At 73.0% G+C, this 54,372-nt stretch carries 60 protein-coding genes, 2 tRNA genes and 2 pseudogenes (1 of these 64 only partly in view); 27 read left to right on the top strand and 37 right to left on the bottom strand.

The genetic code is table 11. The annotated features are described in order from the left end of the window. Positions 1–118, top strand: partial view of a hypothetical protein gene (locus C5508_RS00315; protein WP_157943882.1) — the 3' portion only. The gene continues 71 nt to the left of window position 1, outside the view; only the last 118 of its 189 coding nucleotides appear in the window; its start codon lies beyond the left edge, outside the window; it ends in the stop codon at positions 116–118. 138 nt (positions 119–256) lie between these two features. Next, complete coding sequence (gene chrA / locus C5508_RS00310) at positions 257–1,627, top strand: chromate efflux transporter (RefSeq protein WP_104522453.1); 1,371 nt, start codon at positions 257–259, stop codon at positions 1,625–1,627. Between the two features lie 18 nt (positions 1,628–1,645). Here chrA and C5508_RS00305 read toward each other — a convergent pair whose 3' ends face one another. The 6 genes from C5508_RS00305 to C5508_RS00280 all read right to left on the bottom strand — a co-directional run bounded on the left by C5508_RS00305 (position 1,646) and on the right by C5508_RS00280 (position 9,808). Next, positions 1,646–2,965 (bottom strand): methyl-accepting chemotaxis protein, encoded by a 1,320-nt coding sequence (locus tag C5508_RS00305; RefSeq protein ID WP_104522451.1) that lies wholly within the window; start codon positions 2,963–2,965, stop codon positions 1,646–1,648. A 123-nt stretch (positions 2,966–3,088) separates the two neighbouring features. Continuing rightward, positions 3,089–4,576: a flavin-containing monooxygenase gene (locus tag C5508_RS00300; protein WP_104522449.1), complete on the bottom strand. Its 1,488-nt coding sequence runs from the start codon at positions 4,574–4,576 to the stop codon at positions 3,089–3,091. Beyond that, positions 4,573–5,217 (bottom strand): TetR/AcrR family transcriptional regulator, encoded by a 645-nt coding sequence (locus C5508_RS19730; RefSeq protein WP_198597747.1) that lies wholly within the window; start codon positions 5,215–5,217, stop codon positions 4,573–4,575. The genes C5508_RS00300 and C5508_RS19730 overlap by 4 nt, the downstream gene beginning before the upstream one ends. A gap of 11 nt (positions 5,218–5,228) precedes the next feature. Continuing rightward, positions 5,229–7,394 carry a 3-hydroxyacyl-CoA dehydrogenase NAD-binding domain-containing protein gene (locus tag C5508_RS00290; protein WP_104522445.1) on the bottom strand — a complete coding sequence of 722 codons (2,166 nt, stop codon included), beginning with the start codon at positions 7,392–7,394 and terminating at the stop codon, positions 5,229–5,231. A 23-nt stretch (positions 7,395–7,417) separates the two neighbouring features. Further along, entirely contained in the window at positions 7,418–8,632 is a 1,215-nt protein-coding gene (locus C5508_RS00285) for an acetyl-CoA C-acetyltransferase (RefSeq protein ID WP_104522443.1), read from the bottom strand. Between the two features lie 33 nt (positions 8,633–8,665). After that, a complete protein-coding gene (locus C5508_RS00280; RefSeq protein ID WP_104522441.1) occupies positions 8,666–9,808 on the bottom strand; it encodes an acyl-CoA dehydrogenase family protein in 1,143 nt (380 codons plus the stop codon). A gap of 133 nt (positions 9,809–9,941) precedes the next feature. Between C5508_RS00280 and C5508_RS00275 the strand changes: the two genes are divergently transcribed. The 4 genes from C5508_RS00275 (at position 9,942) to C5508_RS00260 (ending at position 12,891) form a co-directional block, all read left to right on the top strand. Then, positions 9,942–11,732, top strand: a complete 1,791-nt coding sequence (locus C5508_RS00275) for an AMP-dependent synthetase/ligase (RefSeq protein ID WP_104522439.1) — start codon at positions 9,942–9,944, stop codon at positions 11,730–11,732. Between the two features lie 48 nt (positions 11,733–11,780). Then, positions 11,781–12,239 carry a hypothetical protein gene (locus tag C5508_RS00270; protein ID WP_104522437.1) on the top strand — a complete coding sequence of 153 codons (459 nt, stop codon included), beginning with the start codon at positions 11,781–11,783 and terminating at the stop codon, positions 12,237–12,239. Further along, positions 12,229–12,531 carry a transcriptional regulator gene (locus C5508_RS00265; protein WP_104522435.1) on the top strand — a complete coding sequence of 101 codons (303 nt, stop codon included), beginning with the start codon at positions 12,229–12,231 and terminating at the stop codon, positions 12,529–12,531. Before C5508_RS00270 ends, C5508_RS00265 begins: the two co-directional genes overlap by 11 nt. Before the next feature lie 117 nt (positions 12,532–12,648). After that, positions 12,649–12,891, top strand: a complete 243-nt coding sequence (locus C5508_RS00260; protein WP_104522587.1) for a hypothetical protein — start codon at positions 12,649–12,651, stop codon at positions 12,889–12,891. Between the two features lie 13 nt (positions 12,892–12,904). On the opposite strand, the gene C5508_RS00255 is transcribed toward C5508_RS00260, so the two are convergent. The 4 genes from C5508_RS00255 to C5508_RS00240 all read right to left on the bottom strand — a co-directional run bounded on the left by C5508_RS00255 (position 12,905) and on the right by C5508_RS00240 (position 16,018). Then, a complete protein-coding gene (locus tag C5508_RS00255) occupies positions 12,905–13,186 on the bottom strand; it encodes a ubiquitin-like small modifier protein 1 (RefSeq protein WP_104522433.1) in 282 nt (93 codons plus the stop codon). Then, positions 13,183–14,265 carry a WD40/YVTN/BNR-like repeat-containing protein gene (locus tag C5508_RS00250; RefSeq protein WP_104522431.1) on the bottom strand — a complete coding sequence of 361 codons (1,083 nt, stop codon included), beginning with the start codon at positions 14,263–14,265 and terminating at the stop codon, positions 13,183–13,185. The genes C5508_RS00255 and C5508_RS00250 overlap by 4 nt, the downstream gene beginning before the upstream one ends. A 55-nt stretch (positions 14,266–14,320) precedes the next feature. Then, positions 14,321–14,731: a hypothetical protein gene (locus tag C5508_RS00245; RefSeq protein ID WP_104522429.1), complete on the bottom strand. Its 411-nt coding sequence runs from the start codon at positions 14,729–14,731 to the stop codon at positions 14,321–14,323. Positions 14,732–14,803: 72 nt separating this feature from the next. Beyond that, positions 14,804–16,018: a L,D-transpeptidase gene (locus tag C5508_RS00240; protein WP_232796808.1), complete on the bottom strand. Its 1,215-nt coding sequence runs from the start codon at positions 16,016–16,018 to the stop codon at positions 14,804–14,806. Between the two features lie 183 nt (positions 16,019–16,201). Between C5508_RS00240 and C5508_RS00235 the strand changes: the two genes are divergently transcribed. Then, positions 16,202–16,274 (top strand) — tRNA-Lys (locus C5508_RS00235). Positions 16,275–16,542: 268 nt separating this feature from the next. Here the strand turns inward: C5508_RS00235 and C5508_RS00230 are convergent. Both C5508_RS00230 and C5508_RS00225 read right to left on the bottom strand, forming a co-directional pair. Further along, a complete protein-coding gene (locus C5508_RS00230; protein ID WP_198597746.1) occupies positions 16,543–17,259 on the bottom strand; it encodes an SDR family oxidoreductase in 717 nt (238 codons plus the stop codon). 367 nt (positions 17,260–17,626) lie between these two features. Further along, positions 17,627–18,853 carry an ATP-grasp domain-containing protein gene (locus C5508_RS00225; protein WP_198597745.1) on the bottom strand — a complete coding sequence of 409 codons (1,227 nt, stop codon included), beginning with the start codon at positions 18,851–18,853 and terminating at the stop codon, positions 17,627–17,629. Between the two features lie 234 nt (positions 18,854–19,087). Here C5508_RS00225 and C5508_RS00220 point away from each other — a divergent pair, with 234 nt between their 5' ends. From C5508_RS00220 to C5508_RS20780, 6 genes are all read left to right on the top strand, one after another. Continuing rightward, positions 19,088–20,182: an NAD(P)-binding domain-containing protein gene (locus C5508_RS00220; RefSeq protein WP_104522423.1), complete on the top strand. Its 1,095-nt coding sequence runs from the start codon at positions 19,088–19,090 to the stop codon at positions 20,180–20,182. Between the two features lie 113 nt (positions 20,183–20,295). After that, entirely contained in the window at positions 20,296–21,240 is a 945-nt protein-coding gene (locus C5508_RS00215) for an ABC transporter ATP-binding protein (protein WP_104522421.1), read from the top strand. Further along, positions 21,237–21,494 (top strand): hypothetical protein, encoded by a 258-nt coding sequence (locus C5508_RS20095; protein ID WP_232796807.1) that lies wholly within the window; start codon positions 21,237–21,239, stop codon positions 21,492–21,494. Before C5508_RS00215 ends, C5508_RS20095 begins: the two co-directional genes overlap by 4 nt. Continuing rightward, positions 21,491–22,069 (top strand): ABC transporter permease subunit, encoded by a 579-nt coding sequence (locus C5508_RS00210; RefSeq protein WP_232796806.1) that lies wholly within the window; start codon positions 21,491–21,493, stop codon positions 22,067–22,069. Before C5508_RS20095 ends, C5508_RS00210 begins: the two co-directional genes overlap by 4 nt. 94 nt (positions 22,070–22,163) lie before the next feature. Continuing rightward, positions 22,164–22,508 carry a hypothetical protein gene (locus tag C5508_RS00205; protein WP_104522419.1) on the top strand — a complete coding sequence of 115 codons (345 nt, stop codon included), beginning with the start codon at positions 22,164–22,166 and terminating at the stop codon, positions 22,506–22,508. A gap of 148 nt (positions 22,509–22,656) precedes the next feature. After that, positions 22,657–23,097, top strand: a complete 441-nt coding sequence (locus tag C5508_RS20780; RefSeq protein WP_232796805.1) for a DUF3592 domain-containing protein — start codon at positions 22,657–22,659, stop codon at positions 23,095–23,097. Positions 23,098–23,109: 12 nt separating this feature from the next. Here C5508_RS20780 and C5508_RS00195 read toward each other — a convergent pair whose 3' ends face one another. After that, positions 23,110–24,249 carry an MFS transporter gene (locus C5508_RS00195; RefSeq protein WP_104522583.1) on the bottom strand — a complete coding sequence of 380 codons (1,140 nt, stop codon included), beginning with the start codon at positions 24,247–24,249 and terminating at the stop codon, positions 23,110–23,112. A 119-nt stretch (positions 24,250–24,368) separates the two neighbouring features. Here C5508_RS00195 and C5508_RS00190 point away from each other — a divergent pair, with 119 nt between their 5' ends. Then, on the top strand, positions 24,369–24,899 hold the full coding sequence (locus C5508_RS00190; protein ID WP_104522415.1) for a DUF488 domain-containing protein: 531 nt from the start codon (positions 24,369–24,371) through the stop codon (positions 24,897–24,899). An 81-nt stretch (positions 24,900–24,980) separates the two neighbouring features. Here the strand turns inward: C5508_RS00190 and pruA are convergent, their stop codons facing one another. Together pruA and C5508_RS00180 are read right to left on the bottom strand one after the other, a co-directional pair. After that, positions 24,981–26,606 (bottom strand): L-glutamate gamma-semialdehyde dehydrogenase, encoded by a 1,626-nt coding sequence (gene pruA, locus C5508_RS00185; RefSeq protein WP_104522414.1) that lies wholly within the window; start codon positions 26,604–26,606, stop codon positions 24,981–24,983. A 13-nt stretch (positions 26,607–26,619) separates the two neighbouring features. Continuing rightward, positions 26,620–27,549: a proline dehydrogenase family protein gene (locus C5508_RS00180; RefSeq protein WP_104522412.1), complete on the bottom strand. Its 930-nt coding sequence runs from the start codon at positions 27,547–27,549 to the stop codon at positions 26,620–26,622. 158 nt (positions 27,550–27,707) lie between these two features. Between C5508_RS00180 and C5508_RS00175 the strand changes: the two genes are divergently transcribed. The 4 genes from C5508_RS00175 (at position 27,708) to C5508_RS00160 (ending at position 33,029) form a co-directional block, all read left to right on the top strand. Beyond that, positions 27,708–28,829, top strand: coding sequence for a PucR family transcriptional regulator (locus C5508_RS00175; RefSeq protein ID WP_198597743.1), 1,122 nt, complete (start codon positions 27,708–27,710; stop codon positions 28,827–28,829). Positions 28,830–28,857: 28 nt separating this feature from the next. Beyond that, positions 28,858–29,496, top strand: a complete 639-nt coding sequence (locus C5508_RS00170; protein WP_104522408.1) for a biliverdin-producing heme oxygenase — start codon at positions 28,858–28,860, stop codon at positions 29,494–29,496. Further along, on the top strand, positions 29,493–31,856 hold the full coding sequence (locus tag C5508_RS00165; protein WP_104522581.1) for a SpoIIE family protein phosphatase: 2,364 nt from the start codon (positions 29,493–29,495) through the stop codon (positions 31,854–31,856). The genes C5508_RS00170 and C5508_RS00165 overlap by 4 nt, the downstream gene beginning before the upstream one ends. A 78-nt stretch (positions 31,857–31,934) precedes the next feature. After that, the gene (locus C5508_RS00160; RefSeq protein WP_198597742.1) at positions 31,935–33,029 is read left to right on the top strand and encodes a M20 family metallopeptidase; all 1,095 of its coding nucleotides are present in this window, start codon (positions 31,935–31,937) and stop codon (positions 33,027–33,029) included. 12 nt (positions 33,030–33,041) lie between these two features. Here C5508_RS00160 and C5508_RS00155 read toward each other — a convergent pair whose 3' ends face one another. The 4 genes from C5508_RS00155 to idi form a co-directional block, all read right to left on the bottom strand. Beyond that, positions 33,042–33,293, bottom strand: coding sequence for a hypothetical protein (locus C5508_RS00155; protein ID WP_104522406.1), 252 nt, complete (start codon positions 33,291–33,293; stop codon positions 33,042–33,044). 21 nt (positions 33,294–33,314) lie between these two features. Beyond that, positions 33,315–34,088: an SDR family NAD(P)-dependent oxidoreductase gene (locus C5508_RS00150; RefSeq protein ID WP_104522404.1), complete on the bottom strand. Its 774-nt coding sequence runs from the start codon at positions 34,086–34,088 to the stop codon at positions 33,315–33,317. A gap of 84 nt (positions 34,089–34,172) precedes the next feature. Continuing rightward, on the bottom strand, positions 34,173–35,021 hold the full coding sequence (locus tag C5508_RS00145) for a polysaccharide deacetylase family protein (RefSeq protein ID WP_104522402.1): 849 nt from the start codon (positions 35,019–35,021) through the stop codon (positions 34,173–34,175). 100 nt (positions 35,022–35,121) lie between these two features. Continuing rightward, positions 35,122–35,661 carry an isopentenyl-diphosphate Delta-isomerase gene (gene idi, locus C5508_RS00140; protein WP_232796804.1) on the bottom strand — a complete coding sequence of 180 codons (540 nt, stop codon included), beginning with the start codon at positions 35,659–35,661 and terminating at the stop codon, positions 35,122–35,124. Between the two features lie 82 nt (positions 35,662–35,743). On the opposite strand from idi, the gene C5508_RS00135 reads away from it, so the two are divergent. Genes C5508_RS00135 through C5508_RS00125 form a run of 3 tightly spaced genes read left to right on the top strand, consistent with a single transcriptional unit; the run spans position 35,744 to position 39,087 of the window. Beyond that, complete coding sequence (locus tag C5508_RS00135; RefSeq protein WP_104522400.1) at positions 35,744–36,571, top strand: alpha/beta fold hydrolase; 828 nt, start codon at positions 35,744–35,746, stop codon at positions 36,569–36,571. A gap of 26 nt (positions 36,572–36,597) precedes the next feature. Next, entirely contained in the window at positions 36,598–37,959 is a 1,362-nt protein-coding gene (locus C5508_RS00130; protein WP_104522398.1) for an MFS transporter, read from the top strand. 9 nt (positions 37,960–37,968) lie between these two features. After that, positions 37,969–39,087 carry an NAD-dependent epimerase/dehydratase family protein gene (locus tag C5508_RS00125; RefSeq protein WP_104522396.1) on the top strand — a complete coding sequence of 373 codons (1,119 nt, stop codon included), beginning with the start codon at positions 37,969–37,971 and terminating at the stop codon, positions 39,085–39,087. Positions 39,088–39,432: 345 nt separating this feature from the next. Here the strand turns inward: C5508_RS00125 and C5508_RS20630 are convergent. From C5508_RS20630 to C5508_RS00100, 5 genes and pseudogenes are all read right to left on the bottom strand, one after another. Further along, positions 39,433–39,489 (bottom strand): annotated as a pseudogene (locus C5508_RS20630) (hypothetical protein); the annotation flags it as partial. 393 nt (positions 39,490–39,882) lie between these two features. Next, positions 39,883–40,350, bottom strand: a complete 468-nt coding sequence (locus tag C5508_RS00115) for a hypothetical protein (RefSeq protein ID WP_104522392.1) — start codon at positions 40,348–40,350, stop codon at positions 39,883–39,885. A 234-nt stretch (positions 40,351–40,584) separates the two neighbouring features. After that, positions 40,585–41,250: a PaaI family thioesterase gene (locus C5508_RS00110; protein ID WP_104522390.1), complete on the bottom strand. Its 666-nt coding sequence runs from the start codon at positions 41,248–41,250 to the stop codon at positions 40,585–40,587. Continuing rightward, the gene (locus tag C5508_RS00105) at positions 41,243–42,397 is read right to left on the bottom strand and encodes an acyl-CoA dehydrogenase family protein (RefSeq protein ID WP_104522388.1); all 1,155 of its coding nucleotides are present in this window, start codon (positions 42,395–42,397) and stop codon (positions 41,243–41,245) included. The genes C5508_RS00110 and C5508_RS00105 overlap by 8 nt, the downstream gene beginning before the upstream one ends. 132 nt (positions 42,398–42,529) lie before the next feature. Beyond that, positions 42,530–43,384 carry an aldo/keto reductase gene (locus C5508_RS00100; protein ID WP_104522386.1) on the bottom strand — a complete coding sequence of 285 codons (855 nt, stop codon included), beginning with the start codon at positions 43,382–43,384 and terminating at the stop codon, positions 42,530–42,532. 57 nt (positions 43,385–43,441) lie between these two features. Between C5508_RS00100 and C5508_RS00095 the strand changes: the two genes are divergently transcribed. Then, the gene (locus tag C5508_RS00095; protein ID WP_104522575.1) at positions 43,442–44,023 is read left to right on the top strand and encodes a histidine phosphatase family protein; all 582 of its coding nucleotides are present in this window, start codon (positions 43,442–43,444) and stop codon (positions 44,021–44,023) included. 28 nt (positions 44,024–44,051) lie between these two features. Here C5508_RS00095 and C5508_RS00090 read toward each other — a convergent pair whose 3' ends face one another. After that, complete coding sequence (locus tag C5508_RS00090) at positions 44,052–45,155, bottom strand: EAL domain-containing protein (RefSeq protein ID WP_104522384.1); 1,104 nt, start codon at positions 45,153–45,155, stop codon at positions 44,052–44,054. 124 nt (positions 45,156–45,279) lie between these two features. Here C5508_RS00090 and C5508_RS00085 point away from each other — a divergent pair, with 124 nt between their 5' ends. After that, positions 45,280–45,894: a TetR/AcrR family transcriptional regulator gene (locus C5508_RS00085; protein ID WP_104522382.1), complete on the top strand. Its 615-nt coding sequence runs from the start codon at positions 45,280–45,282 to the stop codon at positions 45,892–45,894. Positions 45,895–45,967: 73 nt separating this feature from the next. On the opposite strand, the gene C5508_RS00080 is transcribed toward C5508_RS00085, so the two are convergent. Next, positions 45,968–46,198 carry a DUF3618 domain-containing protein gene (locus tag C5508_RS00080; RefSeq protein WP_104522573.1) on the bottom strand — a complete coding sequence of 77 codons (231 nt, stop codon included), beginning with the start codon at positions 46,196–46,198 and terminating at the stop codon, positions 45,968–45,970. Between the two features lie 88 nt (positions 46,199–46,286). On the opposite strand from C5508_RS00080, the gene C5508_RS00075 reads away from it, so the two are divergent. Beyond that, positions 46,287–46,367 (top strand) — tRNA-Leu (locus C5508_RS00075). A 129-nt stretch (positions 46,368–46,496) separates the two neighbouring features. Here the strand turns inward: C5508_RS00075 and C5508_RS00070 are convergent. From C5508_RS00070 to C5508_RS19340, 7 genes and pseudogenes are all read right to left on the bottom strand, one after another. Beyond that, positions 46,497–46,733 (bottom strand): annotated as a pseudogene (locus C5508_RS00070) (integrase core domain-containing protein); the annotation flags it as partial. A 224-nt stretch (positions 46,734–46,957) separates the two neighbouring features. Beyond that, on the bottom strand, positions 46,958–47,254 hold the full coding sequence (locus tag C5508_RS20625) for a DUF2188 domain-containing protein (RefSeq protein ID WP_104522378.1): 297 nt from the start codon (positions 47,252–47,254) through the stop codon (positions 46,958–46,960). A 50-nt stretch (positions 47,255–47,304) separates the two neighbouring features. Next, complete coding sequence (locus C5508_RS00060) at positions 47,305–47,700, bottom strand: DUF6766 family protein (protein ID WP_104522376.1); 396 nt, start codon at positions 47,698–47,700, stop codon at positions 47,305–47,307. Between the two features lie 10 nt (positions 47,701–47,710). Further along, a complete protein-coding gene (locus C5508_RS20080) occupies positions 47,711–48,220 on the bottom strand; it encodes a dihydrofolate reductase family protein (protein ID WP_232796803.1) in 510 nt (169 codons plus the stop codon). Positions 48,221–48,349: 129 nt separating this feature from the next. After that, positions 48,350–49,303 carry a DUF6910 family protein gene (locus C5508_RS00050; protein ID WP_232796802.1) on the bottom strand — a complete coding sequence of 318 codons (954 nt, stop codon included), beginning with the start codon at positions 49,301–49,303 and terminating at the stop codon, positions 48,350–48,352. Positions 49,304–49,532: 229 nt separating this feature from the next. Then, complete coding sequence (locus C5508_RS00045) at positions 49,533–50,048, bottom strand: DinB family protein (RefSeq protein ID WP_104522374.1); 516 nt, start codon at positions 50,046–50,048, stop codon at positions 49,533–49,535. A gap of 52 nt (positions 50,049–50,100) precedes the next feature. Beyond that, positions 50,101–50,475, bottom strand: coding sequence for a hypothetical protein (locus C5508_RS19340; protein ID WP_104522372.1), 375 nt, complete (start codon positions 50,473–50,475; stop codon positions 50,101–50,103). Between the two features lie 113 nt (positions 50,476–50,588). Here C5508_RS19340 and C5508_RS19220 point away from each other — a divergent pair, with 113 nt between their 5' ends. Further along, positions 50,589–50,810, top strand: a complete 222-nt coding sequence (locus tag C5508_RS19220; RefSeq protein WP_113684628.1) for a hypothetical protein — start codon at positions 50,589–50,591, stop codon at positions 50,808–50,810. A gap of 13 nt (positions 50,811–50,823) precedes the next feature. Here C5508_RS19220 and rdgB read toward each other — a convergent pair whose 3' ends face one another. Together rdgB and rph are read right to left on the bottom strand one after the other, a co-directional pair. Then, positions 50,824–51,435, bottom strand: a complete 612-nt coding sequence (gene rdgB, locus C5508_RS00030; protein WP_104522370.1) for an RdgB/HAM1 family non-canonical purine NTP pyrophosphatase — start codon at positions 51,433–51,435, stop codon at positions 50,824–50,826. Continuing rightward, complete coding sequence (gene rph / locus C5508_RS00025) at positions 51,432–52,187, bottom strand: ribonuclease PH (RefSeq protein ID WP_104522368.1); 756 nt, start codon at positions 52,185–52,187, stop codon at positions 51,432–51,434. The genes rdgB and rph overlap by 4 nt, the downstream gene beginning before the upstream one ends. Before the next feature lie 78 nt (positions 52,188–52,265). Here rph and C5508_RS00020 point away from each other — a divergent pair, with 78 nt between their 5' ends. Together C5508_RS00020 and bcp are read left to right on the top strand one after the other, a co-directional pair. Continuing rightward, entirely contained in the window at positions 52,266–52,670 is a 405-nt protein-coding gene (locus C5508_RS00020; RefSeq protein ID WP_198597741.1) for a YjbQ family protein, read from the top strand. A 51-nt stretch (positions 52,671–52,721) separates the two neighbouring features. After that, a complete protein-coding gene (bcp, locus tag C5508_RS00015; protein ID WP_104522366.1) occupies positions 52,722–53,210 on the top strand; it encodes a thioredoxin-dependent thiol peroxidase in 489 nt (162 codons plus the stop codon). A 79-nt stretch (positions 53,211–53,289) separates the two neighbouring features. Here the strand turns inward: bcp and C5508_RS00010 are convergent, their stop codons facing one another. Next, positions 53,290–53,775, bottom strand: a complete 486-nt coding sequence (locus tag C5508_RS00010) for a DUF4262 domain-containing protein (protein ID WP_104522364.1) — start codon at positions 53,773–53,775, stop codon at positions 53,290–53,292. A gap of 195 nt (positions 53,776–53,970) precedes the next feature. After that, the coding region (gene ligD, locus C5508_RS00005) for a non-homologous end-joining DNA ligase LigD (protein WP_456297895.1) at positions 53,971–54,372 on the bottom strand (402 nt) is incomplete at its 5' end.

Below are 54,372 nucleotides of genomic sequence, written 5' to 3'. Positions count from 1 at the left end.
CTCCTCGACGCTGGTCTACGACGGCCCCAAGTGGTTCGGCGTGTACGAGCAGTTCCAGCCGGTCCGGAAGCAGCCCACCGCTCAGGGCCAGGCCGAGGTGTGGGTCGTCCGCGAGTAGCGGTCATCCGGGGCCGCCCGTGCCGGTACCGCGCCGGGGTGGAACCGGACACGGCTGGACGGAGTCGTGCGCGCTTTGGTTGCATCGTCGCGTGGCGGCGGCTCGGACGGCTCGGGCTCGACCGACCGCGCACCCGGCATGACCGGCGATGCCGGTCCCCGGCACGAGCCGACACTGGTGCCGTTCCGCAGCGCCGTCCGGACCTGGTTCCTCATCTCGCTGCAGACCTTCGGCGGGCCCGCCGGCCAGATCGCGGTCATGCAGCGCACTCTCGTCGACGAGAAGCGGTGGATCGGTCAGCGCCGGTTCCTGCACGCGATGAACTACTGCATGCTGCTGCCCGGTCCCGAGGCCCAGCAGCTCGCCACCTACGTCGGCTGGCTGCTGCACGGCACCCGTGGCGGGCTCGTCGCCGGCGGGCTGTTCGTGCTGCCCGGCGTCCTCGCGCTGCTGGCCCTCTCGGCGATCTACGTGGCGTTCGGGACGACGACCGCCGTGCTGGCGCTGTTCGCCGGGCTGGCTCCCGCCGTCCTGGCGATCGTGGCGCAGGCCGTCGTCCGGATCGCCGGGAAGGTCCTCGACCGGCCCGAGCTGGTCGCCCTGGCCGTTGCGGCGTTCGGAGCGCTGGCGCTGTTCGGCGTCCCCTTCCCGGGCGTCGTCGCCGCGGCGGGTCTGGCCGGCTGGGCGCTCGGCCGCCGGCGCCCGGCCGCACCGGAGGAGCCCGACGCCGACGCCGGTCCGCAGCCGGTCATCTCCGACGACGTCCTGCACGCCGAGGCGCCGACGGCTCGCCGCACGCTGCGGGTGCTCCTCGTCGGACTGCTCGTGTGGGGGGTACCGCTGGCGATCGTGGCGGCCCTGGCCGGAGCGCACGGCACGCTCACCGAGCAGGGTCTGTTCTTCTCCGGCACCGCGGTGGTGACCTTCGGCGGCGCCTACGCCGTGCTCGCGTACGTCGCCCAGCAGGCGGTCGCCACGTACGGCTGGCTGTCGCCCGGCGAGATGGTGCGCGGCCTGGCCCTCGCCGAGACGACGCCTGGTCCGCTGATCATGGTGGTCCAGTTCGTCGCGTTCCTGGGCGCCTACCGCGCGCCGGGTGATCTCGATCCGTGGGTGGCCGCGGTGCTCGCCTCGCTCCTGGTGACCTGGGTGACGTTCGTGCCGAGCTTCCTGTTCGTGCTGCTCGGCGCCCCGTACATGGAGCGGCTGCGCGGCAACCGGTCGCTGTCCTCGGCGCTGACCGGGATCACCGCCGCCGTCGTCGGCGTCATCGCGAACCTCGGCATCTACTTCGCGGTGCACACGCTCTTCTCCGACTCCTCCCGGGTGAACGCCGGTCCGCTGCACGTGGAGCTGCCCGAGGTCGACTCCCTGCGGCCGCTCGCCGTGGTCATCGCGCTGGTCGCCGCGGTGCTGCTCTTCCGGCTGAAGTGGTCGGTGCTCCGCACCCTGGGGACCTGCGCGGCGTTGGGCCTCACGGCCGGCCTGGTGGGACTGCCGGTCGGCTGAGCACGCGACGAGGGCGGCTCACATGCCGTCGACGATGCTCCGCAGGTCCTCGGCCACGCGGGAGGCCTCGCGGGACGCGCCGACGATGGCGTCCTGGGCCTGCGCCGTCGACGCGCTCTGCTCCTCGACGGCGGCGGCGATGGTGGTCTGCGCCTCGACCACGCCCTGGATGACCTCCTGGACGTTGGCCAGCGCGACACCGGCGGCCTCGACGTCGCCGCGCACGGTCACCACGACACCCCGGATCCGCTCGGTCGCCCTGGCCGTCTCCGAGGCGAGGTCCTTCACCTCCCCTGCGACGACGGCGAAACCCTTGCCCGCCTCACCGGCGCGCGCGGACTCGATCGTCGCGTTGAGGGCCAGCAAATTGGTCTGGTCGGCGATCGAGGAGATGCTCCCGGCGATCTGGTCGATCTCGACCATGGTGGCCGCCAGCCGCTCGATCGTCTCGGCGCTCTCGCGCGACCCCTGGCTGGCCTGGTTCGCCGTCGTCGTCGCGGAGCTCGCGGCCGCCGCGATCTCGGAGATGGCGGCCCGCAGTCCGGTCATGACATCGGTCGCCGTGCCCACGTTGTCGTCCAGCCGTCGGCCAGCCTCGACCAGGCCGGCGAGTCGCTCCTCGAGGGAGGCGGCCCGCTTCTCCTGGTCGGCCAGCCTGCAGGCGGCCTCCTCGGCGGTCCGGGCCCGCTCGGCAGCGAGCTCGGCCTGGGCCTGCGCCTGGGCCCTGGCCTGCTGCTCGGCCCGCAGCCCCTCCGCGCGACGGCCGTGGTCCGCCTCCTCGGTGAACTTCCACGAGTAGGCCAGGAAGAACGCCTCGGCCAGCAGGAAGACCGCGTGCAGCAGGGCGAAGAGGATCGGGTTCTCCTGCGCCTGCTGGGTCGAGTACACCGCCTCGGGAGCGATCAGGCTGGTCAGGACGTGGTGGACGGCGACGAAGACGACGGCCAGCAGGAACGGCGTCCAGAGCTGGTAGAGCGCCACCAGGACCAGCAGGGCGTAGAACCAGATGTGCAGGTCGGTGAGGCCGCCGCCGACATGCACGAGGAGGTCGGCGCCGAACATCAGCCCGAGGCTGGCCGCACCGGCCCGCGCGAGCATGCCGCGCAGGACCAGGGCCGCTCCCAGCAGCGCGACCAACGCCGCGAGCTGGCCCCAGAGGGCCCACCCCGCCACGTCCCGGGCCAGGGCGATCCCCACCAGCACGGGCGGATGGAGCGCCAGCACCGCGCAGATGATCCGATGCCGGCGGCGGAAACCGGACTCGTCCAGGCGCGCACCGCGGGGGATGCTCGTCCAGGAACCGCGCCGCTGCGGAACACCGGGGATCACGTCGGCCATGGCAGCTCTATCGGCAACGCCGACGATGTATTGAGCACAACCATTCAGGCCGATCGCGTCTCGCCGCTCCTCGGGGCGCGCGCGGTGCTGCCGCCGAAGCCGCTCCCGACGACGACGACGTGCTCAACCGGGCTCGGCACGGTCACCTCCCACCGGGACGGCGGCCGGGGCCGGCGCGAAGTCCTCCGGGCGCAGCCGGTGCAACCGGCGCCGGAAGGCGATCGTGGACGCCGGCCAGTTCTGGGTGTTCCGGCCGCTCTCGGTCAGGTACCAGCTGCGGCACCCGCCGGCGAACACCGTGCCGCGCAGCCGGCGCTGCACCCAGGAGTCGAAGGCCTCCGCGACGTCGCGCCGCACGTCGAGCCACCGCACGCGGCCCTGCTGGAGGTGGCGCACCGCCTGGACGACCCACCGCACCTGCGCCTCGAGCATGAAGATGATCGAGTTGTGGCCGAGGTTGGTGTTCGGTCCGTACAGCACGAAGAGGTTCGGGAAGCCGGGGACGACGGTGCCCAGATAGGCGCTGGCGCCGTCGGCCCACTGCTCGTGCAGGTCGCGCCCGCCTCGGCCGGTGATCCGGATCGGCGCGAGGAACTCCGTGGCGGCGAACCCCGTGCCCAGCACGATCGTGTCGACCTCGCGCTCGGTGCCGTCGGCGGTGACGATCGAGTGCGGCCGGATCTCGCTGATCGCCTCGGTGACCACCTCGACGTGCGGCAGCTGGAGCGCGCGGTACCAGTCGTTGGACAGGAGGATCCGCTTGCAGCCCATGGGGTCGGTGGGCGTGACCTTCGTCCGCAGCCCCGGGTCGGGCACCGCGGCCTCCAGGTACTTCCGGAAGCGCGCCCGGTGGGCGAAGAGCAGCCGCGGCTCGGTGTTGAAGCCCAGTGACCGCAGCTCGTTGGCGCCGTAGTTGACCCCGCGGCTGAGCCGCAGCAGCCCGGGCACCCGCGCGAACGCGCGCTTGGCGCGGTCCTGGTAGGCGCGGTCGGGCTTGGGCAGCACGTAGGGCGCCGACCGCTGGAAGACCGCGAGCCGCGCGGTGCGCGGGGCGACCGCCGGCACGAACTGGATGGCGCTGGCGCCGGTGCCGAGCACGGCGACCCGCTCGCCGGTGAGGTCGTGGTCGTGGTCCCACTGCGCCGAGTGGAACATCGTGCCCTCGAACCGGTCCAGCCCCGCGATGTCGGGCCGGCTCGGCCGGCTGAGCTGTCCGGTCGCGGTGATCAGCACGTCGGCCTCGTGCTCCTCACCGCCGGGGAGGGTGAGCCGCCACCGTGCGGCTTCCTCCTCGAAGGCGGCCGAGAGGACCTCGGTGCCGAACCTGATGTGCGGGAGCACGCCGAAGTCCCGGGCGACCTCGCGCAGGTAGGCGTGGATCTCCGCCTGCGGGGCGAAGCGGCGCGACCAATCGGGCTTGGGAGCGAAGGACAGCGAGTAGAGGTGCGAGGGGACGTCGCACGCCGCTCCGGGATAAGTGTTCTCCCGCCACACCCCGCCGACGTCCAGGCTCTTCTCGAACAGCACGAGGTCGGTGACGCCGGCCTCCATGAGGCGCACCGCCGCCGCGATGCCGCCGAACCCGGTCCCGATGATCGCCACGCTCGTCATGCACCCCCGCCTTCCGTGGAGCGCTGCTCCGAGGGCGGGGTGAGCGCCTCGATGATGGCCAGCCAGTGCTGGAGGAACTGGCCCCGGGGGGCGTCGGGCTGCAGCGCGTAGGTCAGCGCCTGCCCGCGCATCGAGGTGAGCAGCACCTGGTACATCGACTCGGCGGCCGGGTGTCGGGCGACCTCCTCGCCGAACACCTCGAACGCCAGCGCCCGCAGCTGCGCGCCGAGCCGCCGCTCGTGCGGCAACAGCGCCGCGCGCAGCTCCGGATCGGTCCGGGCCGCCGTCCACAGCTCCATCGCGGCCACGAACAGCGGCCCGTGGAACCGCTGCCAGATCAGTTCGACGCCGAGCCGCACGCGGGCCGCCGACTCCGCCGGGAGCGCGGCAGCGGCCGCCCGGACGCTGGCGCTGAACTCCTCGTAGAGGTGGTCGACGGCGGCCAGCACCAGCTCGGCCTTCGACGTGAACTGGTGGGTGAGCGCCCCGCGGGACACCCCGGCCCGGCGCTGTACCTCCTGGGTGGTGGTGCGGGCGTACCCCAGCTCGACCAGCGCGTCGACGGTCGCCCGCACCAGCGCGTCCCGGGTGACCGCCCGCCGCTCCGCCTGGGTCCGGCGGAGCGGCGGACGGGTGGTCACGGCGATGTCACTCAGCCCGACACCGCTGCGCGGAGGCTGCCCGCGGGGACGGCGCGCTCGAGCAGGATCGCCGGCGGCCGGAAGCGCTCGCCGTAGCGGTCGGCCAGCTCGTCGGCCCGCGCCACGAACCCGGCGACCCCGCCCTCGTACTGGTCGACGTACTGCAGCACGCCGCCGTACAGGGGCGGGAAGCCGATGCCCATGATCGAGCCGATGTTGGCGTCCTCGACGCTGCGGAGCACCTGCTCCTCCACGGACCGCGCCGTCTCCACCGCCATGACGAACAGCAGCCGCTCCTGCGCGTCGGCGAAGGGCACGGCGGCGCCGTCGTCGGGGTTCCGGGTCGGGAAGACCTCGGGAAGCCCGCTCCACACGCGCTTCTCCGGCTGCCAGTCGAAGAAACCCTGCCCGGCGGACTTGCCGGTGCGGCCCTGATCGACCAGCGCGCGCAGGACGGCGATGCCCGGGTGCTCCTGGGTGGCGCCGGCCTTGGCCGCCTCCTCGTTGATCGTCAGCGGCAGGGTCAGGGTCACCTCGTCGAGCAGGGTGAGCGGGCCGGCCGGGAAGCCGGCCTGCAGTGCCGCGCGCTCGATGCTCATCGGCGCCAGGCCCTCGGCCAGGAGCGCGGCGCCCTCCAGGACGAACGTGCCGAACACCCGGCTGGTGAAGAAACCCCGGCTGTCGGAGACGACGATCGGCGTCTTGCCGATCTGCCGGACGACGTCGTAGGCGCGCGCCAGTGCCTCGTCGGAGCTCCGCTCCCCCACGATCAGCTCGACCAGCGGCATCTTGTCCACCGGCGAGAAGAAGTGCATGCCGACGACGTCGTCCGGCCGCTGCACGCCCTCGGCGAGCCCGGTGATGGGCAGCGTCGAGGTGTTGGACGCCAGCAGCGCGTCCGGCGCGGCGTTGGCCTCCGCCTCGCTCAGGACGCGGTGCTTGAGCGCCTGGTCCTCGAAGACGGCCTCGACGACCACGTCGCAGCCGGCCAGGTCGGCGGCGTCGCCGGTCGGGGTGATCCGCGCGAGGAACGCGTCGGCCGTCTCCTGGCTCATGCGCCCGCGGGAGACCTGCTTGCCGACGAGACCCTCGACGTGCGCCTTGCCCTTCCGCGCGGCCTCGGTGCTGACGTCCTTGAGCACGACCTCGACCCCGACCTTGGCGAAGGCGTGCGCGATGCCGGCGCCCATCATCCCGGCGCCCAGCACGCCGACCTTGCTCGCCGCGTACTTCTCCGGCCCGGTCGGACGGGAGGCACCGCCGTTGACGGCGTTCAGGTCGAACCACAGCGCCTGGATCATGTTGGTCGAGATCTGGCCGGCGACCAGGTCGACGAAGTAGCGCCCCTCGACGGTGAACGCGGTGTCCACGTCGACCTGCAGGCTCTCCACCGCGGCCGAGAGGATCGCGTAGGGCGCCGGGTAGGGCGCGCCCTTGAGCTGCTTGGTCAGGTTCGCCGGGAACGCCGGCAGCGTGCTGGCCAGGGAGGGGCTCGACGGGGTGCCGCCGGGCACCTTGTAGCCCGAGGTGTCCCACGGCTGGGCGGCGTCGGGGTGGGCGAGCACCCAGGCGCGCGCCTTGGCCACCAGCTCGTCGCGGTCGGCGGCGAGCTCGTGGACCAGGCCCAGCTCCATCGCTTTCGAGGGGCGCAGCTGCTGGCCCTGCAGGAGCAGCTCGAGCAGCGCCGTCGTCAGGCCGAGCAGCCGGACGGTGCGGACGACCCCGCCGCCACCGGGCAGCAGGCCGAGGGTGACCTCGGGGAGGCCGAGCCTGATCCTCGTGTCGTCGAGGACGACACGGTGGTGGCAGGCCAGCGCGATCTCCAGGCCACCGCCCAGCGCGGCGCCGTTGATCGCCGCCGCCACCGGGACGCCGAGAGTCTCCAGCCGGCGGAGCTGGCCCTTCACCAGGGTGACCTGGGCGAGGACGGCGTCCTTGGTGTCGGGCGTGGCCTGGACCAGGCTGCCGAGGTTGCCGCCGGCGAAGAAGGTTTTCTTCGCGCTGGTGACGACCACGCCGCGGATGGTCTCCCTCTCGCGCTCCAGCCGGTCGATGGTCTCGGCCATCGAGCGCACGTACGCGTCGTTCATGGTGTTCGCCGACGACGAGGGGTCGTCGAGGGTGAGCGTGACGACGCCGTCGGCGTCGGACTCCCAGCGGATGGTGCTGTCGCTCATCGGGGTGCTCCTCAGACTCGCGCTCAGACGCGTTCGATCACGGTGGCGATGCCCATGCCGCCGCCGACGCACAGGGTGGCCAGGCCGTAGCGCAGGTCGCGCCGCTCGAGTTCGTCGACGAGCGAGCCCAGGATCATCGCGCCGGTGGCGCCCAGCGGATGCCCCATCGAGATGGCGCCGCCGTTGACGTTGACCTGCTCGGAGGCGAACCCGGTGTCGGCCATGAAGCGCAGGACGACAGCGGCGAACGCCTCGTTCATCTCGACCAGGTCGATGTCGTCGACGGTGAGCCCGGCCTTGGCCAGCGCCTTGAACGTGGCCGGCGCGGGGCCGGTCAGCATGATCACCGGGTCGGCGCCGGAGACCGCGGTGCTCAAGATGCGGGCGCGCGGGGTCAGCCCGTTGCGGTTGCCGGCCTCCTCGGTGCCGATCACCGTCAGCGCGGCGCCGTCGACGATGCCGCTGGAGTTGCCGGCGGTGTGCACGTGGTCGATCCGTTCGACCCAGTGGTACTCGTTCAGCGCGACGGCGTCGAAGCCGCCCATGTCGCCGATGCCGGCGAAGGCCGAGGGCAGCCCGGCGAGGGACTCCACGGTGGTGCCGGGGCGGACCAGCTCGTCGGTGTCGAGGACGACGGTGCCGTTGCGGTCGGTCACCGGGACCACCGAGCGGTCGAAGTACCCGTTGGACCACGCCTTGGCGGCGCGGGCGTGGGACTCGGCGGCGTAGGCGTCGACGTCCTCACGGCTCCACCCGGCCAGCGTCGCGATCAGGTCGGCGCCGATGCCCTGGGGCACGAAGCCGGTGCGCGCGGCGGTCTCCGGGTCCATCGGCCAGGCGCCGCCGTCGGAACCCATCGGCACGCGCGACATCGACTCGACGCCGCCGGCGAGCACGAGGTCCTCGAAGCCGGAGCGCACCTTCTGCGCGGCCAGGTTCACCGCCTCCAGCCCGGAGGCGCAGAACCGGTTGATCTGCACGCCGGCGACCGTGTCGGGAAGGCCGGCGGCCAGCGCCGCGGTCCGGGCGATCACGGCGCCCTGCTCACCGACCGGCGAGACGACGCCGAGGACGATGTCGTCGACGGAGTCGGGATCCAGACCGGGGTTGCGGTCGCGGACGGCGTCGATGAGGCCGGTGGTCAGGCTGATCGGCTTGACCGAGTGCAGGGCACCGGTCTTCTTGCCCTTGCCGCGCGGCGTGCGCACGGCGTCGTAGAGGAACGCCTCGGCGGTCATACGGGTCCTCTCAGGATCGCTTCGGGGAGGTGCTCAGACGCCGAGGGAGCGACCGACGATCTCCTTCATGATCTCGGTCGTCCCGCCGTAGATGGTCTGGATGCGCGAGTCGAGGTAGGCCTTGGCGACCGGGTACTCGAGCATGTAGCCGTAGCCGCCGTGCAGCTGCAGGCACCGGTCGACGACGCGCTTCTGCAGCTCCGTCGTCCACCACTTGGCCATGGCGGCGTCCTCGGCGGTGAACCGGCCGGCGTTGTGCTCACCGATCGCCTTCTCGAGGTAGGTCTCGGCGATGGACACCTCGGTGTGCATCTCGGCGAGCTCGAAGCGGGTGTTCTGGAACTTCCCGATCGGCTTGCCGAAGGCGGTCCGCTCCTTGCAGTACTCGACGGTGCGGTCGAGGACGATCCGGGCCGAGGCCACGGCGCCCGCGGCGATCGACAGCCGCTCCTGCGGCAGGTTCTCCATGAGGTGGAAGAAGCCGTGCCCCTCGGTGCCGAGCAGGTTCTCCGCCGGCACGCGGACGTCGGAGAAGAACAACTCGGCGGTGTCCTGCGCCTTGAGGCCGATCTTGTCGAGGTTCCGGCCGCGCTCGAAGCCGGGGATCCCGCGCTCGACGACCAGCAGCGAGAAGCCGCGGGCGCCGGCCTCGGGATCGGTGCGGGCCACGACGATCACCAGGTCGGCGTTGATGCCGTTGGTGATGAACGTCTTGGACCCGTTCAGCACCCACTCGTCGCCGTCCCGGCGGGCCGTCGTCCGCAGGCCCTGCAGGTCCGAGCCGGCCTCCGGCTCGGTCATGGCGATCGCGGTGATGATTTCGCCGCTGACCACGCCGGGCAACCACCGCCGCTTCTGCTCGTCAGTGGTGAGCGCGATCAGGTAGGGGGCGACGACGTCGTTCTGCAGCGTGAACCCCAGCCCGCTGGCCCCTACCCGGCTGACCTCGGCGGAGATGATCGCGTTGTAGCGGAAGTCCCGGATGCCGCCCCCGCCGTACTCCTCGGGCACGTCCATGCCGAGCAGGCCCTGCTCGCCCGCCTTGAGCCAGACCGACCGGTCGACGACGCCGGCGTCCTCCCACGCCGCGTGGTGCGGAACGACCTCCTTGGCCAGGAAGTCGCGCACCATCGCGCGGAACGCCTCGTGCTCGGCCTCGTAGAGCGCGGACTGCACAGCTACCCCCAGGAGATCGACGAGCCCCGGCGACCACCGCGCCGGAATCCCGAACATACAGACCACATGTTCTGTATCTTCGCGATCTGCGTCACACCGGCGTGACGCGGCTCGAGCCCGAGGAGCGCACCCGATGCAGGAGTACTCCATCCCCGCAACGTTCGAGATCCCGCCCTCCGCCGCTCTACCGGACGCGGTGACCAGCAACGCCGCCGCGCACCCGAACCGGGTGGCGCTGAGCCGCAACGCCGGGGGCACGTGGATGCCGGTGACCAGCCGTGAGTTCGCCGACCAGGTGGCCCGGCTCGCGCGCGGCATGATCGCCGCCGGCGTCCAGGCCGGCGACCGGGTCGGGATCCTGTCCAGGACACGCTACGAGTGGACGCTGGCCGACTACGCCGTCTGGACGGCGGGCGGCGTGGGTGTGCCGATCTACGAGACCTCGTCGGCCGAGCAGGCCCAGTGGATCCTGTCGGACTCCGGCGCCGTCGCCGTCGTCGTGGAGACGCCCGTGCACGAGGCACTCGTCGAGTCGGTACGCGCGGACGTGCCCGGCCTGCGCGACGTGTGGCAGATCGAGTCCGGCGACCTCGACACCCTGGCCGCCCGCGCCGACGAGGCCCCCGCCACGGTGCTCGACGAGCGGCGGGCGACCCTCTCCACGGAGAGCCTGGCCACGATCATCTACACCTCCGGGACGACCGGGCGCCCGAAGGGCTGCGAGCTCACCCACGGCAACCTGCTCTACGTCGCCGAGCTCGCGCCGGCGGTCATCCCCGCGATGAGCGCCGAGGGCGGGAGCTCGCTGCTCTTCCTCCCCCTGGCGCACGTCTTCGCCCGCATCATCGAGGTCGGCTGCATCCAGAACGGCGCGCGGCTGGGCCACACCGGCGACCTCGCCTCGCTGCTGGCCGACCTCGGCACCTTCCAGCCGACGTTCCTCGTGGCCGTGCCCCGCGTGTTCGAGAAGGTCTACAACGGGGCGCGGCAGAAGGCTCACGCCGCCGGCAAGGGCGCCATCTTCGACCGGGCCGAGCGGGTCGCCGTCGCGTGGTCCAAGGCGCAGGACACCGGCGGCGCCGGGATGGGGCTGAATCTCCAGCACAAGCTGTTCGACGCCCTGGTCTACGGCAAGCTCCGCGCGGCCATGGGGGGCAAGGTCGAGTACGCGCTCTCCGGAGGCGCGCCGCTGGGCGAGCGGCTGGGCCACTTCTTCCGCGGCATCGGCGTCACCATCCTGGAGGGCTACGGCCTCACCGAGACCGCCGGCCCGGCCACCGTCAGCGGGCCGGAGGCGCTCAAGGTCGGCACCGTCGGGCGGGCCGCCCCCGGCTCGTCGGTGCGCATCGACGACACCGGCGAGATCCTCGTGCGCGGCCCGCAGGTGTTCCGGGGCTACTGGAACAACCCGGCCGCGACCGCCGAGACCATGCGCGACGGCTGGTTCGCCACGGGCGACATCGGGGTCCTCGACAGCGAGGGCTACGTGACGATCACCGGCCGGATCAAGGAGATCCTGGTGACCTCCGGCGGGAAGAACGTCTCCCCCGCGGTGCTCGAGGACAAGATCCGCGCCCACCCGCTGGTCAGCCAGTGCATCGTCGTGGGCGACAACCGCCCCTACATCGGCTGCCTGATCACCCTCGACGCCGAGGCGCTGCCGGCCTGGCTGGAGGCCAAGGGGCGTCCGGCCGACACCCCGATGCACCAGCTGGTGGACGACCCCGAGGTCATGGCGGAGGTGCAGGCCGCCGTCGACGCCGCGAACGCCTCGGTGTCGACGGCGGAGTCGATCCGCAACTTCGCGGTCCTCCCGGTCGAGTGGACGGTGGAGGGCGGGCAGCTGACGCCGTCGCTGAAGCTCAAGCGCTCGGTGGTGATGAAGGAGTTCGCTCCCGAGGTGGAAAAGATCTACGCGTCCTGATCCGATCAAGGGTTTCCATGCAGGAAACTCTGCGCTACTGTTTCCTGCATGGAAACCCCATCGCGGCACTCCCCCACGCCGGACGAGGCGCGCGAGTCGCTGCGACAGCTCGCCGAGGACCAGGACGCGGTGCGGTACCCGCCCATCCCGTACTGGTTCTTCGTCGCCATGGCGGCCGCCATCGCGGGCCTCCACCTGGTGCAGCTGCTACCGGATTCCGACGCCGGCCGGATGACCCAGCTGGTGGCGATCGTGGCCATCGCCGCCGGCGCGGGTGGGCTCGGGCACCGGTACTGGCTCAACCGCGACGGCGTCTCGTGGGTCACGCCACGGCCCGCGGACATGGTCCCGTTCCTGCTCGGGACCTCGGGCACCTACCTGCTGTGCCTGGTGCTCGACGAGACGACCGGTGCCCGGTGGGTGTTCCTGGTCGGCGCCGCCGTCGCTGCCGCGATCGTGCTCGTCACCGGATACCGCTACGTGAAGATCTACGGCGATGGACGCTGAGACGGTCGCCTTCGACGAGGTCATCCACGCGCCGCAGCGCCTGCGGATCTGCGCGATGCTCAGCGCCGCGCAGAGCATCGAGTTCGGCGTCCTCCAGGACCGCCTGGGACTGTCGAAGTCGGCGCTGAGCAAGCAGCTCGCGCACCTCGTCGACGCCGGGTACGTGCAGCAGGAGCGCGCCGTGCGGAACTCGCGCAGCCGGCTGTGGCTCTCGCTCACCCGCGAGGGAGCTCGGGCCTACGCGGGGCACGTGCGCGCGCTGCGCGAGATCGTCGACGCCGACGAGCGATAGAGCCGGATACCACCGATCTGCGCGGATCCCGGTACGGACGGGGCGGATGTGGCGGCTGCGCCGAACACGTACCCGGCGGTGCTGGTCTCCCGGCGGACGGGCCCGGACCCTGTCGACATGACCACCGTTTACGCGTACGGAACAGCCCACGCGGTCGTGATGGTCGGCTCCTTCGGTGCGGAGGGCCTCACGCCCCGTCAGATCGGCCCGGCGCACGCCACGATCGGCCGGGTGGCAGGGCAGAGCCGCAAGGCCCTGTGCGGCGCCTACGTCTCCATCGACGAGCAGCTCCCCTGGCCCCCCGAGGGCTACGAGGAGCAGCAGCTGTGCCCGAACTGCGCGCAGCTCGCCTCCCTCTGAGCCCCCTGCCCCCTCAGCCGCCCGCGATCGAGGGCAGCACCTGCACCTGGGCGCCGTCGCGCACCGTCGTCGTCAGGCCGCCGGCGTAGCGGATGTCGTCGCCGTCCACGTAGACGTTCACGAACCGCCGCACCGTGCCCGTCTCGTCGCGGAGCCGCCGCCCCAGCATGGGGTGCCGAGCGGCCAGCTCGTCCAGCACGTCGGCGAGGGTGTCCCCCGCCGGCTCGACGTCGAGGTGCTTGGCGCCGCCGGCGAGGTCGGCGAGCACGCCGGGGAGCAGGACCTGCACGGTCACGGGAGTCGCACCGCGCGCACCGCGAGCACGTCGGGCAGGTGGTCGGCGACGAGGGTGAAGGACTCCGCCTCGTCGGCGCTGGCGTAGACGCAGCCGTCGCGGGTGCCGACGTAGACGCCGGTCGGATCGCCCTCGTCCACGCAGAACGCGTCCCGCATGACCGCGGTCCACGCGGCATCGGGCAGGCCGACGCCGCCCTCGGTCCAGGTGGCCCCGGCGTCGCGGGTGCGGTGGACGCGCAGCTTCCCGCCCGGTGGCACGCGCTGCATGTCCGCCACCAGGGGCACCACCCACGCCGTCCCGGGCGTGATCGGCGAGGTCGCGATCGGGAAGCCGAAGTCCGCCGGGAGCCCGCCGGCGATGGAGGACCAGGTCCGCCCGGCGTCCTCGGTGCGGAACACCCCGAAGTGGTTCTGCGCGACCATCGTGTCCGGGCCGGCGGCGTCGACGGCCACCTTGTGCACGCACTGCCCGTACTCCGGCGCCGGCTCGGGCATGAAGACGGCGCTGATCCCGCGATTGCGCGGCTCCCAGGATGAGCCGCCGTCGTCGCTCAGGTAGACGCCACCGCCGCTCATCGCGATGGTGACCCGGTCCGAGGCCGGGTCGGGCAGGATCGTGTGCACCGCTCCCCCGCCGCCGCCGGGCTCCCACTCGGGCCGGTGCGGGTGGTCCCAGTGGCCGCGGACGAGGGAGAAGCTGCAACCGCCGTCGGTGCTGCGCCACAGCGAGTGCGGCTCGCACCCGGCCCACACCACGTCGGGCCGGTCGGCCGAGTCGGGCCGGAGCTGCCAGACCCGTGCCAGCGCCGCCCCGGTGTCGGCGGGGAACCGGATCGCGCCGGAATCAGTCTCGTCCCAGGTGGCACCCAGGTCGTCGGACCACATCACGGTCGGTCCCCAGTGCCCGTACTGGATGCCCGCCAGGATGCGCGGGCCTGCCCGGCGGGTGTCGACGCAGACGGCCGCGACCTCCTGAGCCAGGAGGTGCGGCCCGTCCAGCGTCCAGGTCCGGCGCCCGTCGTCACTGCGGGCCAGGAACAGCCCCTTGCGCGTACCGATGGCCAGCAGATCGGTCATGACACCCCTCCGAGTCGACGTCCTCGAAAGGTTTGACCGGCGGGGCCGGCGAAACTCAGCGGCGGGTGGCACCACCGTCAGGAGAACCGTGCTGCGGGTGGTGCCCGTCGCCCGTCAGGTCGGGTGCGAGTCGCTGCGCCTCGGACCGCAGCTGCTCGGCGGCCGTGCGGTCCTCACCGGCGCGGGCGGCCCGCTCCCGGGCCTCCTGCTCGGCCAGCGCCGAACGCTCCTGCACCTCGGCAATCTCGCGCCGGGCCGCCGCGGCCTGCTCCTCGGCGAGCGCCTGCTCCTTGTCCGCCCGGGCTGCCCGGAGCTGCGCCTCCTGCAGGTTCTCGCGCGCCTGCTCGCGGTGCTGCGCCTCGCGCTGCACGCGTGCGACCCGCGCCCGCTTGAGCAGCGCCAGCACCAGCAGTGCGACCAGCACCAGTGCGACGGCGACGATGAGCACGATCTTCCAGGTCTCCATGACCACCCTCCTCGAGTCGGCGGAAGGGTGCCCGTGGTCACAGAGGGAGAAACGCCCCCTGCTCACCGGTGATCACTTCAGCGCGCTGCCGGCCTGCCACTCCTCCCAGGAGATCGCCCAGTCGTAGATGTCCCCGTCGGCCGCCGAGAGCGCGGGTCCTTCGGAGTTCTTGATCTCCACGACGTCGCCGGGCTGGGAGAAGTTGAAGAACCAGGCTGCCCGGTCGGTGGAGAGGTTGATGCAGCCGTGCGAGACGTTCTCGCGCCCCTGCTGCGCCACCGACCACGGTGCGGCGTGCACGAACTCGCCGTTGTTGGACAGGCGGACGGCGTACTCGACGGGCGTCCGGTACCCGTTGGGGCTGTCGACCGGGGTGCCGTAGGTGCTGGAGTCCATGATCCGGTCCCGGTTCAGCTCGGTGACCACGTGCGCCCCGTTGCGGCTGGGGAAGTCCGAGCCACCGGCGCTCATCGGGAAGGTCTGCACCAGCTGGTCGCCGTCGAACACCTCCATGGTGTGGGTGGCGGCGTCGGCGATCGAGACGTGCCGCTCGCCGATGGAGAAGGACACCGAGCGGTTCTTCTCGCCCCACACCCCGTCGCCGAAGTTCACGCCGTACAGGTCGGCGTCGACGGTGACCTCGATGTTCTCCGGCCAGTACTGCGACGGCCGGAAGTGCACCTCGGTGTCGTTGAGCCAGCTCCACACACCGTCGGTCGGGGTCGTGCTGGTCACCGCGAGGTGGCTCTCGACGGCGGCCTTGTCGGCCACCGGCTCCTCGAAGTAGACGCGGATCGGCATGCCGACGCCGACCGTCTGGCCGTCGAGCGGGCCGACCGAGGGGGTCGTGACGGACTCGGGGGTGACCGTGGTGAAGGTCGACGTCCCGGTGGTCGTCTCGTCGTCGCCGTTGGTGGCGGTGGCCGTCAGCGTGTAGCTCGTGCCGTAGGCCAGCGGGGTCTCCGGCGTCCAGACCTGGGCGGCCGCGCCGTCCTCGGCGGCCTCGTCGTCGGTGGCCGGCTCCTCGTCGGCGGCCGGCGCGACGGCGCCGGGCACGGGCGCGCCCTCGCCGTCGGTCACCGTCACCTCGGAGAGCTCACCGCCGTCGACCGAGATCTCGAGCGGCACCACCGGAGAGACGTCGACCGATCCGTCGGCGACGGCGAGCTCGACAGTCGCCGGCTCGGCCTGCGCGGTGGGCTCACCGGACTTCGCGGTGTCGTCCCCGCTGCACCCGGCCAGGAGGACCAGCGTCCCCGCGGCGATCATCGCGGCTGTCCGTCGCACCTGCACCGGCTCCTCTGTCCTCCCGCCTCGCCCCACCTGGGGCGAGCGCTCCTCATCAGTGTCCACGCACGGACGACATCGCGGTGGCCGCCACGTGTGGCGAAGCCCTCCCCGACCACCTGCGATGGACGCGGCGCGACGCTGGTATCGTTCTGCCTCGTTGCCCGGCACGCCGGTGCATCCGCGCCATTAGCTCAATTGGCAGAGCAGCTGACTCTTAATCAGCGGGTTCGGGGTTCGAGTCCCTGATGGCGCACTTCACCACCGGCTTCGCCGGCACGTCCGCGCAAGGCGATTTCCCGCCGCGGCGACCGTGGTTCGCGCTCGGCCATCGACAACCCTCACCCGGTTCTCCGGCCACTCGGGACGGGACCGCCCCTCCGGTGCATCGCCGCCGGAGGACGCTTGCCCGCCGGAGGCTCGCAGGCACCGGATCGTCTCGACCAGCCCCAGCCCCACCCCGGTGACCCGCTGATCCTGCTGATCCTGCTGATCGAACGCGGGGTCGATCAATGCACGCTGGCTCACGGCCATCCCTGCTCGAGCAGCGGGGTGACGGTTACCTCGTTGAGCACCACATCCGGTGGGGCGGCGGCGATCCAGCTGATCAGGCGGGCGACCTGATCGGGTGCCAATGCGTCGGCGGGCAGGGCCGGCTCAGCAGAGCCGGTCCGATCTTCCGGTGACCAGACGCCCCAGCTGGTGTCCATGGCGCCCGGATAAACCAGGCAGGCGCGGATCCGATGCGGTTTGCCCTCGGCCGCGAGTGCCTGGGTGAGGCCGGTCAGCCCGAACTTGGCGGAGCAGTACGCGGCGGCGTTCGCCCAGCCGCGCCGGCCGGCCACCGAGGACACGTTGACGATGGTTCCGCCGCCGTTCTCACGCATGTCCGGCCAGACTGCCTTGGCCAACACGAATGACGCGCGCAGATTCACTGCGAGCACCCGATCCCAAGCTGCGACGTCGAGCTCGGCCACCGGACCAGGCACATCGGTTCCGGCCGCGTTGACCAGGACGTCGACGCGGCCGAGGTCGGCGTGCACCTGACATACCGCCCGCTCGATCTCATCGGCATCGGCGAGATCCACCACCGCCGCGCTCGCTCGCACGCCACGGGCGTGGACCTGCTCGGCCGTCAGATCCAGATCGGCGGATCCGCGGGCCAGTACCGCGACATCGGCGCCGTCTCCAGCCAGGGCCAGAGCCGTTGCCCTGCCCAGGCCGCTGCTGCCACCGGTCACCAGCGCGACCCGTCCGCGCAGCCCTGTCGCCCCGCTCACTTCTACCTCCGGTCCTGCCGTCACGGCCCCGGGGACCAGCCTGCCCGATACGGGCGACTGCTGCTGAGCGAGGTCGCCGAGCAGACAACTCCGCAATGGTGCGACATCGCGGCTGCGCACGGCGGATGGCAACCGGTATCTGGATGACCGATGGGTCGACCGCCGGTGCAGGGGGGCTGATGGGCAGGCAAGAGGGGTCGTGACGAGCCGGCGGTGAACCGACGAGCAGGTCGACGAGGAGTCTCCGACTCTCGAGTCCAGCCAGTCGGGCTGATCGAGGTCGACAACGACTGGGTGGTCCGGTACATCAACGCAGCAGGTGAGGCGGTCAGACGGTCTGCAGCACCTCGACGTCCACGCGGATGCCGTTCAGCGCGAACACGGCCCGGCGCCGCGCCTGCTCCGGCGTGGCGCCCGCGGCGATCACGTGCCCGAGGTAGCCGGCGGGCGATCCGGGGAGCTCGATGCCACCGCCCACGTCGGTGAAGACCTCGGCCAGCACGAGACCGGGGATGGCCGCGACCTCGCGCACGCCGGAGACCTCGCGGACCCGCCCGGCGTGGTGCGACATCAGGTACATGCGGGTGCACGCCGCCACGGCCGGGTCGGGTCGCGCGACGGGCACCGGCTCCCCGAGCAGCAACGCGACGGCGAGGTCCGCGGTGTCCACGCCACTGACGTGGTCGACGCACAGCTGGGCTCCTGGCGCGGCCGGCCGCGCGTGCAGCGCGACCAGCACCGGCCCCGCCGGGCCCAGCACGAACTCCAGGTGGAACGGCCCGGAGTCGTGCCCGGCGGCGGCGAGCGCTGCCTCCACGTACGCGGGCGCGATCCCGACGGGCGCCTGCCGCGTCGCGGTCAGCGCCAGCTCGGTGAACTCCGGCGGCAGCGTCATGACCTGCTCGGACCAGGCGAGGACCTCCGGCCGCCCCTCCACGACGAACCCGTCGGCGGCGTACCGCGGCCCGTGCACGTACTGCTCGACGAGCAGCCGGTGGCGAGGGCGGACCTGCCGGCCGTAGGTGCTGCGCCCCCCGTGCCGGGTGGCCAGCGCCCGCAGTTCCCGGTCATCCCCCACCAGCGCGACGTCCCACCGCCGGGAGCCGTCCACCGGCGCGACGACGCAGGGATAGCCCACGGCCGAGGCGAGCCCGGGCTCGCCCGCGCACACCGACACCCAGGGGGCGACGGCGACGCCCGCGTCCGCCATCGCCGCGCGGAGGACCGCCTCGTCGTCGGAGAGCACGGGGGTGCCGGGCGTCGGGCCGCGCAGCCCGAGCGCCCGGACCGCCGCGGCCGTCGGTGCGAGGAAGGAGTCGACGGTGCTCGTGACGGCGAGGACGACGCCGCCGAGCTCGTCGACCGCCGCCACGATCGCCGCGGGGTCCAGGGTGTCGCACTCCACCCACCGGTCGACCAGCCAGTCCGCGTCGTCTCCGTAGAACGCCCGGTCGCCGACCAGGACCGCCGTCTGCAGCCCGCGCGCCCGGGCCCGTTCCAGCTGAGCCACACCCGGGGCGTCCAGCCGCTCCCCCACCCCGAGCTCGGGGCGCACGGCGGACGACCGCCGGAGTAGCTCCACGGACACGAACCAGCGATCCCGCGAGGAGAACTTCCGACCGCCTGCGCCCGACCCCGCCATCGTGGTGCCCCCGTCCGCTCGATGAGAGGGCCGGACCATACCGGTCGGTTGGTTTCACAGGGAAGAGGAACCGACACGTCCCATCACGATCGGGCGACGCCCGGCAGCCGGTGGGAAGGACGCGGGTCGGCCTGCGGTTTCCCCGGCATGACGCACCGGCCTCCAGCCCGCGACGTCGACGTCGTGGTGGTCGGTGCGGGTCAGGCCGGCCTGTCCACGGCCTGGGCGCTGGCGCGGCAGGGGTTCGAGCGCGGCACCGGCTTCGTCGTCCTCGACGGCGAGCCCGCGCCCGGTGGGGCGTGGCGGCACCGCTGGCCCTCGCTGACCCTCGGCACGACGCACCGGGTGCACGACCTGCCCGGCCTGCCGTTCGTCCCGGACGACGACCGCGCACCCGCCGTCGAGTCGGTCCCGGCCTACTTCGCTGCCTACGAGGAGCACTTCGAGCTCCCCGTCGTCCGTCCGGTCCGGGTGACCTCGGTCCACCGGACCGACGACGGCGGATTCCGGCTGTCCACCGACGACGGCGACTGGACGGCGCGCGCGGTGGTGAACGCCACCGGCACGTGGAGCCGCCCGTTCGTCCCCCGCTATCCGGGGCAGGACGTCTTCCGCGGCCGGCAGTTGCACACCGTCGACTACCGGACCGCAGAGGAGTTCCGCGGGCAGCACGTCGTGGTCGTCGGGGGTGGCGCGTCGGCCACCCAGCTGCTGGGCGAGATCTCTCTGGTCACCGGCACCACCTGGGTGACCCGCCGGCCTCCGGTGTGGCGCGAGGGGGTGTTCGACGAGAACGCCGGCCGCGAGGTGGTGGCCAAGGTGGAGCAGGCGGTCCGCGAGGGCCGCCGGCCGGGCAGCGTCGTGGGTCTCACCGGCCTGCTGGTCTCCACCCCCTACATCCGCGACGGCCTCGACCGCGGAGTCCTCGACCGGCTGCCGATGTTCGACCGGATCACCCCCGACGGCGTCGCGTGGGAGGACGGCCGGTTCGTCGCCGCCGACGTGATCCTCTGGGCCACCGGCTTCCGGGCCGCCGTCGGCCACCTGGCCCCGCTGCACCTCCGGGAGCCCGGCGGCGGCTTCCGCCTCGACGGCACCCAGGTCGTCGGCGAACCGCGGCTGCACCTGGTCGGCTACGGCCCGTCGGCCAGCACGATCGGCGCCAACCGGGCCGGCCAGGCCGCCGCGCGGGCACTGCGCCGCGAGCTCGGCCCGAATGCTCCCCTGCCCCGCAGCGCCTGATCCCGTCAGGGACGGTTCAGGGTCCGATCAGGGCGCTCCCCGATGGATCCGGGACAGCCGCCCCGACAGGCTTCCGGCATGACTCATCACCTGACCAGCAGGGCGGCGTTCGCATGATCGCCGCCCGCAGCCTCACCAAGGTCTACGGCGCCGAGCCCGCCGTCGACGGCGTCACGTTCACCGTCGAGCCCGGCCGGGTCACCGGCTTCCTGGGCCCCAACGGCGCGGGCAAGTCGACGACCATGCGCATGATCCTCGGCCTGGACCGGCCCACCTCCGGCAGCGTGACCGTCAACGGCCGCCGCTATCAGGACTATGCCGCGCCGCTGCGCGAGGTCGGCGCGCTCCTGGAGGCGCGGACCCTGCACCCCGGCCGCTCGGCGCGCGACCACCTGCGCTGGTTGGCGGCCAGCAACGGCATCCCGCGGGCGCGGGTCGACGAGGTCCTCGACCTCGTGGGCCTCGACAGCGTCGCGGACAAGCGGGTGGGCAAGTTCTCCCTCGGCATGGGCCAGCGACTCGGCATCGCCGTCGCACTGCTCGGCGACCCGCCCGTCGTCGTGCTCGACGAGCCGGTCAACGGGCTGGACCCCGAGGGCATCCGCTGGGTCCGCACCCTCGCGCGGGAACTCGCGGCGCAGGGGCGCACCGTGTTCGTGTCCAGCCACCTGATGAGCGAGATGGCGCTGACCGCCGACCACCTGGTCGTCGTCGGCCGTGGCCGGATCCTGGCCGACTGCTCGATGTCGCAGTTCATCGCCGAGCACGCCGCCTCCTACGTGCGGGTCGCCAGCCCCCAGCGGGGCGAGGTCGCCGAGCTCCTCCGCCGGCACGGGCTCGACGTCGCCGTGCACGACGAGGAGCTGCGCGTGCAGGGCCTCGCCGCCGCCGCCGTCGGCGAGCTCGTCGGGAAGAGCGGCCTGCTGCTGCACGAGCTCACGCTCGTCCGGTCCTCCCTCGAGGACGCCTTCATGACCTTGACCGCCGACAGCGTGGAGTACTCGGCCTCCCCGATGGCCCCCTCCGCGCCCGTCACTCCCGCAGGGACCTCCCGATGACCGTCACCTCGGCCGACACGACCGTCCGCCTCGACCCGAACCGCAACGTCCCGGGCATGCGCCGACCGGGCTTCCCCGAGACGCTGCGCGCCGAGTGGCTCAAGTTCTGGTCGGTGCGCTCCACCACCTGGTCGGTCATCGCCATGCTCGTCCTGGGTGCGGGCCTCACGACCCTGATCTGCGCGACGAACGCCGAGTGGCTGGCCAGCAGCGAGGCCGACGAGAACCCGGGCTCGTTCATCACCTTCGGGTGACGTTCGCCCAGATCACCGCGATCGTGCTCGGCACCCTGGCCGTCACGACCGAGTACGGGACGGGCATGATCCGCGCGACGCTGGCCGCGACGCCGCGCCGCGGAGCGGTCCTGGCGGCGAAGGCCCTCGTCCTCGTCGGCACGCTGTTCGTCGCGGGCACGGTCACCGCCGTCGCCGGGTACCTCGGCGGCAACTTCTTCCTCGACCGGGAGGGCGTCGGTCTCGCGCTGTCCGACGACGGCGTACTGCGCTCGATGCTCGGCAGCGGCCTGTACATGGCCGGGCTGGGGTTGCTCGCCGCCGGCGTCGGCCTGCTGGTGCGGCACACCGCGGCGGCGCTGTCGATCGTGCTGGCGCTGGTGTTCGTCGTCGGCACCCTGGTCGTCCTGCTGCCCGGCGCCTGGGGCGAGTGGACGTCGAAGCTCATGCCGGGCAACGCGGGCTCCTCGATCGCCACCCCGGTCTCGTTCAACCCCTTCCTGCTCGACCCCTGGGTGGGTTTCGCGGTGTTCTGCGCCGAGGTTGCCGCCGTCCTGCTCGTCGCGTACCTGGCGTTCCGGCATCGCGACGCCTGAGGAAGGACCCCCCCTTCCCCCGGAAGGGAGTCGGCGAGCGTCGCACCGAGCACCCGCTGTGCCCCGGCCACCCCGGCCGGGGCACAGTGGTGCCGTGACCACGCATGACCCCGCGGCCGAGGGCCGCCGCCGTGCCGAAGTGCTGCTCGCCCATCTCTCCGAGGGCGAGGACGACGCCGTCGACGCGCTCCTGGCCGAGCTGACCGACGTCCGCGACCTCGTCTTCGTCGGCGCCGGGCTCACCGCCATCGCCCGCGCCGAGGGCCGCGTGCTCCCCACCGCTCAGCGGGCCCAGGCCAGCACCCGCCAGCTCAAGCTCGGTCAGCTGCGCGACGCCAACCGCTCCGATCCGGACGGGCTGCGGACGTGGCTCCGGCGCGGCGCCGAGGAGATCCTCTTCATCCGCTCGCTGCAGGCGATCGTCGCCCGGCTGCCCTGACGGTGGCACCGGCCACTCAGGCCCCCGCGCCCGCGCTCCCGGCTGGTGGCGGCGCGGCCGGCTCGCCCCGCCCTGGCAGCTGCCCGGTACGTCGGTCCTGCTCGCCGTCGCGGGACTGATCTGGCTGCTGGCCGGCACCGGTTTTCTGGTGTTATCCGAGGAGCCCGACGCCGATCTGGCGCGCCGGCTGGAGAGCAGGGGCGTCACGGTGACCGCCATCGAGGTGCGCGAGGAGCTGTCCCGGCGAAACGCCCGTCGGGAGCTGGATGTCACCTTCACCACCGTGGACGGCGAGCGCGTCACGGCCGGGGCCACGGGCTTCAGCCGCGTGCTCGCCGAGTACGAGCCGCGCGACCGCTGGAACTCCGTCTGGCGCGCGGGCAGCTACCAGTACGCCGCGCCCCTGGAGGTCGTCTACGACCCGCAGGACCCGCAGCAGGTGATGGCCCGCACCGACATCGCCGGGCACGCCGACGGCGCGCACGTGCACACCGTGCTGGTCAACGTCGCGATCGCCACGGGCGCGCTGGTCCTGGCCGTCGTGATCTGGCTCCTGGCCGTCGCCGTCCGGGTCCTGCGACGGCGCTGAGCGCCCGCCGGCTCAGGTGCGGCCGAGCGCGGGGCGGGCCGACGCCCGCGCGATCGGCAGCGCCAGGGCGAGCACCACGGCCATGAGCACGAGCGTGGACGGAAGGCCGAGGCCGGCGTAGGGCAGGCCCAGCAGCAGCGCACCGCTCGCGGTCCCGGCGTCGAACGAGGCGTTCCACATCGCGCTGGCCGACGTCGTGCCGCCGTCCCCGGCGCGCGCGAAGGCCCGCAGCAGCGTCAGGTTCTGCACCGCTCCGAACCCGGCGCCGAACACCGCCGCGCCGCCCAGCACCCAGACCGGCCCGAAGCGCAGGCCGATACCGGTCAGCGCCAGGCCGAGCGCCGCGACCAGCAGCCCCAGCGGGAGGAGCAGGGCGCTGCCGACGCGGTCGGCGAGCACGCCGGCCCGCCACCGGGTGAGTGCCCCGGTCAGCCCCCAGAGCAGCAGCGCCGCGGTGGCCAGCTGTCCGTCGGGCCGCTCGATCGGCAGGAAGGTGACCAGCCCCCCGCCGGCGGTGGTCACCACCAGGAGCACCACCGACGGCGCGACCGCGGCGCGCACCGCGGCCCCCCCGCTCCCCGTCGGGCCGGCCGCCTCCCCCTGGCGGACCGAGCGCAGCAGCATCGGGAGGAAGACCAGCCCGAGCAGCGGTGAGGCCGCCAGCCAGGACAGCCAGCCCACGTGGTCCGCGAGCACCAGGGCGGCTCCGGCCGGGACGGCCAGCATGTTCGGGATCGCGATGGCGAGGCCGTAGAGGCCGATGGACTCGCCGCGCCGGCCTGGCGGCGCCACCCGCACGGCGAGGGTCGCACCGAGGACGGTGAGCACCCCGAAGCCGACGCCGCGCACAGCGGAGAGCGCCGATATCCAGGCGACGCCGTCGTCGAGCACGTACAGCGGCGCGGGGAGCCCGAGCGCTACCAGCCCGGCGGCGAGGACCGGTCCGGTGCCGAATCTCGCGGTGAGCGCCGGGACCACCGACTGGGCGGCGATGGTCACCACGAGGAAGACGGCGGTCACCACGCCCGCGGTGCTCTCCGCTGCCCCGCCCGCCACCGCGTACGTCGGCAGGGACGCCAGCGTCAGGCAGTAGCTGGCGAACCCGAGGGAGGTGACGCCGACCAGCGCCCGCACCCCGCGCGACCGCCACATCGAGGTCCGCGCCTCTGCCGCTCCGCCGTCCACACTCCTCCATCCCCGAATCCGTGCCCGCGAGCATGACTGCCGGGGCGGGGGCCGCGGTGCTCGGGTAGGCAGGAGGCGTGGCGTTGATGACCGTGGGGCACGGACCGGAGGACCGCGAGAGCCTGGGTGCGCGCCTCACCGCCGCCGGGGTGGAGGTGGTCGTCGACGTGCGCCGCTTCCCGGGCAGCCGGAACAACCCCGACGTCCGGCGGGAGGCCCTGGCGGAGTGGCTGCCGGCCGCCGGCGTCGGTTACCGATGGGAGGAGCGCCTGGGCGGGCGGCGCGCCCTGCCCGCGGGAACCCCGGTGGTGGACGACTGGTGGACGGTCGCGCAGTTCGCCGCCTACGCCGCGCACACCCGGACGCCGGAGTTCGTCGCGGCGCTGGACGAGGTGCTGGCCGAGGCGGACGGGCGAACGGTGGCGGTGATGTGCAGCGAGAGCGTGTGGTGGCGGTGCCACCGGCGGCTGATCGCCGACGTCGCCGTCCTGGCGCGGGGGTACGACGTCGTCCACCTGATGCCTGACGGCCGGCTCACCCCGCACCGCCCGTCCGAGGGCGCCGTCCTGCTCGACGGCGTCCCCCACTGGCCGCGCGCTGATGATCAGGAGACCTGATCGTTCCGGGTCCTGGCTCACCGTCGACCGCGAGCCAGGACCCATGGTGATCAGGAGACCTCATCACCATGGGCTGCCGGGTCAGTGCATGTGCGGGTAGCGGTGGTCCGTCGGCGGCGTGAACGTCTCCTTGATCGAGCGGGTCGACGTCCAGCGCTGCAGGTTCTGCGCGGCGCCGGCCTTGTCGTTGGTCCCCGAGGCGCGCCCCCCACCGAAGGGCTGCTGGCCGACGACGGCCCCGGTCGGCTTGTCGTTGACGTAGAAGTTGCCCGCCGCGTGCCGCAGGACCTTCTGCGCGTGCGCGATGGCCGCCCGGTCCTGCGCGATGACCGCCCCGGTGAGCGCGTAGGGCGCGACCGACTCCATCTGGGTCAGCACCGCGTCGTACTCGGCGTCCTCGTACACGTGCACCGCCAACACCGGGCCGAAGTACTCGGTGGTGAAGACGTCGTGGCCCGGGTCGGTGCCCTCGATGATCGTCGGCCGCACGAAGAAGCCCTCGCTGTCGTCGGCGGTGCCGCCCGCGACGATCGACAGCGCCGGGTCGCCCGCCACCCGGTCCAGGACCCCGGACAGCTTGGAGAACGATCTCCGGTCGATCACCGCGCCCAGAAAGTTCGAGAAGTCGGTGACGTCGCCCATCGTCAGGGACTCGGTGACCCCGACGAGGTCGTCGCGCAGCCGGCCCCACACCGAGCGCGGAACGTACGCCCGGGAGGCCGCCGAGCACTTCTGCCCCTGGTACTCGAACGCGCCGCGAACCAGCGCCGTCCGCAGCACGTCGACGTCGGCGGAGGGATGGGCGACGACGAAGTCCTTGCCGCCGGTCTCGCCGACGATCCGCGGGTAGCCGCGGTAGGAGGCGATGTTCTCGCCCACGGTCCGCCACAGGTGTTGGAAGACCGGCGTGGACCCGGTGAAGTGGATGCCGGCGAGGTCGCGGTCGGCCAGGGCCACCTCGGAGACGGCGATCCCGTCGCCGGTCACCAGGTTGATCACGCCCGGCGGGAGCCCGGCCTCCTCCAGCAGCCGCATCAGGAAGTGCGCGGCGAACTGCTGGGTGGGCGCGGGCTTCCAGACGACGGTGTTGCCCATCAGCGCGGGCGCGGTGGGCAGGTTGCCGGCGATCGCGGTGAAGTTGAACGGCGTGATCGCGTAGACGAAGCCCTCCAGCGGCCGGTGGTCGCTGCGGTTCCACACGCCGGGCGAGGACCCCGGCTGCTGGGCCAGGATCTGACGGGCGAAGTGCACGTTGTAGCGCCAGAAGTCGATCAGTTCGCACGCGCTGTCGATCTCGGCCTGCTGCACGGTCTTGCTCTGGCCGAGCATCGTCGCGGCGTTCAGCGTCTGCCGCCACGGGCCGGCGAGCAGGTCGGCGGCGCGGAGGAAGACGGCGGCGCGGTCGTCGAAGGAGAGGTCCGACCACCCCGGTGCCGCCTCCTTGGCGCAGCGGATCGCCTCCTGCGCGTCGGCGTGGGTGGCGTGCGCCGCGGTGCCCAGGACGGCGGAGTGCCGGTGCGGCTGGACGACGTCGAACCGTTCGCCGGCGGCCATGCGCTGCCGCCCGCCGAGAGTGCTGGTCAGTTCCACCGGCTCCGCGGCGAGCTCGGCCAGGCGCCGCTGCAGCTCCTCGCGCTCCGGCGCACCCGGCGCGTAGGTCAGGACCGGCTCGTTGCGGGGGGCCGGCACCCGGGTGATGGCGTCCATGGGGAACCTCGATTCAGCGTCGGGTGGCGAGGGAGCGCAGGAAGAAGGCGACGTTGGCGGGGCGCTCGGCCAGCCGGCGCATGAAGTAGCCGTACCAGTCGGCGCCGTAGGGCACGTAGGCCCGGACGCGGGTGCCGGCGGCGGCCAGCCGGCGCTGCTCGTCGGGGCGGATCCCGTAGAGCATCTGCACCTCCCACGAGTCGGCGGCGCGGGAGTGCTGGGCGGCCAGCTCGTGGGCACGCGCCACGATCGCCGGGTCGTGCGAGCCGACCATCGGGTAGCCGGGGCCGGCCATGAGCAGCTCGAGGCAGCGCAGGTAGGCGGCGTCGACGTCGGCCTTCCGCTGATGCGCGGCCGACGCCGGCTCGTCGTAGGCGCCCTTGACCAGCCGCACCCGCGAGCCGGTGACCGCGAGCGCCTTGGCGTCGTCCTCGGTGCGGTGCAGCATCGCCTGCAGCACGGCTCCGGTGCCGGGGTGGTCCTTGCGCAGCTCGGCGACCGCGGCCAGCGTCGAGTCGACGGTGCGGGAGTCCTCCATGTCGAGGGTGACCGTGGTGCCGATCGCGGTGGCGGCCTCGACGACCGGGCGCACCAGTTCCAGGGCGATGTCGTGCCCGCCGTCGGGAAGCGCCTGGCCGAAGGCCGAGAGCTTGACCGACACCTCGGCGGCCGGTCCGGGACCGAGCGGTGCGAGACCCTCCAGCGCGGCCAGGTAGGCGTCGCGGGACCGCACCGCCTGGGATCGGTCGGTGACGTCCTCCCCGAGGTGGTCGAGGGTCACCGCGATGCTGTCGGCGGACAGCTCGCGGACGGCGCGCAGCGCGTCGTCGAGCGTCTCTCCGGCGACGAACCGGTCGACGACCCGCCGGGTGGCCGGCGTGCCGGTGACGGCGGCGCGGAGACCGTGCCGCCGGGAGGCGCTCAGCAGGACCTTCTGCAACACGACGACACCTCCAGCGACGACCGACCGCAACACCTGAGGACGCTAGGCACCCCCACCCGTCGGGGCCAGGGACAGATGTCGGGATTCTCCCCGTCTGATCTCATACAGCTGTACGAGATCCGGCCATGGCACCAAGCGCCCGGAGTGGGGAGGACGACGTGCGGGACGACCTGCAGGAACTCGTCGACGAGGTGTCGCGGGTGCTGGCCGCCCCCGCCACGCTCGAGGACTCGGCCTTCACGCTGCTCGCCTTCTGCGCCCACGACGACAGCGGCGCGGACCCGATGGACGCCGTCCGGACCCGGTCGATCCTCACCTGCGGATCGGCGCTGGAGACCCGGCGCTGGTTCGAGGACTTCGGCATCGCCTCGGCGACCCGGCCGTTGCGCACGCCGGCGGACCCGGAGGCCGGCATCCTCACCCGCCTGGTGCTGCCGGTGCGGCACGAGGGCGGCACCCGGGGCTACCTGTGGCTGCTCGACGGCGGGCGGATCGACCCCGACGACGACGCCGACCCCGCACTGGCCCGCGCGATGGACCTCGCCGCCCGCGCCGGACGGCTGCTGGCCGGCCGGCCACCCGACGACCTGGGCCGGCTTCTCGCCGACGCCCTCACCGGCCGCCCCGCGGCCCGGGCCCAGGCCGGTCGCCGACTGGCCGACCGGCTGACCGAGGACGGCGCCCAGGTGCTCGTGGCGCTCTGCCCGGCGGATGAGCTGTCCGTCGACTGGCAGCTCCCGGCCGCCGGCGCGGTCGCCACCCTCGTGGACGACGGCCCCGTGGCCGTCCTCGTCCCGCTGCCCTCGACGACCGACCTCCGCCCGGCCGGAGCTCTGGCCGCGGCCTCGCTGCGGTCCCTCCGGCCCGGCAGCACCGCGGGCGTCTCGGCCGTGCGCCGGGGCACCGGCGAGCTGGCCGAGCAGTGGCGGGAGGCCCGTGCCGCGGCACGGGTGGCCGCGGCGGTCGATCGCTTCTCGCCCGTCGCCCACTGGGCCGAGCTCGGCGCCTGGCGCCCGGTCACCGAGCTCGCCGGGCCGGACCCGGCGGTGCTGCCCCTGCTGGCCGACCCGGTGCTCGCCGGGACGGCCGAGACCTACCTCGACTGCGCGGGCAGCGCGGTCCGCACGGCAGAGGTCCTGCGGATCCACCGGCAGACGCTGTACTACCGCCTCGGCCGGATCGCCGCGCTCACCGGCCTGGACCTCGCCGACGGGGACGACCGGCTGCTGCTGCACACCGGACTGCGTGCGGCGCACCTTCCCCGGCTCGACCACACCTGACCCGAACCGGTCACCTACGCTCGTCGCAATGGCTGCGGATGACGACTTCCACCACCAGGACGACCGCAGCGACCGCGACGACGTCCTGCGCCTGCTGCGAACGGGAACGGCCGCCGAGCACGAGGCGGTCGAGCGCACGCTGGACCTCCTCGACGCGCGCCTGGACCGCGACCGGCTGACCTCCGCGCTGACGCTGATGCACGGCTTCTGGATCGCGGCGGAGCAGGGGCTCGACGACTGGGCGGCCGGCTGCCCCGACGACGCGGCCGCCGTCGACTGGTCCCGCCGACGCCGCGCGGAGCTGTTCGCCGCCGACCTGCGCGCCCTGGACGCCGACCGGATGGCCGGCACCCCGCGGCTGCCGGCGATCCCTGGCACCGACGAGGCGCTCGGCCGGCTGTACGTGCTGGAGGGATCCACCCTGGGCGGCGCGTTCATCGACCGGCACCTGGCGACGCTCCCCGCCCTCTCCGGCGTGCGGATCCGCGCCTTCTCCCCCTACGGCGCGGAGACCGGCGCGATGTGGGCCGCCTTCCGCCGGACCACCCGGGCTCACGTGACCGCCGGCGGCGACATCGACCGCATCGTGTCCGCCGCGCGGGACACCTTCCGCGCACTGGCGCTGTGGTGCGCACCGGCCGCGCGGCCCGAGCAGGTCCGCGCGTGACCGGCGCGGACGCGACGATCGACTTTCTCGCCCCCGGCGACCCCGTAGACCTGTCCAACTGCGAGCGGGAACCGATCCACATCCCCGGCAGCACCCAGCCGCGCGGGGTCCTGATCACCGTGCGCGACCTCGACTGGATCGTCCAGCAGGTGTCGGAGAACCTGGGCGACCTCACCGGGATGGCGTGGCGGGACGCGATCGGGCGTCCGCTCGCCGAGGTGCTGGGCGAAGCCGCGGCCGGTGCGGTGATCCGCTCGGCGAGCGCGTTCGGCGACCTCCGCGAGCGCAACCCGGTCGAGATCACGCTCGACGTCGACGGGGGCCCCGTCCCGGTGGACGCCCTGCTGCACCGAGCGCTGGTCGAGCAGGGCAGTGCGGACGCGGGTGACGGCCTGGTGGCGACCGGCGCCGGGCCGCTGTCCAGCGTCGTCGTGGAGCTGGAGCCGGCACGCGGACCGCGGCCCTTCTCGTTCCCGAACACCTACCAGGCGGTGCGCGGCACGGTGGCCGACCTCGACCGCGCCTCGTCGCTGCCGCAGCTCTACGACATCACCGCGCAGGCCGTGCGCTCCCTCACCGGCTTCGACCGCGTGATGGTCTACCGCTACGACACCGAGTACAACGGCGAGGTCGTCGCGGAGGCGAAGCGGGAGGACCTCAACCCCTTCCTCGGTCTGCACTATCCCGCCTCGGACATCCCGGCCCAGGCGCGGGCGCTGTACGAGAAGAACTGGATCCGGCTGATCTCCGACGTCGACTACGACCCGGTCCCGATCAGCCCGGCCGACCACCCCGTCACCGGCCGGCCGCTGGACCTCACGTTCTCGACCCTGCGCAGCGTCTCGCCCATCCACGTCGAGTACCTGAAGAACATGGGCGTGCGCGCCTCGATGTCGATTTCGCTGCTGCGCGACGACAAGCTCTGGGGGCTCATCGCCTGCCACCACTACAGCGGCCCGCACGCCCCGCCCTACGCGACGCGCGCGGCGGCGGAATTCCTCGGCTCGACGCTGTCGGTGCGCCTGATCGACCGCGCGTCCCAGGACGAGATCCAGCGCGCCCTGCGGGTGCGGTCCAACCTGGCGTGGCTCACCGCCGCCACCCTCGACGAGGACCGGATGCTCAGCGAGACCCTGCTCGGCCGGCCCAACCTGCTCGACGTGCTGGACGCCGACGGCGTCGTGGTGAACCTGCAGCGGCACCGCGGCACCGCCGGTGCCGACCTGCCCCCCGCCCTCGCCGACGGCATCGCGGCATGGGCGGCGGGCTGTGGGAACGACGTCGTCACCACCGACGCCCTGGCCACCGACGCACCGCATCTGGCCGCTCCGACCGAGCTGGCCTGCGGCGCGCTGGTCCTGCCCCTGCCCGAGGGGCAGTACGTGCTCTGGTTCCGCGGCGAGGCCGTGCGGCACATCGACTGGGGCGGCGACCCGCACAACAAGGCGATCGCCGAACGCGAGGGGGACGAGGTCCGGCTCAGCCCGCGCAAGTCCTTCGACCGCTGGCGGGAGACCGTCCGGGGGCGCTCGGAGTCCTGGACGGCGCAGGAGATCACCGAGGCCACCGAGCTGCGCACCCACCTGCTCGAGGCGCTGTACGCCCGCTCGCGCAGCATCGTGCGGGCCGCCGAGACGCTGCAGCGCAGCCTGCTGTCCGATCCGCCGGAGCGCGCGCACCTGGAGGTCGGCGTGCGCTACGTGCCGGCCACGCGCGAGGCCCAGGTCGGCGGCGACTGGTACGACGTGTTCGAACAACCCGACGGCTCCACGATGCTGGTGATCGGCGACGTCGTCGGGCACGACACCCAGGCCGCCGCCACCATGGGCCAGCTGCGCGGCTTGCTGCGCGGCATCGCCTACGACAACGCGGAGGGCCCCGCCCGCGTGCTCTCCCGGCTGGACGCCACCATCGAGGGACTGGGGCTCGGCGCCCTGGCCACCGTCCTGGTCGGCCGGCTGGACCAGACCGCCGACGAGCGCGCCCGCGGGGTCACCCGCTTGCGCTGGGCGAACGCCGGGCACCTGCCCCCGCTCGTCGTCGCCCCCGACGGTCGGCAGCGGCTGCTGGACTCCGGTCGCCCGGGCCTGCTCCTCGGCGTCGCCCCGAGCGTGCCGCGCGCCGACCACGAGGTCGAGATCGAGCGGGACTCGACGTTGCTGCTCTACACCGACGGGCTCGTCGAGCGCCGCGACCAGGTGTTCGACGACGGCATCGAGCTCCTCGGGGAGGCGCTCGCCCACCTGCGCGATCTACCGGTCGAGCGGTTGTGCGACCGGCTCATCCGGCGGGTGCTGCCCGACGGCGCGGAGGACGACGTCGCCCTCGTCGCCGTCCGGCTGCACCGCGCGGAGCGCTGACCGGCCCACGCCCGACGCCGACGCACCGGCTGGTCGGCGAGACCTGCGCGGGCAGCGGCACCCGTGCAGGATCGGACCATGAGCGCTGGAACCGCGGAACTGGACGCGTCGGCCCTGGTTCGTGAGCTGGTCCGCCGGCCGACGGTCTCGGGGAGCGCCACCGCCCAGCGGGACTGCATGGGAACGGTCACCGAGGTGCTCCGTGAGCGAGCCCCGCACCTCGACGTCCGCGTCGGCCGCGACCCGGACCAGCCGTGGACCCTGCTCCGGACACCCACCGACCCCGATCGCCCGCAACTCCTGCTGGCCTGCCACGTCGACACCGTCCCCGTTCCCGATCCCGCGGCCTGGCAGCGCGACCCGTTCGGAGCCGACCTCGAGGACGGCCGAGTGTGGGGCCGGGGCGCCAGCGACATGAAGGCGGGGCTCGTCGCCGCGGCGGCCGCGCTGGCCGCCACGGACCCGGAGGTGCCCGTCGCCCTGCTGCTGACCAGCGACGAGGAGATCGGCTCGAAGGGAGCCGCCGCCGCGGCCGTGGCCGTGGCCGAGCAGTCGGTGGGTGCGGTCATCGTCCCGGAGGCGACCGGGAACCAGGTCGTCCTCGGGCACAAGGGCGCACTGTGGCTGGCGGTGCGGACCGCCGGGCGAGCGGCGCACGGCAGCACCCCGGAGCGCGGCCACAACGCCGTCCTGGACCTGGTCGCGGTCCTCTCCCGCGTTCCCGGCGCGCTTCCCCTGGGCAGCCACTCCTTCCTGGGGTCGGAGACGTGGAACTGCGGGATCGTCTCCGGCGGCACGGTGCCCAACGTGGTCCCCGACCGGGCGGAGGCGGTCATCGACATGCGCACCGTCACCGACGGCGCCGAGCTCCTCGCCTGGTGGCGTGGCCAACCCGAGATCGCCGACGTCGAGGTCCGCGTGGACCTCCCCCCGGTCGGCACCCCGGCCGACGACCCGTGGGTGGCCGCCCTGCCCGCGCCGGTGCTCACCACCCCGGCCACGTACTTCACGGACGCGTCCGTGCTCGGTCAGGTGGTCGGCGGCGCCCCGATCGTGGTCTGGGGGCCCGGCACGCCGGCGGTCATGCACGCCGTCGACGAGTACGCGGAGCTGAGCGAGCTGGAGGACGCGGCCACGCTGCTCACCGGGGTCGCCGCCCGGTGGCCGCGCTGACCTCCGCCGGGGTCAGTCGGCCCCGGGGGCGGTGAACGTCGGGGTCAGCCCGTCGTCCGGCGGTCCGGCGCCCTGCGGCGCCGGGACGACGGCGGTCGTGGCCTCCAGCGACGGCCTCCCCGACCGGGCGTCGCGCTCCAGCGCGGCGAGCAGCCGCTCCTCGTCCGGGGCCAGGTCGCCGGGGCCGAGGTGGCCGCCGAGCCAGCCGGCGTCCGCGTCCGAGGCCATCGCGGTGTCGGGGGTGGGGTCGTCGGGGGCGTTCACGCGACTGTTCCTCACCGTGGGTCAGCGGGGGAAGTTCGGCTCGAGCCGGGGGACGATCTGCATCTCGGGGATGAACGCCGTCGGGTGCAGGGTGACCAGCGTCCGGATGGCGTCGGCGACCGCGGCCGGCGGCATCATCAGGTGCCCCGGGATCCCCCACTGCTCCATCATCGGGGTGTCCATCGCCGCCGGGATGACGCTCTGCACCCGGCAGGGGAAGGGCCGCTCGCTGCCGTCGTCCATGCGGATCGCCTTCTCCCGCAGCTCCCGCTGGATGCACTTGGTGGCGTTGAGGAACCCGGCCTTGGAACCGTTGTAGGCGATGGCGCCGCTGCCGGACGTGATCGCCGAGAGCGAGACGACGTGCACGACGTCGGCGGTCCGCCCCTCGGGCAGGTGCTGCACCCGCTTGGTGAACTCGCTGGTGAGGAAGATCGGCCCCTCGCAGTTGACCGCCATGACCCGCCGGTAGTCGTCGAGGTCGATGTCGGTGATGTATCCCGGCCGGTCGATGCCGGCGACGTTGACCAGGACGTCGAAGGCATCACCGTGCTGGTCGAAGAGCTGCGCCACGACCGCCCGCCGGCTGCCGTCGTCGGTGACGTCGAGGGCGACGACCTCGCCGGAGCCGCCGGCCGACGTCACCCGGCCCAACGTCTCCTCGCTGCCGGCCGCGTCGATGTCGCCGATGGCCACGTGCGCGCCGGCCTCCGCGAGCGCCAGCGCGGTGGCCCGGCCCAGTCCACTGGCCCCACCCGTCACCAGTGCGACCCGGCCCTTCAGCAGCGTGTCCATCGAACTCCCTCTCGTCGTGCGTCTGCCGTCGTCGACAGCCTCTCCGACGACGGGCAGGATCGCAGGTCGGACCCGGGAGGACCGCTAACCGGTCGTCACGCTGCCCGGAGCGGTGGCGCCACGGATCCGCTGGCCCGGGGTGGCCCACACGTCGGCGAGGGTGACCGTGCGCAGGCCGCGCTCGGCGATGAGCTCCAGGAGCTCTTCGTAGACGGTGGTCACGGCCGGGTGGTTGGCGTGCCCCACGACGATGGTCTGCGGGGTGAACCAGCGGCGGGCCGCGGCCATCAGCTCCTCGGGCGTCAGCACCCGGAAGTCCTCCAGGGTGCCGTTCCACATGGCGATCGTCGGGTGGCCGAGGTCGGCGGCGATCCGGTCGGTGCGCTCGTCGTGCGCGCCGAACGGCGGACGGAGGAACGGGCTGTCGCGCACCCCGAACGTGGTGGCGAGGAACTCCTGGTTCCGGCGTATCTCCTCGGCCACCTCGAGGTCGCCGAGGGTCGTGAGGTCGGGATGGGACCAGGTGTGGTTGCCCATCGCGACCTGCCCCGACTCGATGAGCGAGCGCAGCTGCGGCGCGTTGTCCTGCCAGCTGGCGTACCGGCCGTTGGGGAAGAAGGTCATCCGGACGCCGCTGTCCTTCGCGAACCGGGCGAACGCGGCCACGACCTCGGTGCTGGTGCCGTCATCGATGCTCAGGGCCAGGAACGTGCCCTCGCCCGGCAGCGCGTCGACCACGCCCACCGGCGGCGGCACGGGCACCAGGCCGGGAACGCCCCGCGGCGCCACCGCCTCGAGCGCACTGGCCGGGACCGGGGGTCCGACGGGAGCCGGCGGCGGGGCGAGGGGATCGCCGAGCCCGGCCGCGCCGTGCGCCACTGCTGTGCCTGCCAGACCGGCCGCGAGGGCGAGCAGGAACCGTCGTCGGTCCATGCCGCGGAACGTAGTGAGCCGGGCTCAGGAGCCCGGGAAGGCGCAGGACGACGCGCCGGACCGGTTCGTGCCGCGAGCGGACGAGCGCGCTGGGTGACCGTCAGGCGGTGTGCAGCCCGGCTTGCTCGATCAGCCGCGCCTGCTCCCGGCACCACGGCGACCAGGCGTCGCCTTCGGTCTCCTGGCGCCTGCGGAACGCCGCCCAGTCCAGGAGCTCCCACTCCTCCACCTCGGAGGGCTCGGGCGCCGGCGTGCCCATGAACCGGCCCACGTACACCGGGCACACCTCGTTCTCGACGACGCCGAGGAACTCCGCGCGGTAGCGGTAGCCGGGCAGGGCGGGGCGGATGCCCTCGACGCCGAGGCCCAGTTCGAAGGCGGCCCGCCGGGCGATGGCGTCGGCGTCGTCCTCGCCGGGCCCCGGGTGACCGCACACGGTGTTGGTCCACATGCCCGGGAACGTCTGCTTGCCCTCCGCGCGGCGGGTGACCAGGAGCCGGCCCTCGTCATCGAAGAGATAGGCCGAGAATGCCCGGTGCAGCGGCGTCTCACCGTGGTGCACCTCCGGCTTGGGCATCGTGCCGATCGAGTGACCCTCCTCGTCGACCAGGACGATCAGCTCGATCGGGGACGCAGTCACCGGTCCATCGTCCCCGATCGGCCGCCTGCGTGCCCGGGCAGTCCCCGTGCGGTCGACGACGGCTCGGGGCACAGTCACGGGGGTGGACAGCTTCCGCCGAGACGGCCTGACCTTCGACGTCCGCGACGCCGGACCGCGCGACGGCGAGCCCGTCGTCCTCCTGCACGGCTTTCCGCAGGACTCCACGGCGTGGGATCGGGTGGCACCCGCCCTGCACCAGCACGGGCTGCGCACCCTCGCACCCGACCAGCGCGGCTACTCCCCGATGGCGCGTCCGCGCGGCCGGGTGCACTACCAGCTGCGGGAGACGGTGAACGACGTCCTCGCTCTGCTGGACGCCGCCGGACTGGAGTCCGCGCACGTGGTCGGGCACGACTGGGGCGGCATCGTGGGGTGGGGCCTCGGCGCCTGGTACCCCGACCGGGTGCGCACCCTCACCGCGCTCTCGGTGCCGCACCCAGGGGCCATGGCCCGTGCCATGGTGACCAGCGACCAGGGGCTGCGCTCGTACTACATGGGGCTCTTCCAGCTGCCCGTCGTGCCGGAGCGGCTGCTGCTCGCCGGCGACGGGGCGGCGCTGCGCCGGATGCTGCGGCACGGCGGCCTGCCCGACGATGCCGTCGACCGGTACGTGCGGAGGATGCAGGAGCCGGGGGCGCTGTCGGCCGCCTTGGGCTGGTACCGCGCGCTGCCGTGGACGGGGCGCGACCCGGTCGGCACGGTGACGGTGCCCACGCTGCACGTCTGGAGCACCGGCGACGCCTTCCTCGGGCGCAAGGCCACGGAGGACACCGCCCGCTTCGTCGACGCCTTCTACCGGCTGGAGGTGCTCGACGACGTGACCCACTGGATCCCCGAACTCGCCGCCGAGCGGACGGCCGAGCTCGTCACCGCCCACGTGCGCGCCTGACCCGCCCGGTTGGGAGACTGCCGCGCATGACGCAGACGAGGTCCCCGCTGACCCGGGCGCAGCGCCTCGACCGCCTGCCCTACACCCGCGAGCACGGGCGGCTGGTCGTCGGTTCCGGCGTGGGCTGGGCGCTCGACGCGATGGACGTCGGCCTCATCTCCTTCGTCATGGCGGCCCTCGCCGTCCAGTGGGGGCTCTCCTCCACGGAGCTGTCGTGGATCGGGTCGATCGGTTTCGCCGGGATGGCCCTGGGCGCCACTCTCGGCGGGCTGCTGGCCGACCGTTTCGGCCGGCGCCAGGTATTCGCCCTCACCCTGCTGGTCTTCGGCCTGGCCACCGGCGCCGCGGCGCTGTCGTGGTCCGTCGGCGCCCTGCTGGTCTTCCGCTTCCTCATCGGGCTGGGCCTGGGCGCGGAGCTCCCGGTGGCCTCGACCCTGGTCAGCGAGTTCGCCCCGACCCGCATCCGCGGCCGGCTGGTCGTCCTCCTCGAGGCGTTCTGGGCCGTGGGCTGGACCCTCTCGGCGCTGATCGGCTACTTCGTCGTACCCGGCAGCGACGACGGGTGGCGCTGGGCGCTCGCGCTCGGCGCGGCACCGGCGTTGTACGCCGTCGTCGTCCGCCGGGGGCTGCCCGAGTCGGTGCGCTTCCTGGAGCAACGCGGGCGCACCGAGGAGGCCGAGGCCGCGGTGCGCCGGTTCGAGTCCGCGGCCGGCGTCGAGCCGGTCGACTCCCCGCCCGCCAGGCCGGTGCCCTCTCCCGGGCCCCGCGCGCTGTGGGCTGCAGGTACCCGCCGCCGCACGGCGGCGCTGTGGGTGGTGTGGTTCAGCATCAACTTCGCCTACTACGGCGCGTTCATCTGGCTGCCCACGCTCTTGTTCAACGACGGTTTCTCGCTGGTCAAGTCCTTCGAGTACACGCTCTACATCACCCTCGCCCAGCTGCCCGGGTACGCCGCGGCCGCCTTCCTGATCGAGAAGTGGGGCCGGCGTCCCACGCTGGTCACGTTCCTCGTCGGGTCGGCCGCCGGCGCGGCGATGTTCTCGGCCGCCGACGGCGACACCGCGGTGCTGGTCACCGGCATGGTGCTGTCGTTCTTCAATCTCGGGGCCTGGGGCGCCCTGTACGCCGTGACGCCCGAGGTGTATCCGACCTCGTTGCGGGCGACCGGCGCCGGCGCGGCGGCCGGGTTCGGCCGGCTCGCCTCGATCGCGGCGCCGCTGTGCGTCCCGCCGCTGATCGGCGCGGGGGGAACCGGCGCGGTGTTCGGCGCCTTCGCCGCCTTCTTCGTGCTCGGCTCGCTGGCCGCGCTCGGGCTGCCCGAGCTCCGCGGCAAGGCCCTGGACCACGACCCGGCGGCCCGACCGGTTGGCACCGGGAAGGGCGGGTAGCGGCAGGGCATGCCGAACTTCACGCCCGGTCAGCTCGCCGGGAAGACGGTCGCCGTCACCGGGGCCAGCGGCAACGTGGGCACCGCGCTGCTGCGCCGCCTGACCGCGCCGTCCGCCGGGGCGGCCGAGGTGCGGGCGCTGTCCCGCCGCCGCCCGCCGTCCGTCGAGCCCTACGACGGCGTGCGCTGGCACCTCGCCGATCTGGGTGAAGCGGCCAGCGAGCGCGAGCTGGCCGAGTTCGTCGAGGGCGCAGACGTCGTCGTCCACCTGGCGTGGGCACTGCAGCCCGGCCGCGACCCGGAGCTGCTGCACGAGGTGAACGTCGAGGGCACCCGCCGGGTCGCCCGGGCGGCCGCCGCGGCGGGCGTGCAGCACTTCGTGCACATGAGCTCCATCGGGGCCTACGCGGGCGGGGCGCGCGGGCACCGGGTCACCGAGGACTGGCCCACCACCGGCATCCCGAGCGCCCAGTACAGCCGCGACAAGTCCGCGGCCGAGCGGGTCGTCCGCGAGGTGTTCGGCCGGCACCGGGACACCACGGTGACCGTCGTCCGCCCGACGCTGGTGCTCCAGCCGGCGGCGAGCAGCGAGATCGGCCGCTACTTCCTCGGGCCCCTGCTCCTCGGCGCCGCCCGCATGCTGCCCGGTCCGGTGGCGAAGCTGCTGCCCCTCCCCCTGCCGGCGCTGGCCATCTCCTTCGTGCACGCCGACGACGTGGCCGACGCGATCGAGCGGATGATCGACCGTCGCGCCCCCGGCCCGTTCAACCTGGCCGCCGAGCCGCTGATGGACGCCGACGCCCTGGCCAAGGCTCTGGGGACTTTCCGGCTGCCCACGCCCGCGATCGCGCTGCGGGCCGGCCTCGCCGCCGCGCACGCGGCGCACGTGGTGCCGACCGAGCCCGGGTGGCTGGACATCGGCACGCAGGTGCCGGCGCTGGACACCAACCGGGCCCGGAAGCTGCTGGCCTGGGCCCCGTTCCACCGCGGCGACGAGGTCCTGCGGCAGTTCGTGGCCGCGCTCGGCGACGGGGTCGGCGCACCGGGCGCCCTGTTCCGCCCGGCCGGCGGTCCTTCGCTCGACCCCGCCGGCGACCCGGCCAACGCACCGGGCCCGCGGGCGAACTGACCTCAGTCGGGCGCGCTGCCCAGCAGGGTGCGGGTCATCGCGTTCCGGATGTCCAGGAGCCCGTCCAGGGCCGCGGTCAGGTCCGCGGCCGACACGGCGAGGCCGTCCCCGGCCGGGGTCCGCGTGGCCGCGACGAGCGCCGCCCGGCGCAGCAGTTCCGCAGAGGTTCGACGCCGTCACCCCGCCGGTGCGGGCGATGACGTCGTCCAGACCGCTGACGTCGACCTCGAGCGTGCCGCGGTAGAGGTCGAACAGCGCCCGCCGGGCGGTCGCGTCGGGCAGTTCGAGCGCCACCGCCTGGTCGACCCGGCCGGGACGCGCTGCCAGCGCAGGCTCCAGCGGGTCGGCCCGGTTCGTCGTGAGGACGAAGACGACGTCGGCGTCCTCGGCCAACCCGTCCATCTCGTTGAGCAGCTGGAACAGCAGCGGGTGCTGCCCCGGGTGCATGCCGCGGTCCTCCGCGATGAGCAGAGGGACCCCGTCCTCCTCACACCTCGCAAGCTCGGTGCGAGCCGCGGGACGGGGCCTGGGCGATGAGGTGCAGCGCGTTCCCCGTGAGCTGGATGACGGTGGTGTCGCGCAGGCTGCTGACCAGGTAGCGGACCGTGTGGGTCTCCCGACCCCGGGCGGCCCGTACAGCAGCAGCCCGCGCTTGAGGTGCTGGCCCGCGGCGAGCAGCCGCGCCTTGTGGCGGGCGACGTCGACGACCTGCCGCTGGATCTCCGCCAGCGTCTCTGCCGCCAGGATCAGCTGGTCGGCCCGCATCTGCGGACGGCGGTGGAACTGCAGGAGCGTCTACCCGTGACCGAACACCTCCTGGCCGAAGGACAGCACCTGGTCGCGGAACACGTTGTGCTCGATACCCGCGGCGCGGATCTCGGCGGCCGCGCGGGCGGCGGCGGCCGCGTCGGTGCTGACCACCTGCATCGAGACGTGCGGTGTGCCGAACTCCGGGGACGAACCGCGCAGCAGCAGGGCGGTTCGGTTCCCGTCCGGCTCGGTGACGAGGTAGATCGCGCACCGCTGGCAGGCGCGCACCTCGCCGTCCGGCCCGCTGGCGAGGTTCACCGTGGCCGGGTTGCCAGGGCGCAGCCCGTGGTGGAAGCGCTCGCCGTCCTGCCCCAGCAGCTCACCGAGACCGAAGACGGCGTGCTGGAACCCCGCGATGCCCACCAGTGCGTGCGCCCGCCCCGGCGACGCCAGCCACGCGTCGAGGCCCGCCTGCACGTTGACGTGCTCGTAGCCGGGCCAGTTCTCCTCCACGACGTCGAGCCCGTCGGCGGCGGAGCCCAGGTGACCGGCGAGGAGCCGCGAGAGCTGCGGCCGCTCCTCGACCCGTGCCGGGCAGCGGCGCCGGCGGCCTCGTCGTCGTGGAAGGTCAGGCGCAGCTCCGAGCTGTACGCCGAGTCGCTCATCGGGTGCTGTCCTCCGGTCGTCGTGGGTCGACGGACCGTAGCGGAACCAGCGGGTGCCGTCCGCCAGTTTCCACGCGGGAGGTCAGGTCCGCTCGCTCCAGGCGCCGACGACCCGGCCGGTCCGGGCGAAGACCTCCGCCGCCCGCTCCGCACGCAGCGCGACGAGCAGTGCCTCGCCCTCGGCGAGGATGGTGTCGGGGTCGGCCTCGGCGACGAGCCGGGCGGTCGCGGTGGCCCGCCGGCCCTCGATCGAGACGAGTTCGCCGGTGACCACCAGCGGCACCCCGAGGCGCACCGGACGCCGGAAGGTCACCGTCAGCGTCGCGGTCAACCCACCGTGCCCGGCGCCGCGGGCGGACCGGGCGAGGACGTGGTCCAGCAGGGTGGCGACGACGCCGCCGTGGACCAGCCCGGGCGGGCCCTCGAGCTTCTTCCCCACCGTGACGTGCCCGACGCAGCGGCCCTCGTCCGGGAAGTCCTCGACGACCATCGGCGGCGCCACCGGGCTGCCCGGCCCGTACACCGGGCTGTACCAGCGCTGACCCGACTCGGGGTCGTCGACGGAGGCGATCTCGTGCACCTCGCGCAGGTCCTCCGACAGCAGCGCGGTGAGCTCGCGCGCCGCCCGGGCCGCCTCGGCCAGCCGGTCCAGCGGCACCTCGGTGCGGACGGCGGCGTCGACCAGGTCGCGCAACGCCTCACCCAGCTCGCCGACGGCCTCCCGCCGGATCGCGCGGTCGTCAGGCACGCGGCATGCCGGCCTCGCGCAGCAGCGCGCCGCCGATGATCACCCGCTGCACCTCGCTGGTGCCCTCGTACAGGCGGTACAGGCGGGCGTCCCGGTAGAAGCGCTCGACCGGCGTCGTCCGCAGGTAGCCCATGCCGCCGTGCACCTGCACCGCCTTGTCGACCGCGCGGCCCACCATCTCGGTGCAGAACAGCTTCGCCGACGACGGGCCGACCGAGGTGTCCGCGCCCGAGTCGTACCGGGCGGCGACGTCGCGCACCATGCTCCGGCCGGCGAGCAGCTCGGCGTGCATGTCGGCGAGCATTGCCTGCACGAGCTGGAAGCGGCCGATCGGCGCCCCGCCCTGCTTGGCGGTGGCGGCGTAGGCGACGGACTCGTCGAGCACCCGCTGCGCCATCCCGACGCAGAGCGCGGCGATGTGCAGCCGGCCGCGGGAGAGCACGGTGAGCGCCTTGGCGTACCCGCGGCCCTCCTCGCCGATCAGCGCCTCGGCGGGAACCCGCACGTCGTCGAACCAGACCTCGGCGGTCCAGGCGCCGGCCTGCCCCATCTTCTTGTCCTTGGGGCCGACGGTGACGCCCGGCGTCGAGGTCTCGACGACGAAGCTGGAGATGCCCCGCCCACCCTTCTCCTCGGGGTTGGTGCGCGCGAAGACGACGAACAGGTCGGCCAGCGGGGCGTTGGTGATGTACCGCTTGCTGCCGTTGATCACCCAGGAGTCGCCGTCCCGGCGGGCGCTGGTGCGCAGGGCCGAGGGGTCCGAGCCGGCCTCCGCCTCGGTGAGGGCGAAGGAGCCGATCAGCTCCCCGGCGGACAGGCCGGGCAGGTACTTCTTCTTCTGGTCGTCGTCGCCGAAGCGGGCGATGACCTGACCGGAGATGCCGTTGTTCGTGCCGAACAGCGAGCGGAAGGCCGGCGTCGTGTAGCCGAACTCCATCGCGAGCTCGACGTCCTCGCTCATCGTGACGCCGAGCCCGCCGTACTCCTCGGGCAGCGCGTAGCCGAACAGGCCCATCTCGGCGATCTGCGCGCGCAGCTCGTCGGGGATGCGGTCCTCCTCCTCGATCTGCTCCTCGAGGGGCAGGACCGATTCACGGACCAGCTGGCGAACGGCGTCCTTGATCTGGCGGAAGTCCTCGGCGTCCACGACGACATTGTCGTCCTACCGGACGACACCGCGACCAGGTACCCACGCAGACGCCGCTGAGCCGGTCCGTCGTTCCTCGCGGGACCCTCCGGGCCCCACTCGTCGCGACCGTGCCCAGCGGCGCCGAGCGCGTCAGGCGAGGGCGTCCAGGCGGGCCATGTCCTCGCCGGACAGGGTGAGCCGGGCGGCGCCGAGGTTCTCGGTCAGGTGGTCGACCGACTTGGTGCCCGGGATGGGCAGGATGACCGGCGACTTCTGCAGCAGCCAGGCCAGCGCGACCTGCGACGGCGTCGCGTCGAGCTCGCGGGCGATGTCGGCCACGGGGCTGTCCGGCGAGGCCAGGTCACCGGTGGCGATCGGGAACCACGGGATGAAGGCGATGCCCTCGGCGGTCGCGTAGTCCAGGACGTCCTGGCTCTGCCGGGTGGTGAGGTTGTAGAGGTTCTGCACGCTGACGATCTCGGTGATCTCGCGGGCGGCCTTCAGCTCGTCGACCGAGACCTCGGAGACGCCGATGTGCCGGACCTTGCCCTGCTCCTTGAGCTCGGCGAAGGCACCCAGTTGGTCGGCGAGGGGCACCTCGGCGTCGATGCGGTGCAGCTGGATGAGGTCGATGCGGTCGACCTTGAGGTGCCGGAGCGAGAGCTCAACCTGCTGCTTGAGGTAGGCGGGACGGCCGACGGGCGTCCAGATGCCGGGGCCCTGGCGGGTGAGCCCGGCCTTGGTCGCGATGACCAGGTTCTCGGGGTAGGGGTGCAGCGCCTCCGCGATGATCTGCTCGCTGACCTCGGGGCCGTAGGAGTCGGCGGTGTCGATGAAGTCGACGCCCTGCTCGATCGCGGCCTTCACCACGCGGACGGCGGCGGCGCGGTCGGCCGGCTCGCCCCAGACGCCGGGGCCGGGGAGCTGCATGGCGCCGTAGCCGAGCCGGTGGACGGGGAGGTCTCCGCCGATGCTGAACGTGTCACTGAGCTGTGCGGTGGTCATGCCAGGGCCAGCACGGGACGACGCGCGTGTGTTCCCGCGGGCGTGTTCGATGGCGGCATGGGCGAACTCGTCGTACTGAGGCACGGGCAGACCGAGTGGAGCCGGACCGGGCAGCACACCGGCACGACCGACCTCCCGTTGCTCGACGAGGGCGAGGAGCAGGCCCGCTCGCTGCGCCCGGCCATGACGGCGCGGGAGTTCGTCGAGGTCCGGGTGAGTCCGCTGCAGCGGGCCCGGCGGACGGCCGAGCTCGCCGGGCTCGCCGCCACCGACGTCGACCGGGACCTCGTGGAGATCGACTACGGCGGCTACGAGGGCCGGACCACCGCCGAGATCAGCGAGGAGCTGGGCCGCGAGTGGTCGATCTGGCGGGACGGGACGGTCGGTGCCGAGAAGCCGGGTGAGTCGCTCGCCGACGTCGGCGTCCGGGTGGACCGGGTGCTCGACCGGGTGCGGGAACGGCTGGCCGACGGAGACGTCGCGCTGGTGGCCCACGGGCACGTGCTGCGTGTACTGACCGCCCGCTGGCTGGAGCTGGAGCCGCAGGCCGGCGCGCTGTTCGCGCTGCCCGCCGGGCGCTACGGCGTCCTGGGGCACGAGCACGGCCGGCCGGTGCTGACCGGGTGGGCCCTGGGCTGACCGACGTCGTGCCGGGAGCACCGTGGGGTCAGCGGGTGACCGGCTGCCAGCGCCCCTCGGGCTCCTCGACCGGCGGTTGGGGCCGCACCGGGCGGCCGAACAGCCAGCCCTGACCCATGTCCGCGCCCAGCGCGGTCATCTCGTCGGCCAGTTGCTCGGTCTCGATGCCCTCCGCCACGACGACGGCCCCGAGCTGGTGGGCGAGGTCGGTGACCGCCTTCAGCACCGTGCGGGCGCCGTCGTCTGGCAGCTCCTGCACCAACCCCTTGTCCAGCTTCACCACGTCCGGCCTGACGGCGGCCAGCAGGGACAGGCTCGACCAGCCGGCGCCGACGTCGTCGAGCGCGACCCGCCAGCCCAGCGAGCGGTAGTGCTCGAGCACCGACACGAGGTGTCCGCGGTCGGCGATCGCGTGGGACTCGACGACCTCGAAGACCAGCTGGCCGGGGGCGATCCCGACGTCGTGGGCCACCCGCTCGGTGCTGGCCAGGCAGACCTGCGGCCGGTAGATCGAGGTCGGGTTGAAGTTCACGAACAGGTCGTCGTCCCCGAGCCACGGCACGGCCCCGGCGATTGCCGACTCCCGGCCGATCCGGTCCAGGCGGTGCAGCCAGCCCGCGGACTCGGCGACGAAGAACAGGTCCCCACCACCTACCTCGCGTCCGTCCACCAGTCCGCGCAGCAGCGCCTCGTGGGCGACCACGGATCGGTCGGCCAGCGAGACGATCGGCTGGTAGACCGACCAGAACTCCGCCTCGGCCAGGACGCCGACCTCGACCGTCACCCCTCGCCGGGCGAGCTCGACGGCCAGCGTGGGGGCGGTCAGCAGCCGGGCGGTGAGCGCGACGCCGTCGTCCGGCGGGTTCGTGGCCACCCGCACGGCCTCGGTCTCCGCGGCGGTCAGCTCACGGGCCAGCCGCTGGAACAGGGTCTCCAGACCGCGACCGCCCCGGTCGTCGACGATGTCGACCAGCTGGGGCGCGGAGTGGACGGTCAGGCCGAGCGCCTTCGCGGTGCGCGACACATGCGGCAGCACGTGCCCGATCGAGGTGGCGAGCAGCGCCCGGGTGGCACGCCCGGGGACCTCCCAGTTCTGGCGGCAGCCACAGACTCCGCCGCAGATCGTTCCCACGGGAAGAGGGTGACTCACGCCCGCGGGCGTTCGGTATAGGCGCGCTGCTGTATCCGATCCACTTCCGGGGGTACTCGCAGGGGATCTGCAACATGTTCACAACTTGAATGTCTAAGGTTTGGCCATGGCCGCTCTCCCCACAGCCGAAGAAACCCGACCCAGCCGCGGCGGCCGTCCGCGCGATCCGAGCCGGGACGGCGTCATCCGCGCCGCGATCCTGCAGCTGCTCGCCGACGTGGGGTACGGCGCGCTGACCATGGATGCGGTCGCGGCCGAGGCCGGCGTGGGCAAGGCGACGATCTACCGCCGCTGGCGGACCAAGCAGGACCTCGTCGTCGACACGATCTCCGACCTCAACCGCGCCGAGGCCCAAACTCCCGACACCGGCTCCCTCGAGGGCGACCTGCGGGAGCTGCTGCGCACGCTGGTCGGCGTCGTGAACGGCCCGACGGGTGCGGCCACCCTTTCCCTGCTGTCCACCGTCCCGCGTCAGCCGGCTCTCGCCGAGGCCTTCCACAACGGCCCGCTCGCGGTCTGGCAGCAGTCCTTCGAGGCGGTGTTCGACAAGGCGGAGGCGCGCGGCGAGGTCTCCCCCACCTTCCGCACGTCGATCGCCGCCGAGACCGTCAGCGCCCTGCTGGTGCAGCGCTGGCTGCTCACCGGCCGCACCGTCGACGAGACCTTCGCCGACCAGGTCCTCGACTCGGTCGTCCTGCCCCTGATCCGGGCCACCGCCTGATCCGCTGAGAACGCACGAAGGCCGGTCCACCCCGCGGGGTGGACCGGCCTTCGACGTCTGAGGGTGTGCGCGGTCAGCGCTTCCGGTGCCGGACCTTCTGCACGACGACGAACGTGATCAGCAGGCCGACGGCGCCGACCGTCGCCTGGCCGGCCGGGGTCTGCAGGAAGCGCTGGACGGCGTCCTTGCCCTTGCTCTTGAGGCGGGTCGGGCTGGTCCGGTAGGCGATCTGGTCCAGCGTGGCGGCCAACGACTCCCGGGCCGAGTCGATCTCCAGCTGAATCTGTCGTGGGTCGCGAGGCACGGCGACAGCCTGCCAGACGGCGCACGGGTCAGCGCGCCGACCGTCCTCGACGACACCCGGTCGGGGCACTCCTAGACTCGGCGGCCACGCGGGAGTGGTGTAACGGCAGCCACGCCAGACTTAGGATCTGGTGCCTTCGGGCGTGCGGGTTCGACTCCCGCCTCCCGCACTAGTGCGTCTCCCCTGGCCAGCGGCTGAATGGCTCGCCAGGACTTCCGGATCACAGCGGCGTGAGTCGAGCCGTAACCCAACCCGCAACCCAACATCGGGTCGTAGACGGGTGTGAACCGCCCCGGGTTCAGTAGAGGCTCGGTTCTGCCGGTTGGTCCTCGGTGAGGCCGGCGATCTGACGGTAGTAGTTGTCCTCGAACTCGACGGGCGGGATGTCGCCGCAGTGGCTGTGGAGTCTGCGGTGGTTGAACCAGTCGACGTACTCGAGGGTCGCGAGTTCCACGTCGTCGAGACCCCGCCAGCGGCCGCGGCGGCGGATGAGTTCAGTTTTGTAGAGCCCGTTGAGGCTCTCGGCGGCGGCATTGACGCGAAGAAAGCCGACGCGCTCTTCAGGATCGAGTTCGCCCGCCGGAGTTCGAACACCTCGCGACCTGGGTCAACGGCCCGCGCTTCTCGCCCGTCCGCTCCCGTGTCTCGAACACCATCCGCACGGCCCGGTCACGCAGCTCGTCGGGGTACTTCTTCGGTGCTGGCACTGGCCCACTCTCCCGTGGCTTCAGTGCCTCCATCGAACCCGGGGCGGTTCACCTACTCGATGCAGCTTGTGGATCGGTGTGGCCTCAAGAAGATGGACGTGCCGCGCGCGGTCCGCCGATTACCCCTGACGCCGGACAGGTCGTCGTCGTAACCGTCACACTGCTCGACCTGCCCCTTCCGACCATGCAGGACGTACTCGACGCATTCCTCTCGCGCCATTCGGCGCGCTTCTTCCTGCGCCTCACCCTGGGTCCGGTAGATCGCGATCGGCTCTTTGCCGCTCTCCCGGCGTACGACCCAACCGCCGTGGTCCTGGGGAACGACGTGGATGACGTCACGGCGCGGCATCGAGAATTATCTCCCCTCGAAGCTTGCAAGATCAGGCCCATGCAAGCGGCTCAGACGCGCTGCTCTGCTTCGGCCTTCTCTTCTTCCCGATACTCAAACTCGGCAGGGTCGACACCCTGCTCTGTGAGAAGCCGGTCGATCTTGGCTTCCAGTCTTTCGTCTCCCTCCTTGGACTGAGACGAACCCCAGAAGAAGAAGAGGGACAGGCCAGCCGCCTGCCACACCAACTGCAAGAACTCCGACTGCCAGTTCTCAAAAGTTGCCGAGAAGAACTGCGGCCAGAACTCAGACCATTCGAAGTTCGTCCCGTGCTCGGCCGCGTCGTTGCTCACCTCGGCCAACTGAAAGAGGAACTGTCCCAGCCAGGACAGCAGGAATAGCAACCCGGTCACAATGCCGAATGAGTAAGCCTTTGTGAACCGGGGCCGGTTCTTCGAGCGCGACACGACTCCTCCTTCACTCACGCCGCCTGCGCCGACGGCTGAAACGATCTTCAGTGAGCGGACAGGCTGCCGCATGTTGAGCCGAGAGGCGGGTCCTCTTCATCCGCACCGGGACGGCGTCACGGACCGCCCCCACGGTTCGCCACCAGACACCGCCCGTCCTTCTGCACCCTGGTCGGTAGCCGCCTACCGGAAGGAGCCCGCTGTGCTGGGGCAGACCCCCAAGCCACGGAAGGTCTACTCGGAAGAGTTCCGAGGAGAACACCACCTTCGACATGTCCCGCCAGCGGCGGGCGAACTCCATCTCCGCCGGCGTGGCACCCGACTGCTGGTCGGCGGTCGGCCAGTGCGAGCTCATCGTCTGCCACAGTCTCCGCCCGTACAGGGCCGTGCCGGTCGCCCCGACCCGGTCGGACCACCACGAGAACCGCTCGTGGCTCGGCACGCTCCAGCCGAGGTCGCCGCCGGGCGTGGCGATGTAGCCGTCCAGGCTCACGTTCATGCCGAAGGTCAGCTTTCCCACGGCGCCAGCCCTCCATGAGTCGGTGCTCGGTGTGCAGACCGGAACGGCGCGGGAAGCTCATCGGTCAGGTCACGCGGAGAGTCGACCTCTCCGTCGACGGCCCGACGCTCGCCGCCCGGGCGATTCGAGTCAGTCGAGATCGACGCGCAGGTCCAGCTCCGCCGCGGGCGTCATCGGATCGTCGTCGTCCACGACGGCGAGCAGGTGCACCGTGCCGCCCTCGACCCGGCGCACGGCCAGCCCCTCGACCTTGTGCACGTGGCCGTCGACCTCGGGGATGGGCGCGACGGCCAGAACCCCGTCGTCGTCCAGCAGCGCGATCGCCGTGGCGACCACCGGCCCGTCGTCGACGGCGTTGGGCGTGTCCTCCGCGGCGGCGCTCAGCAGCACCCGCCCGTCGGGCAGGGAAATCGCATCGGTGACGGCCAGCCCCACGCCCTCGACCTCGCCGAGCTCGTACTCCATCGGCCGCTCCACCGGCACCGCGGCGGCCTCACCGCGGCCCAGCACGGCCGCGACCAGTCCCTGCAGCGGGACGTCCACGCTGGCCGATCGCACCCCGGCCATGAGGTTGCCCCGGTTGAACAGGCGGACCGTGCCGGCGTGCCTGCTGGCCCCCTCGAGGTTCAGGTGGTCCATCGGCAGGCCGAGCCGCTCGGCGACGCGCTGGTAGACCGGACCCAGCTCGGCGGCCCGCACCTCCGGCGCGCCGTCGACCAGTCGCACCAGGACACCGCGCATCCGCCGCGGCGAGGAACCCGAGCCGAGCAGCAGCACGGCGGCCTTCCCGTCGACCTCGGCGGGGCAGGCGACCTCGAGGTCGGGCTTGAGGCGTTTCGTCCCGGCGGCCTCGCTGAAGGTGTCATGGCCCTCCACCGGAGGAAGCACCCGGATCGGCGTGACGCCGCCGTCGCGGCGCCACGCCGCGATCACGGAGTCGTCCTGGGCGATCAGCCACCCGTCGCCCAGCGGCGCCACCCCGGAGGCCGCCGTCACCGGCGTCCCGTCGTCGAACCTCAGCTGCCTGGCAGCCTCCACGTAGACCCGCACGGAGCGGAAGTGCCCCGGGGGCGCGGCGGTCACGCCCCGGCGGTCGGACCGGGGACGGCGGCCAGCCGGCCGTCCAGCCAGCGTTCCAGTTCGACCACCGGCATCGGCCGGGCCATGTGGTAACCCTGCGCCCACATCGCAGCCCAGCGCGTTCAGGGCATTCCGGGGGCCTGGTCCTCGACGCCCTCGGCGACGGTCCAGCGACGGCGTGCCAGAGGGCAGCGGTGCGGAGCGTCCCCCTCCGGATGGTCCGGCGCGCTGGTCAGTAGTAGCCCCTCTCCCCGTCGGTCATCTCCCTGAGGAGATCCAGGTGCCCGACATGGCGGGCCACCTCCTCGACCATGTGGCCGAGGATCCAGCGCAGGGAGAGCTGATCGGTGCCGTGCTCCCGGTTACGCCCCCGATCGTCCAGGGAGGCAGCTGCCACCACCGCGTCGGAGTCGGCGCACTGCCGCGCGTACTCCTCGAGCAGCTGGGCGAGCGGGATCCCGTCCACCTGGAAGTCGGCGTCCGGCACGCCTCCGAACTGCGGGTTGTCCTCCGTGCCGCGGTCGAGGAAGAGCACCTGGAACCAGCAGTGCTCCACCCAGCGCAGGTGGGACACCAGGCCCGCGACCGTCATCAGCGGCGACGTCGGAACCAGCGGCCGGTGCGCCGCAGCGTCGTCGAGGCCTTCGCATTTCTGGTGGACGACGGAGCGCTGCAGGTTCAGCCAGCCGAGCACCTGGGTCCGTTCGTCGCCGTCACCGGGCGGTCGCACACGCGCGGGAATGGTCACGCCGCCGGACGCTAGCGGTCGGCGGCGGCGGGAGGTCAGGGATCGGTCGCGGTCAGGTCCACAGGACGGCGATCAGCACGTTGAGGATCGCCAGCGCCCCTGTCGCGTGGAAGAACGGCAACGGCGACTTCGGGTCCGCCTGACCGGCGGCGGCCGCCCGCTGCTTGCGCGCGGCGAGGAAGACCGTGACGACGGCGAGCACCGTGACGACGAGCTTGACGCCGATCTTCGCGTGGTCCACCGGCAGGTCGTCCGCCTCGCGCACGCCGACGAGTGCCAGCCCCGACACCAGCTGGACCAGCGCACCGATCTGCATCAGCCGCGGCTCGAAGCCGGCCTTGCGGCTCACCTGGAACAGGAACGGCCCGATGATGAGGGACAGCCCCAGGATGTGGACGACGACGAGGAGAAGACGCACGAACTCCATTCCGGCAGGCTAGCGAGCCGCTCCGGGTGCGCTGTGTCACCCGGTTCACCCAGCTGGGGGGGCTGGGGCCGCCGGGTCTTCGGTTCCCCGGCGGGCCGGTCGATCAGGAGTGCATGACCTCCAGCGCCTCCCCGAACGCCACCTGGCTCCCGGCCGCTCTGGTGCGTGCCGCCGTGCTGCACTCCCCCGCTGCCGCCCCCGCCCGGGGCCGGCACCGCGCTCCGGAGTTCGGCGGCGTCCAGATGGCCACCGAGGAGGAGCTGGTCCGCCCCGGCCGGCACGCCGAGCCGGAGGAGGAGGACTCGCTGGCCTGGCTGGGGTTCAGCTTCCGCTGACGCCCCGCGCGGCTCACCGGGCGCCCAGCACCTCCGCGAGCACCGGCACCAGCGCGGCGAACGCCTGGCCCCGGTGGCTGCGCGCGTCCTTCTCGGCCGCCGAGAGCTCCGCGGAGGTGAGCTCCAGGCCCTCCGGGACGAACACGGGGTCGTAGCCGAAGCCGTTGCTGCCCCGCTTCTCCCGCACGACCCGCCCGCGCCACTCCCGCTCCAGCACCCGCTCGATGCCGTCGGGCGTCACCAGCGCCGCCGCGCACACGAACGCCGCGCCCCGCCGCTCGTCCGGCACGTCGGCCAGCTGGCCCAGCAGCAGCGCGGTGTTGGCGTCGTCGTCGCCGTGCCGCCCCGACCACCGCGCCGACAGCACCCCGGGCATCCCGTTGAGCGCGTCCACGCTGAGGCCCGAGTCGTCGGCCACCGCGGGCAGCCCGGTGTGCCGCACCGCCTCCCGGGCCTTGAGCAGCGCGTTGTCCGCGAACGTGGCTCCGGTCTCCGGCGCCTCCGGGTACTCCTCGACGTCGCGCAGTCCCACCACGTCGACGCCGGGCACCGCGGTCGCCAGGAGCCGCTGCAGCTCCGCGAGCTTTCCCGGGTTCCGGGTCGCGAGCAGCAGCCGGGTGCTCATCGCTTCGCCGGAGGCGAGGCCAGCGCCTCGGCCTGCAGTCGGGTGAGCTCGCCGCAGCCGGCGACCGCGAGGTCCAGCAACGCGTCCAGCGTCGGGCGGTCGAACACCGCGCCCTCGGCGGTGCCCTGCACCTCGACGAACCCGCCGTCCCCGGTGCAGACGACGTTCATGTCGGTACCGGCGCGCACGTCCTCCTCGTAGTGCAGGTCCAGCCGCGGCTCGCCGTCGATCACGCCGACGCTCACCGCGGCGACCGACTGCACCATCGGGTTGGGCTTGGCCAGCTTCTTGCGCTCGCCCAGCCAGGAGACCGCGTCGGCCAGCGCCACGTAGGCCCCGGTGATCGCTGCCGTCCGAGTGCCGCCGTCGGCCTGCAGGACGTCGCAGTCGATCGCGATGCTGTTCTCCCCCAGTGCGCCGAGGTCGATCGAGGCACGCAGCGACCGGCCGATGAGCCGGCTGATCTCGTGCGTGCGACCGCCGATCTTGCCGCGCACCGACTCGCGGTCGCTGCGGGTGTGCGTCGCCCGCGGCAGCATCGAGTACTCGGCGGTGACCCAACCAAGGCCCGAGCCCTTGCGCCAGCGCGGCACCCCCTCGGTCACGCTGGCCGCGCACAGCACCCGGGTGCGGCCGAACTCGACGAGCACCGAGCCCTCGGCGTGGTCGAGCCAGTTGCGGGTGATGGTCACCGGGCGGAGCTGGTCGGCCGAGCGACCGTCGGAGCGGGCGGTGGTTCGAGGCTGCGTCACGTGTGCCGACAGTAGTGCGGTGCCGGCGCGGGGGCGTCGGGTCGCCGTGGGCTCGGGCCGGTGGGGAGGATCCGTTCCATGAGATCGGAGCTGCGCGCCGTTCGCACCGGAGCCGTACCCGTCGTCGTCGACCTGACCGACGAGTGCGCGGAGTTCGTCCGCGCGGAGGCCGACGGGCTGCTGCACGTCTTCGTGCCGCACGCCACCGCCGGCCTGGCCATCCTGGAGACCGGATCGGGCAGCGACGACGACCTGCTCGCCCAGCTCGACGAACTGCTCCCCCGCGACGACCGCTGGCGGCACCGGCACGGCAGCTCGGGTCACGGCCGTGACCACGTGCTCCCGGCGTTCGTCCCCCCGCACGCCTCGGTGCCGGTGCTGGAGGGCCGCATGCAGCTCGGCACCTGGCAGCGCATCTGCCTGGTCGACACGAACGTGGACAACCCCACCCGGCACGTGCGGTTCTCCTTCCTCCGGGGCTGATCGAACCGCCCCCTTGCGGGTGGTGCGCAGGGACACGGCAGGATTCCCGGCATGACCGGAACCGACGCAGCGCCCGTCCGCCTCACCGCCGGCGACCCCGCGCCGGAGTTCACGCTGCCCGACGCCGAGGGCAACCAGGTCTCGCTGGGCGACTACCGGGGCCGTCGCGTGATCGTCTACTGCTACCCCGCCGCCCTCACGCCCGGCTGCACCACCCAGGCGGTGGACTTCACCGCCGCCGCGGGCGACCTGGCCGAGGCCGGGCTCGACATCGTCGGGATCTCGCCCGACCCGGTGGAGAAGCTGCTGCGGTTCCGGGACGAGGAGAAGCTGGCCATCACGCTGGTCTCCGACCCGGACAAGGACGTGCTCAAGGCCTACGGCGCATACGGCACCAAGAAGCTCTACGGCAAGGAGGTCGTCGGGGTCATCCGCTCGACCTTCGTGATCGACGCCGAGGGCCGGGTGGAGAAGGCCTCGTACAACGTGAAGGCCACCGGTCACGTGGCCAAGCTCCGGCGCGACCTCGGCCTGGACTGAGGAAGGACCGCCCTGCCCCCCGCCACTCGCAGGCTCACGACGCCGATCTGCAGGGCGGCCGACCCGGACGAACCTTCTCCTATGCCCGCCAGGTGCCGGGCCGAGGCTGGCAGTCCTCCTCGCACGGGTAGCCGGCGTCCCACGGGAACAGGCCACCCGGCAGCGCCCAGGTGAGCTGGTAGGCGGGGACCGAGAACTCGTCGGGTCGCCCGTAGAAGCGGTTGGCCGAGAACAGCACCTCCCCGGGGTTGGGCAGTTCCTCGATCGCGATCACCGGGGTCCCGTCGTCGTCGGCGACGACCTCACCCGGCACGAGGTCACGACCGTCGAGCACCATGTCCGCGACAGTGTTGAGCACGCCGCACGCCGTCTCGTACCCCACGCCGACCACGACCAGCTCGGGATGCCCCACCCCGAAGAGCCCGACCGTGTACCCGAAGGACGGTTCGCCGCTGCCCTCGCCGGCGGCGACGTACTGGACGGCCACCCGGTGCCGCCGGATGACCTGCGCGAGCCGTGCGTCCTCCTGGTCGAGCCAGGCGATGGTCTGCGGATCCTGCGTCATGCCGACAGCTTCGGTGCCGGCACCGACAGATCGCGCGCCCGTGGCGGACCTGTGGACGCGGCCCGGGCCTGGGGACTCGCGGACCGCCGGCCTCCGCGGAGGTGCTCCGGCCACCGGTCGAGCCGGCCGCCGGCGCCGGATCGAGCCGGAGCACGTGGGCGGCGGCGGCCGCCAGCCACGCTCCGCCGAGGAAGGTCAGGACCAGGCTTCGACGTCGGCCTCCGCGGAGTCGCTCACGCGCCCCTCCTCGGCTCCCGCTGCCGCTCGCTTGCGGCGCTTCCCCTCGTGCATGGCCTGCACCCGGGCCACCGGGATGGTGTGGCCCTCGGCGACCAGGTCCGCCGGCAGCCGCTGGGGCTCCGGGAGCGCCTCGGCCCACGGATCGCGGTCGCCGAGCAGTCCGGCCGCCGTCGTCACCGTGAAGTCGGCGGGCCGGGCGTCGTCCAGCTCGTCCCAGCCGACCGGGAAGGAAACGGGCAGCCCGCGGCGGATCCGCGGGCTGTAGGCGGCGACGATCGTCCCCTGCCCCGAGCGCGTCGAGTCGACGAAGTCTCTTATAAACCCTTGACGCCGACGACGAAGAGGACATTGTAGAGA

It is taken from the genome of Blastococcus atacamensis (assembly GCF_002938425.1).
Lineage (GTDB): Bacteria > Actinomycetota > Actinomycetes > Mycobacteriales > Geodermatophilaceae > Blastococcus > Blastococcus atacamensis.
The sequence above is the reverse complement of the archived record's forward strand: the minus strand, read 5'-3'. Positions and strand labels throughout refer to the sequence as shown.

Excerpts from the sequence above, each read along its gene's own strand:
- C5508_RS00125 (WP_104522396.1), top strand. The coding sequence starts at position 37,969 with ATGCCGAACTTCACGCCCGGTCAGCTCGCCGGGAAGACGGTCGCCGTC.
- C5508_RS19340 (WP_104522372.1), bottom strand. The coding sequence starts at position 50,475 with ATGGAGTTCGTGCGTCTTCTCCTCGTCGTCGTCCACATCCTGGGGCTG.
- C5508_RS00305 (WP_104522451.1), bottom strand. The coding sequence starts at position 2,965 with ATGGCCGACGTGATCCCCGGTGTTCCGCAGCGGCGCGGTTCCTGGACG.
- C5508_RS00260 (WP_104522587.1), top strand. The coding sequence starts at position 12,649 with ATGACCACCGTTTACGCGTACGGAACAGCCCACGCGGTCGTGATGGTC.
- C5508_RS00170 (WP_104522408.1), top strand. The coding sequence starts at position 28,858 with ATGGCTGCGGATGACGACTTCCACCACCAGGACGACCGCAGCGACCGC.
- C5508_RS00130 (WP_104522398.1), top strand. The coding sequence starts at position 36,598 with ATGACGCAGACGAGGTCCCCGCTGACCCGGGCGCAGCGCCTCGACCGC.
- chrA (WP_104522453.1), top strand. The coding sequence starts at position 257 with ATGACCGGCGATGCCGGTCCCCGGCACGAGCCGACACTGGTGCCGTTC.
- C5508_RS00145 (WP_104522402.1), bottom strand. The coding sequence starts at position 35,021 with ATGGACCGACGACGGTTCCTGCTCGCCCTCGCGGCCGGTCTGGCAGGC.
- C5508_RS00220 (WP_104522423.1), top strand. The coding sequence starts at position 19,088 with ATGACGCACCGGCCTCCAGCCCGCGACGTCGACGTCGTGGTGGTCGGT.
- C5508_RS00190 (WP_104522415.1), top strand. The coding sequence starts at position 24,369 with ATGACCGTGGGGCACGGACCGGAGGACCGCGAGAGCCTGGGTGCGCGC.
- C5508_RS00215 (WP_104522421.1), top strand. The coding sequence starts at position 20,296 with ATGATCGCCGCCCGCAGCCTCACCAAGGTCTACGGCGCCGAGCCCGCC.
- C5508_RS00270 (WP_104522437.1), top strand. The coding sequence starts at position 11,781 with ATGGAAACCCCATCGCGGCACTCCCCCACGCCGGACGAGGCGCGCGAG.
- C5508_RS00085 (WP_104522382.1), top strand. The coding sequence starts at position 45,280 with ATGGCCGCTCTCCCCACAGCCGAAGAAACCCGACCCAGCCGCGGCGGC.
- C5508_RS00290 (WP_104522445.1), bottom strand. The coding sequence starts at position 7,394 with ATGAGCGACAGCACCATCCGCTGGGAGTCCGACGCCGACGGCGTCGTC.
- C5508_RS00100 (WP_104522386.1), bottom strand. The coding sequence starts at position 43,384 with ATGACCACCGCACAGCTCAGTGACACGTTCAGCATCGGCGGAGACCTC.
- C5508_RS00160 (WP_198597742.1), top strand. The coding sequence starts at position 31,935 with ATGAGCGCTGGAACCGCGGAACTGGACGCGTCGGCCCTGGTTCGTGAG.
- C5508_RS19220 (WP_113684628.1), top strand. The coding sequence starts at position 50,589 with ATGACCTCCAGCGCCTCCCCGAACGCCACCTGGCTCCCGGCCGCTCTG.
- C5508_RS20625 (WP_104522378.1), bottom strand. The coding sequence starts at position 47,254 with ATGCCGCGCCGTGACGTCATCCACGTCGTTCCCCAGGACCACGGCGGT.
- C5508_RS00150 (WP_104522404.1), bottom strand. The coding sequence starts at position 34,088 with ATGGACACGCTGCTGAAGGGCCGGGTCGCACTGGTGACGGGTGGGGCC.
- C5508_RS00020 (WP_198597741.1), top strand. The coding sequence starts at position 52,266 with ATGAGATCGGAGCTGCGCGCCGTTCGCACCGGAGCCGTACCCGTCGTC.
- pruA (WP_104522414.1), bottom strand. The coding sequence starts at position 26,606 with ATGGACGCCATCACCCGGGTGCCGGCCCCCCGCAACGAGCCGGTCCTG.
- C5508_RS00265 (WP_104522435.1), top strand. The coding sequence starts at position 12,229 with ATGGACGCTGAGACGGTCGCCTTCGACGAGGTCATCCACGCGCCGCAG.
- bcp (WP_104522366.1), top strand. The coding sequence starts at position 52,722 with ATGACCGGAACCGACGCAGCGCCCGTCCGCCTCACCGCCGGCGACCCC.
- rdgB (WP_104522370.1), bottom strand. The coding sequence starts at position 51,435 with ATGAGCACCCGGCTGCTGCTCGCGACCCGGAACCCGGGAAAGCTCGCG.
- C5508_RS00275 (WP_104522439.1), top strand. The coding sequence starts at position 9,942 with ATGCAGGAGTACTCCATCCCCGCAACGTTCGAGATCCCGCCCTCCGCC.
- C5508_RS20095 (WP_232796807.1), top strand. The coding sequence starts at position 21,237 with ATGACCGTCACCTCGGCCGACACGACCGTCCGCCTCGACCCGAACCGC.
- C5508_RS00010 (WP_104522364.1), bottom strand. The coding sequence starts at position 53,775 with ATGACGCAGGATCCGCAGACCATCGCCTGGCTCGACCAGGAGGACGCA.
- C5508_RS00095 (WP_104522575.1), top strand. The coding sequence starts at position 43,442 with ATGGGCGAACTCGTCGTACTGAGGCACGGGCAGACCGAGTGGAGCCGG.
- C5508_RS00195 (WP_104522583.1), bottom strand. The coding sequence starts at position 24,249 with ATGTGGCGGTCGCGCGGGGTGCGGGCGCTGGTCGGCGTCACCTCCCTC.
- C5508_RS00285 (WP_104522443.1), bottom strand. The coding sequence starts at position 8,632 with ATGACCGCCGAGGCGTTCCTCTACGACGCCGTGCGCACGCCGCGCGGC.
- C5508_RS00245 (WP_104522429.1), bottom strand. The coding sequence starts at position 14,731 with ATGGAGACCTGGAAGATCGTGCTCATCGTCGCCGTCGCACTGGTGCTG.
- C5508_RS00300 (WP_104522449.1), bottom strand. The coding sequence starts at position 4,576 with ATGACGAGCGTGGCGATCATCGGGACCGGGTTCGGCGGCATCGCGGCG.
- C5508_RS00250 (WP_104522431.1), bottom strand. The coding sequence starts at position 14,265 with ATGACCGATCTGCTGGCCATCGGTACGCGCAAGGGGCTGTTCCTGGCC.